At 41.9% G+C, this 51473-nt stretch carries 66 protein-coding genes (1 of these 66 only partly in view); 61 read left to right on the plus strand and 5 right to left on the minus strand.

The window, feature by feature from the left end; translation table 11 throughout:
• From VSQ61_RS08130 to VSQ61_RS08145, 4 genes are all read left to right on the plus strand, one after another.
• Window positions 1-576: the 3' portion of a GntR family transcriptional regulator gene (locus tag VSQ61_RS08130; RefSeq protein ID WP_334343938.1), read on the plus strand. The gene continues 102 nt to the left of window position 1, outside the view; the window shows 576 of its 678 coding nt (coding positions 103-678); its start codon lies beyond the left edge, outside the window; it ends in the stop codon at window positions 574-576.
• A 61-nt stretch (window positions 577-637) separates the two neighbouring features.
• A complete protein-coding gene (locus VSQ61_RS08135) occupies window positions 638-898 on the plus strand; it encodes a hypothetical protein (protein WP_334343939.1) in 261 nt (86 codons plus the stop codon).
• Between the two features lie 119 nt (window positions 899-1017).
• A complete protein-coding gene (gene murI, locus VSQ61_RS08140; RefSeq protein WP_334343940.1) occupies window positions 1018-1842 on the plus strand; it encodes a glutamate racemase in 825 nt (274 codons plus the stop codon).
• A gap of 5 nt (window positions 1843-1847) precedes the next feature.
• On the plus strand, window positions 1848-2297 hold the full coding sequence (locus VSQ61_RS08145; protein WP_334343941.1) for a YwiB family protein: 450 nt from the start codon (window positions 1848-1850) through the stop codon (window positions 2295-2297).
• Between the two features lie 59 nt (window positions 2298-2356).
• On the opposite strand, the gene VSQ61_RS08150 is transcribed toward VSQ61_RS08145, so the two are convergent.
• Window positions 2357-2797 (minus strand): hypothetical protein, encoded by a 441-nt coding sequence (locus VSQ61_RS08150; protein ID WP_334343942.1) that lies wholly within the window; start codon window positions 2795-2797, stop codon window positions 2357-2359.
• A gap of 126 nt (window positions 2798-2923) precedes the next feature.
• Here VSQ61_RS08150 and cls point away from each other — a divergent pair, with 126 nt between their 5' ends.
• From cls to VSQ61_RS08180, 6 genes are all read left to right on the plus strand, one after another.
• Window positions 2924-4408, plus strand: a complete 1485-nt coding sequence (cls, locus tag VSQ61_RS08155; protein ID WP_334343943.1) for a cardiolipin synthase — start codon at window positions 2924-2926, stop codon at window positions 4406-4408.
• 43 nt (window positions 4409-4451) lie between these two features.
• Window positions 4452-5546, plus strand: a complete 1095-nt coding sequence (gene tig / locus VSQ61_RS08160) for a trigger factor (RefSeq protein ID WP_334343944.1) — start codon at window positions 4452-4454, stop codon at window positions 5544-5546.
• 83 nt (window positions 5547-5629) lie between these two features.
• Window positions 5630-5887 (plus strand): sporulation transcriptional regulator SpoIIID, encoded by a 258-nt coding sequence (spoIIID, locus tag VSQ61_RS08165; protein ID WP_334343945.1) that lies wholly within the window; start codon window positions 5630-5632, stop codon window positions 5885-5887.
• A gap of 89 nt (window positions 5888-5976) precedes the next feature.
• Complete coding sequence (locus VSQ61_RS08170) at window positions 5977-7299, plus strand: MATE family efflux transporter (RefSeq protein WP_334343946.1); 1323 nt, start codon at window positions 5977-5979, stop codon at window positions 7297-7299.
• A 175-nt stretch (window positions 7300-7474) separates the two neighbouring features.
• Entirely contained in the window at window positions 7475-9016 is a 1542-nt protein-coding gene (guaA, locus tag VSQ61_RS08175) for a glutamine-hydrolyzing GMP synthase (RefSeq protein ID WP_334343947.1), read from the plus strand.
• Between the two features lie 235 nt (window positions 9017-9251).
• Window positions 9252-9377 carry a putative holin-like toxin gene (locus VSQ61_RS08180; RefSeq protein ID WP_302143573.1) on the plus strand — a complete coding sequence of 42 codons (126 nt, stop codon included), beginning with the start codon at window positions 9252-9254 and terminating at the stop codon, window positions 9375-9377.
• 152 nt (window positions 9378-9529) lie between these two features.
• Here VSQ61_RS08180 and VSQ61_RS08185 read toward each other — a convergent pair whose 3' ends face one another.
• Genes VSQ61_RS08185 through VSQ61_RS08195 form a run of 3 tightly spaced genes read right to left on the minus strand, consistent with a single transcriptional unit; the run spans window position 9530 to window position 11819 of the window.
• Entirely contained in the window at window positions 9530-10636 is a 1107-nt protein-coding gene (locus tag VSQ61_RS08185) for a site-specific integrase (RefSeq protein ID WP_334343948.1), read from the minus strand.
• Entirely contained in the window at window positions 10623-11405 is a 783-nt protein-coding gene (locus tag VSQ61_RS08190) for a hypothetical protein (RefSeq protein WP_334343949.1), read from the minus strand. Before VSQ61_RS08190 ends, VSQ61_RS08185 begins: the two co-directional genes overlap by 14 nt.
• A gap of 39 nt (window positions 11406-11444) precedes the next feature.
• Window positions 11445-11819 carry a helix-turn-helix domain-containing protein gene (locus VSQ61_RS08195; RefSeq protein WP_334343950.1) on the minus strand — a complete coding sequence of 125 codons (375 nt, stop codon included), beginning with the start codon at window positions 11817-11819 and terminating at the stop codon, window positions 11445-11447.
• A 123-nt stretch (window positions 11820-11942) separates the two neighbouring features.
• On the opposite strand from VSQ61_RS08195, the gene VSQ61_RS08200 reads away from it, so the two are divergent.
• On the plus strand, window positions 11943-12254 hold the full coding sequence (locus tag VSQ61_RS08200; RefSeq protein ID WP_334343951.1) for a hypothetical protein: 312 nt from the start codon (window positions 11943-11945) through the stop codon (window positions 12252-12254).
• Here VSQ61_RS08200 and VSQ61_RS08205 read toward each other — a convergent pair.
• Complete coding sequence (locus VSQ61_RS08205; protein WP_334343952.1) at window positions 12246-12440, minus strand: hypothetical protein; 195 nt, start codon at window positions 12438-12440, stop codon at window positions 12246-12248. The two genes, VSQ61_RS08200 and VSQ61_RS08205, sit on opposite strands and share 9 nt — an antisense overlap.
• A 156-nt stretch (window positions 12441-12596) precedes the next feature.
• Between VSQ61_RS08205 and VSQ61_RS08210 the strand changes: the two genes are divergently transcribed.
• The 50 genes from VSQ61_RS08210 to VSQ61_RS08455 form a co-directional block, all read left to right on the plus strand.
• Window positions 12597-12800, plus strand: a complete 204-nt coding sequence (locus tag VSQ61_RS08210) for a helix-turn-helix domain-containing protein (RefSeq protein WP_334343953.1) — start codon at window positions 12597-12599, stop codon at window positions 12798-12800.
• A 55-nt stretch (window positions 12801-12855) separates the two neighbouring features.
• Complete coding sequence (locus VSQ61_RS08215) at window positions 12856-13332, plus strand: helix-turn-helix domain-containing protein (RefSeq protein WP_334343954.1); 477 nt, start codon at window positions 12856-12858, stop codon at window positions 13330-13332.
• A 16-nt stretch (window positions 13333-13348) separates the two neighbouring features.
• Window positions 13349-13603 carry a hypothetical protein gene (locus VSQ61_RS08220; protein WP_334343955.1) on the plus strand — a complete coding sequence of 85 codons (255 nt, stop codon included), beginning with the start codon at window positions 13349-13351 and terminating at the stop codon, window positions 13601-13603.
• Between the two features lie 2 nt (window positions 13604-13605).
• Entirely contained in the window at window positions 13606-13782 is a 177-nt protein-coding gene (locus VSQ61_RS08225) for a hypothetical protein (RefSeq protein WP_334343956.1), read from the plus strand.
• 23 nt (window positions 13783-13805) lie between these two features.
• Entirely contained in the window at window positions 13806-14363 is a 558-nt protein-coding gene (locus tag VSQ61_RS08230) for a cell wall hydrolase (protein WP_334344004.1), read from the plus strand.
• A gap of 148 nt (window positions 14364-14511) precedes the next feature.
• Window positions 14512-15714: a hypothetical protein gene (locus tag VSQ61_RS08235; RefSeq protein WP_334343957.1), complete on the plus strand. Its 1203-nt coding sequence runs from the start codon at window positions 14512-14514 to the stop codon at window positions 15712-15714.
• Window positions 15711-16139: a hypothetical protein gene (locus VSQ61_RS08240; RefSeq protein WP_334343958.1), complete on the plus strand. Its 429-nt coding sequence runs from the start codon at window positions 15711-15713 to the stop codon at window positions 16137-16139. Before VSQ61_RS08235 ends, VSQ61_RS08240 begins: the two co-directional genes overlap by 4 nt.
• A complete protein-coding gene (gene sbcD / locus VSQ61_RS08245; RefSeq protein WP_334343959.1) occupies window positions 16136-19987 on the plus strand; it encodes an exonuclease subunit SbcD in 3852 nt (1283 codons plus the stop codon). The genes VSQ61_RS08240 and sbcD overlap by 4 nt, the downstream gene beginning before the upstream one ends.
• A 55-nt stretch (window positions 19988-20042) precedes the next feature.
• Window positions 20043-20909: a phage replisome organizer N-terminal domain-containing protein gene (locus VSQ61_RS08250; protein WP_334343960.1), complete on the plus strand. Its 867-nt coding sequence runs from the start codon at window positions 20043-20045 to the stop codon at window positions 20907-20909.
• Window positions 20910-20941: 32 nt separating this feature from the next.
• Window positions 20942-21985, plus strand: a complete 1044-nt coding sequence (locus VSQ61_RS08255; protein WP_334343961.1) for a DUF5131 family protein — start codon at window positions 20942-20944, stop codon at window positions 21983-21985.
• A complete protein-coding gene (locus VSQ61_RS08260) occupies window positions 21982-22104 on the plus strand; it encodes a hypothetical protein (protein ID WP_334343962.1) in 123 nt (40 codons plus the stop codon). Before VSQ61_RS08255 ends, VSQ61_RS08260 begins: the two co-directional genes overlap by 4 nt.
• 8 nt (window positions 22105-22112) lie before the next feature.
• A complete protein-coding gene (locus VSQ61_RS08265; RefSeq protein WP_334343963.1) occupies window positions 22113-22925 on the plus strand; it encodes a DNA adenine methylase in 813 nt (270 codons plus the stop codon).
• Window positions 22926-22987: 62 nt separating this feature from the next.
• Entirely contained in the window at window positions 22988-23833 is an 846-nt protein-coding gene (locus VSQ61_RS08270) for a hypothetical protein (protein ID WP_334343964.1), read from the plus strand.
• A 25-nt stretch (window positions 23834-23858) separates the two neighbouring features.
• Window positions 23859-24032: a hypothetical protein gene (locus VSQ61_RS08275; protein ID WP_334343965.1), complete on the plus strand. Its 174-nt coding sequence runs from the start codon at window positions 23859-23861 to the stop codon at window positions 24030-24032.
• A gap of 16 nt (window positions 24033-24048) precedes the next feature.
• Window positions 24049-24672, plus strand: coding sequence for a hypothetical protein (locus tag VSQ61_RS08280; protein WP_334343966.1), 624 nt, complete (start codon window positions 24049-24051; stop codon window positions 24670-24672).
• 129 nt (window positions 24673-24801) lie between these two features.
• Entirely contained in the window at window positions 24802-25008 is a 207-nt protein-coding gene (locus VSQ61_RS08285) for a hypothetical protein (protein WP_334343967.1), read from the plus strand.
• Between the two features lie 189 nt (window positions 25009-25197).
• On the plus strand, window positions 25198-25713 hold the full coding sequence (locus tag VSQ61_RS08290) for a hypothetical protein (protein ID WP_334343968.1): 516 nt from the start codon (window positions 25198-25200) through the stop codon (window positions 25711-25713).
• Window positions 25710-25886 carry a helix-turn-helix domain-containing protein gene (locus tag VSQ61_RS08295; RefSeq protein WP_334343969.1) on the plus strand — a complete coding sequence of 59 codons (177 nt, stop codon included), beginning with the start codon at window positions 25710-25712 and terminating at the stop codon, window positions 25884-25886. Before VSQ61_RS08290 ends, VSQ61_RS08295 begins: the two co-directional genes overlap by 4 nt.
• A 62-nt stretch (window positions 25887-25948) precedes the next feature.
• On the plus strand, window positions 25949-26152 hold the full coding sequence (locus tag VSQ61_RS08300) for a hypothetical protein (RefSeq protein WP_334343970.1): 204 nt from the start codon (window positions 25949-25951) through the stop codon (window positions 26150-26152).
• 9 nt (window positions 26153-26161) lie between these two features.
• A complete protein-coding gene (locus tag VSQ61_RS08305; RefSeq protein ID WP_334343971.1) occupies window positions 26162-26449 on the plus strand; it encodes a hypothetical protein in 288 nt (95 codons plus the stop codon).
• A 16-nt stretch (window positions 26450-26465) separates the two neighbouring features.
• A complete protein-coding gene (locus VSQ61_RS08310; RefSeq protein WP_334343972.1) occupies window positions 26466-26849 on the plus strand; it encodes a hypothetical protein in 384 nt (127 codons plus the stop codon).
• An 89-nt stretch (window positions 26850-26938) separates the two neighbouring features.
• Entirely contained in the window at window positions 26939-27094 is a 156-nt protein-coding gene (locus VSQ61_RS08315) for a hypothetical protein (RefSeq protein ID WP_334343973.1), read from the plus strand.
• A 124-nt stretch (window positions 27095-27218) separates the two neighbouring features.
• On the plus strand, window positions 27219-27506 hold the full coding sequence (locus VSQ61_RS08320) for a hypothetical protein (protein WP_334343974.1): 288 nt from the start codon (window positions 27219-27221) through the stop codon (window positions 27504-27506).
• Window positions 27507-27685: 179 nt separating this feature from the next.
• A complete protein-coding gene (locus tag VSQ61_RS08325) occupies window positions 27686-29386 on the plus strand; it encodes a DNA cytosine methyltransferase (RefSeq protein ID WP_334343975.1) in 1701 nt (566 codons plus the stop codon).
• A gap of 2 nt (window positions 29387-29388) precedes the next feature.
• Window positions 29389-29820, plus strand: coding sequence for a YopX family protein (locus VSQ61_RS08330; protein WP_334343976.1), 432 nt, complete (start codon window positions 29389-29391; stop codon window positions 29818-29820).
• A 41-nt stretch (window positions 29821-29861) separates the two neighbouring features.
• Window positions 29862-30341, plus strand: a complete 480-nt coding sequence (locus tag VSQ61_RS08335; RefSeq protein WP_172471329.1) for a GNAT family N-acetyltransferase — start codon at window positions 29862-29864, stop codon at window positions 30339-30341.
• Between the two features lie 12 nt (window positions 30342-30353).
• Entirely contained in the window at window positions 30354-30518 is a 165-nt protein-coding gene (locus VSQ61_RS08340) for a hypothetical protein (protein WP_334343977.1), read from the plus strand.
• A gap of 28 nt (window positions 30519-30546) precedes the next feature.
• A complete protein-coding gene (locus tag VSQ61_RS08345; protein WP_334343978.1) occupies window positions 30547-31233 on the plus strand; it encodes a hypothetical protein in 687 nt (228 codons plus the stop codon).
• 30 nt (window positions 31234-31263) lie between these two features.
• Window positions 31264-31488 (plus strand): hypothetical protein, encoded by a 225-nt coding sequence (locus VSQ61_RS08350; RefSeq protein WP_334343979.1) that lies wholly within the window; start codon window positions 31264-31266, stop codon window positions 31486-31488.
• Window positions 31489-31500: 12 nt separating this feature from the next.
• Window positions 31501-31776 carry a hypothetical protein gene (locus tag VSQ61_RS08355; protein ID WP_334343980.1) on the plus strand — a complete coding sequence of 92 codons (276 nt, stop codon included), beginning with the start codon at window positions 31501-31503 and terminating at the stop codon, window positions 31774-31776.
• A gap of 79 nt (window positions 31777-31855) precedes the next feature.
• Complete coding sequence (locus VSQ61_RS08360) at window positions 31856-32167, plus strand: hypothetical protein (protein ID WP_334343981.1); 312 nt, start codon at window positions 31856-31858, stop codon at window positions 32165-32167.
• A 4-nt stretch (window positions 32168-32171) separates the two neighbouring features.
• On the plus strand, window positions 32172-32387 hold the full coding sequence (locus VSQ61_RS08365; RefSeq protein WP_334343982.1) for a hypothetical protein: 216 nt from the start codon (window positions 32172-32174) through the stop codon (window positions 32385-32387).
• Between the two features lie 151 nt (window positions 32388-32538).
• Window positions 32539-32862 carry a hypothetical protein gene (locus VSQ61_RS08370; protein ID WP_334343983.1) on the plus strand — a complete coding sequence of 108 codons (324 nt, stop codon included), beginning with the start codon at window positions 32539-32541 and terminating at the stop codon, window positions 32860-32862.
• Between the two features lie 8 nt (window positions 32863-32870).
• Entirely contained in the window at window positions 32871-33083 is a 213-nt protein-coding gene (locus tag VSQ61_RS08375) for a DUF6011 domain-containing protein (protein ID WP_334343984.1), read from the plus strand.
• Between the two features lie 90 nt (window positions 33084-33173).
• Window positions 33174-33926, plus strand: coding sequence for a hypothetical protein (locus tag VSQ61_RS08380; protein ID WP_334343985.1), 753 nt, complete (start codon window positions 33174-33176; stop codon window positions 33924-33926).
• A 199-nt stretch (window positions 33927-34125) separates the two neighbouring features.
• Window positions 34126-35511, plus strand: coding sequence for a sodium:solute symporter family transporter (locus tag VSQ61_RS08385; protein WP_334343986.1), 1386 nt, complete (start codon window positions 34126-34128; stop codon window positions 35509-35511).
• Complete coding sequence (locus VSQ61_RS08390) at window positions 35504-36295, plus strand: phosphoadenosine phosphosulfate reductase domain-containing protein (protein ID WP_334343987.1); 792 nt, start codon at window positions 35504-35506, stop codon at window positions 36293-36295. Before VSQ61_RS08385 ends, VSQ61_RS08390 begins: the two co-directional genes overlap by 8 nt.
• A gap of 129 nt (window positions 36296-36424) precedes the next feature.
• Window positions 36425-37060 carry a ParB/Srx family N-terminal domain-containing protein gene (locus tag VSQ61_RS08395; protein WP_334343988.1) on the plus strand — a complete coding sequence of 212 codons (636 nt, stop codon included), beginning with the start codon at window positions 36425-36427 and terminating at the stop codon, window positions 37058-37060.
• Window positions 37051-38199, plus strand: coding sequence for a phosphoadenosine phosphosulfate reductase domain-containing protein (locus tag VSQ61_RS08400; RefSeq protein ID WP_334343989.1), 1149 nt, complete (start codon window positions 37051-37053; stop codon window positions 38197-38199). The genes VSQ61_RS08395 and VSQ61_RS08400 overlap by 10 nt, the downstream gene beginning before the upstream one ends.
• Window positions 38192-38713, plus strand: coding sequence for a ParB N-terminal domain-containing protein (locus tag VSQ61_RS08405; protein WP_334343990.1), 522 nt, complete (start codon window positions 38192-38194; stop codon window positions 38711-38713). Before VSQ61_RS08400 ends, VSQ61_RS08405 begins: the two co-directional genes overlap by 8 nt.
• A gap of 98 nt (window positions 38714-38811) precedes the next feature.
• Window positions 38812-39603: a phage terminase small subunit gene (gene terS / locus VSQ61_RS08410; protein WP_334343991.1), complete on the plus strand. Its 792-nt coding sequence runs from the start codon at window positions 38812-38814 to the stop codon at window positions 39601-39603.
• Window positions 39596-40156: a DEAD/DEAH box helicase family protein gene (locus VSQ61_RS08415; RefSeq protein WP_334343992.1), complete on the plus strand. Its 561-nt coding sequence runs from the start codon at window positions 39596-39598 to the stop codon at window positions 40154-40156. Before terS ends, VSQ61_RS08415 begins: the two co-directional genes overlap by 8 nt.
• A 175-nt stretch (window positions 40157-40331) precedes the next feature.
• Window positions 40332-40541, plus strand: a complete 210-nt coding sequence (locus VSQ61_RS08420) for a hypothetical protein (RefSeq protein WP_334343993.1) — start codon at window positions 40332-40334, stop codon at window positions 40539-40541.
• A 51-nt stretch (window positions 40542-40592) separates the two neighbouring features.
• Window positions 40593-41039 (plus strand): hypothetical protein, encoded by a 447-nt coding sequence (locus tag VSQ61_RS08425; protein ID WP_334343995.1) that lies wholly within the window; start codon window positions 40593-40595, stop codon window positions 41037-41039.
• Window positions 41040-41340: 301 nt separating this feature from the next.
• Window positions 41341-42201, plus strand: coding sequence for a sigma-70 family RNA polymerase sigma factor (locus VSQ61_RS08430; protein WP_334343997.1), 861 nt, complete (start codon window positions 41341-41343; stop codon window positions 42199-42201).
• A 14-nt stretch (window positions 42202-42215) separates the two neighbouring features.
• Window positions 42216-42989, plus strand: coding sequence for a hypothetical protein (locus VSQ61_RS08435; protein WP_334343998.1), 774 nt, complete (start codon window positions 42216-42218; stop codon window positions 42987-42989).
• Window positions 42990-44009: 1020 nt separating this feature from the next.
• A complete protein-coding gene (locus tag VSQ61_RS08440; RefSeq protein ID WP_502877024.1) occupies window positions 44010-46526 on the plus strand; it encodes a tetratricopeptide repeat protein in 2517 nt (838 codons plus the stop codon).
• 1561 nt (window positions 46527-48087) lie between these two features.
• Window positions 48088-48669, plus strand: a complete 582-nt coding sequence (locus VSQ61_RS08445; RefSeq protein ID WP_334343999.1) for an SEC-C metal-binding domain-containing protein — start codon at window positions 48088-48090, stop codon at window positions 48667-48669.
• Complete coding sequence (locus VSQ61_RS08450; protein WP_334344000.1) at window positions 48669-49262, plus strand: TRADD-N-associated membrane domain-containing protein; 594 nt, start codon at window positions 48669-48671, stop codon at window positions 49260-49262. Before VSQ61_RS08445 ends, VSQ61_RS08450 begins: the two co-directional genes overlap by 1 nt.
• Window positions 49263-50016: 754 nt before the next feature.
• Window positions 50017-51473, plus strand: a 1457-nt coding sequence (locus VSQ61_RS08455; protein WP_334344001.1) for a tetratricopeptide repeat protein, incomplete at its 3' end; no start/stop codon positions are given.

The following is a 51473-nucleotide window of genomic DNA, read 5'->3' on the forward strand; positions in this document are numbered from 1 at the left end:
GGGGAACGTTTGATGGAGATTCATCTGGCAGAGCGGCTGGGAGTGAGCCGTACGCCTATCAGGGAAGCGATTCGGAAGCTGGAGCTGGAAGGTCTGGTGGTAATGATTCCGCACAGGGGGGCTGCGGTGGCCAGTATCACGGAGAAGGATCTGAAGGATGTGCTGGAGGTGCGGCTCACATTAGAAATTCTGGCGGGTGAAGTGGCCTGTGAACGGATTACGCCAGAACTATTGGAGGAGCTTAAAAAGGCAGGAAAGGAATTTGGACGTCTGAAGGAGACGGAGGATGTGAACTTTCTGGCGGAAGCGGATGTCAGATTCCATGAAATTATATATGCGGCTACGGAAAATGCCAGACTGATTACGATTTTAAATAATCTGCGAGAGCAGATGTACCGTTATCGGCTGGAATACTTGAAGGATAAGGGCAGCCATGAAAGGCTCTGCCAGGAGCATCAAGAGATTTATGCGGCTATTAAAAATGGGGACAAGAAGGCTGTGGGGGCAGCAATCTGTAAGCATATTGACAATCAGAAGGCAGCAATTCTGGCAGGAATACGGGAACAACAGGTATAGATAAGGAAAAATATGGCAATCCTCTGAAGGATAAGAATTATTGCAAACCAGGAGGAGAACCATGAAAAATAAAAATCGGATACAATTGCTGCTTTTAATTTTATCAATGATAATTGGAGGCGCAGGCACGTGTATGTGTGCCAGACGGTTTCCAGTGTGCAGCCCGGCGCCCCTGGCTCAGATGGCCTGGTGGGGTGGTATTTATCCGGAATATTGTCTGTCAGGGGCTATGGAGGCTGTCGGGGAGGAAGATACTGACAGTGCAAGGGCAGAGCTCCAGGTAAAAGTTTGTTTTAAATATTTAACATTTTTGAATGAGTGATGCAGTAAAAATCGGCATTGAGACCAGTGTACAGTTTCGTTTATAAATCTTGGAGGATGGGACTAATGAAGGAAAAGGTGTTCTGTAAGGGTGCTGCGAAGCCGAAATAGGAGGAGACCATGAATGAAGTAAGAGAAGCTCCTATAGGAGTTTTTGATTCCGGCGTGGGGGGACTGACGGTGGTTCGTGAGATTATGCGTCAGATTCCCAAGGAGCGGATTGTGTATTTTGGAGATACGGCCAGGGTGCCTTACGGAACGAAATCTAAGGATACAGTTATCCGCTATTCCAGACAGATTGTCCGCTTTCTTAAAACGCGGAATGTTAAGGCACTGGTGATTGCCTGTAATACAGCCAGTGCTTATGCCATGGAAACGCTTCAGCAGGAGGTGGATCTTCCTATTATTGGTGTGGTGAAGCCGGGAGCCCGGGTGGCAGCCAGAGAAACGTCTGGCGGCAATATTGGAGTGATTGGAACGGAAGGAACGGTAGGAAGCCATATTTACCGTGATTACATACAAAGCCTGCGGCCGGATGCCCGTGTATTTGAAAAAGCCTGTCCCCTTTTTGTTTCTCTTGCCGAGGAGGGATGGTGGAAGGATCCCATTACGGAGGCTGTGGCTCAGAGGTATCTTCAAGAGATGAAAGAGCGGCAGGTGGATACTTTGATTTTGGGATGCACCCATTATCCGCTGCTTCGGTCTACAGTACGAAAGGTCATAGGAGAAGGTGTAAATCTGGTAAACCCTGCTTATGAAACGGCCATCAGCCTGCGCAAGCTTCTTTTACAGGAGCATATAGACAATCAGGGGCACAATAAGACAGGGGAGAACCCTTATGAGTTTTTTGTAAGCGATGCGGCAGAGAGGTTCAAGGCATTTGCCAATTCCATTTTGCCTTTTGATATTACAAGTACACGACAGATTCAGATAGAGGAGTTTTAAAGACTATGACAAATGAAGTACTGCTTACCATTGCCGGATTGCAGCTGATAGATGGGGAGGGGGAGACTCCAATAGAAATTGTTACGGCAGGGGACTATTATCATCGAAACGGAAAGCATTATATTTTGTATGATGAGATGATAGAGGGCTGTTCGGGACATATACACAATACGGTGAAAATCGGGGAGGAAAGCCTGGAGGTTATTAAGAAAGGCATTTCCAATGTGCATATGGTATTTGAAAAGAACAGGAAAAACCTTACCTGTTATGCCACACCTTTTGGAAATCTGACCATAGGGATTATGGCTCATCGGATTCAGATTGAAGAGAGTGACAAGGATATTGATGTTCAGGTGAATTACTCTTTGGATGTGAATGATCAGTATCTGGCAGACTGTTCCATTCAATTGAATGTGAAGTCCAAGGATGCCGGAAATTTTCGGTTGCAGCAATAATGGAATCAAAGCGATAAAAATGCTGGACAATGAGCCCAGCATTTTACTTATAGATAGTATTACTTTTTAAACAGGCGTTTGAAAAAGCCTTTCTTAGGCGGAGGAGTTTCTAATCCTCCTCTTGCGCTTTTAACAGCACTGATGTAAATTCCGCTGACTACCGCCTTTACTTCACGCTTGACAGGAATCAGATCAAATACTTTTTCATCACAGACAAGAGTCATTACCTTGGGGCCAACCTTAGCTTTTACAATAGGAAGCTTGTTCCAGCGCAGCAGTTTTGGAGTCTGTTCAATTACTTGGGACGGAAGCCCTGACTGGGAAATCTTCATTCTCTTTTTATCAATGACCAGCATACTGATAGTTTGGGCAATGGCTTCCATCTGCTCTTGCTGAACAGCCTGCTTTCGCTGTGCCTTTCTCCCAAAGAAATATAATGCTACCAGTGCGGCGATTAGAACGACAATGATAACAATTAAGACAATACTAAGTGTTGACATCTATTAAAATCCTCCTGCGTACTTCAAATAAAAGATATTATAACAGTTTTTCTGGTAAAGCGCAAGGGAAAATGATATACTAACTGGTAAGGCTTTGCAGTAGAAAGTAAGAGAGGAGAAAGCACAATGCTTGTTATCCTTGGAGGTTTATGGAGTGGATTCCTTCAGATTCTGGGATTCTGGATGGATCATCTGATTTTTATCAATATTGTCTTGTCTATTGCAATTGTATTTTTTGAACGCCGGGAACCACGGACTGTGTGGACCTGGCTTCTTTTGCTGTATTTTATTCCTATTTTGGGGATTTTCCTATATTTTATGATTGGGCACGACTTCCATAAGCAGCATATGTTCCGAACCAAGGAGATTGAGGACGCTATGTATTCTGCCATAAGCAGGCAGGAAGAAGTTATTATCCGGGATGAGTTTGAACCTAAGGATCCAAGACTGCGGAAGTATCTGGATGTGGTGCTGATGAACCTGGAAGCGGCGGACGCAGTGTACAGTGCGGACAATCATATTGAGATATATACTGACGGGAGGGAGAAGTTTCGGGCACTCTACGAGGAGATGCAGAAGGCAAAAGAATATATTCATATCCAATATTACATTATCCGAAATGATGAATTATGGCAGCCCTTTGAAAAGCTTCTGATAGAAAAAGTGCAGCAGGGGGTGGAAGTTCGCCTCCTTTACGACAGCATGGGAAGCAGAACCATGAGGAAAAGTGACTGGAAGCGCATGAAAGAGGCAGGCATTCAGGTGGGAGAGTTTTTCCCGGCTCTTCTCGGACGGCTGCAGCTTCGAATGAATTATCGCAACCACAGGAAGATTGTGGTGATTGATGGGAAATCGGCCTTTGTGGGCGGATTTAACATTGGAAGAGAGTATGTAGGAATGGAACCAAAATTTGGATATTGGAGAGACACCCATTTACAAATTAGGGGTTCTGCGGTACTCTCTTTGCATATCCGCTTTATTCTGGATTGGAATTATGCCACAAAGCAGAATCTTTTTATAACAGATCGGTATTTTGAGGAATATAAAGAAGAATGCAAGGGAGGTGCGGCCGTTCAAATTGTTGCCAGCGGTCCGGACTCCAAGTGGCAGAATATCCGGAATGTTTACCTGAAAATGATCAGCAAAGCCAGAAAGAACATTTATATTCAGACCCCCTATTTTATTCCGGATGAAACAGTCATGAATGCTATCCGCATTGCGGCTATGTCCGGCGTGGATGTGCGTGTAATGATTCCCTGTAAGCCGGATCATCCTTTTGTCTATTGGGCTACCTATTCTTACATTGGGGACTTGCTGGAAGCCGGAGCAAAATGCTATACCTATGATAATGGCTTTCTTCACGCCAAAGGAATGGTGGTAGATGGGGTGGTAAGCTGTTATGGAACAGCCAATATGGATATTCGGAGTTTTTGCCTGAATTTTGAGGTAAATGCGGTAGTATACAGTGTACAGACGGCAGAACAGCTAGAGGCTTTATTTTTGGAGGATTTGAAATCTTGTACCAGAGTGACGAGGGAGCTTTATGGAAAGAGGTCTTATCTGGTGCGCTTCAAAGAACAGTTTTCCAGACTGTTTTCACCGCTTTTATAGAATACTTGTAAAATATGAAGATGAAAAATGGAGGAGAAAGATTATGAAAAAGAAATGGATTTTGACATTGGTATTAGCGGGTGTTTTGGCATTAACCGCCGCCTGCGGAAATAAGAAAGATGAGAAACAGGACAGTGCAAAGAATGAAGCCTCTGCAGAAAGTGAAGAACATAAAAGCAAAGTGGTAAAGCTGGGAAACTATAAAGGTGTAAAAGCTGAGGCGGTCAGTACAGAGGTAACAGAAGATGAGATTCAGGCAGAGATTGACGCACTGCTGGCCTTCTATCCGGCCACAAAGCCGGTAGAGGGTAAGACTGTCATAGAGGAAGGGGATACGGTCAACATTGACTTTGTGGGCCGGATGGATGGAGAAACTTTTGAAGGGGGAAGTTCTCAGGATCAGGGCTATGATCTGACTATAGGCTCAGGCTCCTTTATTGCAGGGTTTGAAGAGGGACTGGTTGGAAAAGAGATTGGCAATACGTATGAGTTGAACCTGACATTTCCGGATCCCTACAAGCCCAATCCGGATTTTTCCGGAAAAGATGTGGTGTTTGAGGTCACTGTGCATAGCATTGTAGAGTATATGGATGCGGAATGGACAGACGAATTCGTGCAGAAATATACAAGCTACGATTCTATAGATGCATATAAAGAAGGAACAAGGGCAGAGCTGGAGAATGAAAAGATTCAGAATAAGCCTTCTGAGTGGCAATATCAGGTGTTTCAGGCTATTGCTGAGGATTCTGAGTTTGAATTTGATGAAACGGAATTAGAAGGCTTAAAAACAAATATTGTGCAGGAATATCAGATGTATGCTTCATTTTCCGGTATGGAGCTGGCGGACTTTTTACAATATTATATGAATGGCATTTCTGAGGATGAGTTTGAGCAGCGGGCAATGGAACAGGCAGAAAACCAGCTGAAAATCCAACTGGTGATTGATGCGGTTAGTGCTGCGGAGGGAATCAGCCTGACAGAAGAGGAATATCAGGAAGGATTAAAAGGACTGGCAGAGGAATATGGTGCGGAGAGTCCGGAAGCTTTTGAAGAGCAGTATGGACGTGAAGCTATAGAAGATGGTCTGCTTTATGATAAAACAGTTGATTTTGTAGTGGGTCAGGCGGTGGAGATTTAGATTTGCGCCATACATTTTGAACCGCTGGCATAATCCCGTTTTTTCCCTCATAAGATGTAAAAAACGTTCTCAGGGGGATCACCTTGAAGGAATATATCGAAGAACGGGCGGTGGCCATCGCTAATTACATCATAGAGAACAATGCAACGGTGCGGCAGACGGCTAAGCGATTTGGGATTAGCAAGTCTACCGTACATAAAGACGTAGCGGAGCGCCTGGTTCATATCAATCCGGCCCTTGCAAAGCAGGCCAGAATCGTGTTGGATATCAACAAATCGGAGCGTCATATTCGGGGAGGAATGGCTACTAAGGAAAAGTATCTTCATCAAAAGAATGTATAGGGAAAATCCGTTGACATTTGTATGAAACTTGCTAGAATAGAGGGATAAAGCTTGTGGATAGGCAAGATACCAATGAGGAGAGTGTGAAAATGTTTACGAAGCAGGATTTGAGAAAGCTGATTCTGCCATTGATCATAGAGCAGGTTCTTCTGGTGGCTGTGGGAATGGCGGATACGATTATGATTTCCAGCGTGGGCGAAGCAGCCGTATCAGGTGTATCACTGGTGGATACTATGAATGTGCTGCTGATCAATTTATTTACGGCTTTGGCTACAGGGGGCGCCGTTGTTGCGGGGCACAGCCTTGGGGAAGGTTCTAAGGAGCGTGCCTGTGAGGCAGCAGAGCAGCTTTTGCTGTTTGTATCCTTGTCCTCCATAGGAATTATGCTCATGCTTCTGGCAGGGCGTTCGTGGATCTTAAGTCATGTATTTGGAAGGATTGAAGCGGATGTCATGGCAGATGCCAGAATTTATCTGCTGATCACGGCTTTTTCTATTCCTTTTATTGCTGTTTACAATGCAGGAGCTGCTATTTTCCGCGCCATGAGCGATTCCCGGACATCGATGCTGGTATCGCTGATTATGAATGGCGTTAATATTGTGGGAAATGCGCTCCTGATTTACGGCCTGAAAATGGGAGTGGAGGGAGCGGCGATTCCAACCCTTGTGTCCCGGATGCTGGCTGCAGTGATTATCACCATGCTTCTGCGTAACCAGGGACTTGATATCCATCTGCGCAGGGGGGAGAAGCTGCGTCCCCAGAGGAAAATCATACGGAAAATATGTTTTATCGGGATTCCAAACAGCTTGGAAAACAGTGTCTTTCAGCTTGGAAAAATTATGGTGTTAAGCCTGGTTACCAGCTTTGGAACCACGGCTCTTGCGGCAAATGCGGTGGCAAATAATATTGCGCTTTTTCAGATTATTCCGGGTATGGCCATTGGTTATGCTATTGTAACGGTAGTTTCGCAGTGCATGGGAGCAAAACGTTATGATGAGGCGAGATATTATACGAAGCTGCTCTTGAAATATATCTATGCAGGCATGTGGCTGGTAAATCTTATTGTTATTTTCATTTGTCCGTTAATCGTGAAGGCCTATCATTTATCTGCGGCTACCGGGGAGCTGACTACAAAGATTCTGATTTATCATGCCTTTTGCTGTATGATAATCTGGCCTCTGTCTTTTAGTCTGCCAAATACGCTGAGAGCGGCAGGAGACGTGAAGATAACATTGATTGTCAGCCTGGTTTCTATGTGGATTTTCCGGATTGGTTTCAGCTTCCTGTTAGGGAAATATTTTCAGTGGGGAGTATTTGGAATCTGGGTTGCTATGACTATTGACTGGCTGTTCCGTGCAATTCTGTTTGTCATTCGGTACTGGAGAGGAAAGTGGCAGGAGATTCGGTTTTAACCATTGGAAAATGATTACTTTGGGCTTGTAATGACCGCAGGTATTTCATATAATTTAGAAAGAGTAAGAGAGAACACGGAAAGACATACGGACACATGGCTCTATGGTTGGAAATACTTTTATATAAAGAGTGTATCTTTTGAATATCATGGAGCTTAAACAGGAGGAAAATAGGTTGAATAGAGAGATGGTTATCGTACTGGATTTTGGCGGTCAGTACAATCAGTTGATTGCCCGCAGAGTCAGAGAATGTGGTGTGTACTGTGAAGTGCATCCTTATACCATAAGTTTGGACAAGATTAAGGAAATGAATCCGAAAGGGATCATTTTCACAGGTGGTCCCAACAGTGTTTATGAAGAGACATCACCCCATTACCAGAAAGAAATTTTTGAGATTGGTGTACCGATTCTTGGAATCTGCTATGGCTCTCAGGTGATTGCCTACACTTTGGGCGGAGTAGTAAAGACGGCGCCGGTCAGCGAGTATGGCCATACAGAGGTTCGGGTAGATAAGAGCTCTGTGCTGTTTCGGGATGTGGAGGAAACCACAGCTGTTTGGATGAGTCATACAGATTATATTGAGACGCCGCCGGAGGGTTTTCGAATTACGGCACATACGCCAGTGTGTCCGGTGGCGGCTATGGAGTGTCCCAAGAGGAAGTTGTATGCGACGCAGTTTCATCCGGAGGTGATGCATACCAAAGAGGGGCAGAAGATGCTCAGGGCTTTTGTATATGAGGTGTGCGGATGCTCCGGGGACTGGCAGATGGGCTCTTTTGTGGAAGAGACGATTCGGCAGATCCGGGACAAGGTCGGAGGTGGAAAGGTACTCTGTGCTTTATCTGGAGGTGTGGATTCTTCGGTGGCAGCGGTTTTGCTATCTAAGGCGATTGGGAAGCAGCTCATTTGCGTGTTCGTGGATCATGGTCTTCTTCGGAAAAATGAAGGAGATGAGGTGGAAGCAGTCTTTGGACCGGAGGGGCCTTATGAGCTGAATTTTATCCGGGTGAATGCTCAGCAGAGGTATTATGATAAGCTTAAGGGGGTAACAGAGCCGGAGACGAAGCGGAAGATTATCGGGGAAGAGTTTATTCGTGTATTTGAGGAAGAGGCCAGGAAGATTGGCGCTGTGGACTTTTTGGTACAGGGGACAATTTATCCGGATGTGATTGAGTCCGGACTTGGGAAGTCTGCGGTGATTAAGTCTCATCATAATGTGGGCGGTTTGCCGGGAGTTGTGGATTTTAAGGAGATTATTGAACCGCTTCGGATGCTGTTTAAGGATGAGGTGCGTAAGGCTGGGTTGGAACTGGGGATTCCAGAATATTTGGTTTATCGTCAGCCGTTCCCGGGTCCGGGGCTTGGTGTGCGGATTGTTGGCGAGGTTACGGAGGAGAAGGTCCGCATTGTGCAGGATGCGGATGCGATTTATCGGGAAGAGATTGCTAAGGCTGGGCTTGATAAAGGGCTTGGGCAGTATTTTGCCGGACTTACGAATATGCGGTCTGTGGGGGTTATGGGGGATTTTCGGACCTATGACTATGCGGTGGCGCTTCGGGCTGTGAATACCAGTGACTTTATGACGGCGGAGTGTGCTCAGATTCCTTATGAGGTGCTGTTTAGGGTGACGAGTAGGATTGTTAATGAGGTGAAGGGAGTGAATCGGGTATTTTTTGATTTGACTTCTAAGCCGCCTGGGACTATAGAGTTCGAATAGGGGACATTTTGACCGGAAACCTTATAAAATAGGGGTTTCCGGTATTTTTATTTTCTTTGTGACACTAATATGACACTCGAAAATCAAGTTCGTACTTTTATTACCCTCTAAAATGGCGCTGTTGAAATTCCTGTTGTATTGTGGTAGAATCCATTCATGGAACCCATGACAGGGGTGGTAGCCTCCCGAGCCAATGACCGGCTTGCCGGAATACATAGGAAGGGAGGTGGCGCCAATGACAGCTGCAGATATCATTTTGATATTCATAGGGGTGATCGGCTTGCTGATTGCTTTCGGTAGCTTCGTTATAGCGTTGCTTGCCTTTCTCGACAGAGACAAGGACCACAAGCGAAAAAAATAATGCCCACCCTGTTGCAACCAGGATGGGCGCCTCTCACTGAGAGGTAAATAGTCCGCTTGGGAAACTCCACCTTTGGAGTGGGGCTCCTGAAGGGCGTCTGTTGGAGCAGGCGTCCTTCTTTAGTTAAAGGATAGCATAAAGCGGCAGAAAGTTCAAGAGAATTCTTCTTCCGGCGGCAATGCCCTCCGGAACTGATTGAGCCGGTCCGCCAGCTGCTGATCCTTGTCCGGGTAAAGATGGGAATAGGTGTCCAGCGTGGTCTTCACGGATTCATGCCCCAGCCGGTCCGCAATCTCCAATGGGGCAAAGCCCATTTCGATTAGCATACTGGCGTGGGAGTGCCTCAGATCATGGACTCTTATAATTGGCAGCCCTACTTTGGCGGCAATCCGCTTTATCTCCTTATCCAGGGCAGATTTTGTGAAATAGAATATCCGGTCCCCTTTTTCAATCCCATAGAGCTTTGACACATATTCCCGGATATCATCGTATAGAAAATCGGGTATGGATATGCACCGCTTGGCCTTGGGCGTCTTTGGCTCCAGGAATAATTCTTCCCCATTTACTTTTGCATAGTTTTTATTGATATCGATTCGCTTTGAAGGGAGGATATCGGCAGGGGTAAGGGCCAGCAGTTCCCCGGAGCGCATCCCGGTATAGAACAGTACATCAAAGGCCAGCTTCACAGAAGATTTTTGTATAGCGCTGGAAAACTGCTCATACTGCGCCTGTGTCCATATGTTCATTTCTTCGGCCCGGCTCTTCCCCATGCTGCCGGCAGCCCGGCATGGATTGGCAGAGAGCCGGTAATGGGCCACAGCATAATTCATAATGGCGGACAACTGATTATTGACCGTTTTAAGGTATGTCTGGGAAAACGGCTTCCCAGTTTCATCCCGATAGGATATCAGTTCATTCTGCCATTTTCGGACCTTGATAGTGTCGATATCGCATACTTTCAGATTCCCAAAGTAGGGTAGTAGCTTTCCTTTTATGATGAAACACTTATTTTCCATTGTGGTAGGTTTCAGGCGGTGGGCCATATCTTCCAGATAATTTTCTACAAGAGAAGAAAAGAGTATATCGCTGGTATTGTTTTGTTGATCTAGATAAAGGCGTTCATATTCCTTAGCTTCTCTCTGGGTTTTGAAGCCTCTTTTGCATATCTGTTTTTTAGTACCGGTCCAGTCTGTTGTGTAAAATTTTGCACGCCACCGGACAGTCTTTCCGTCTTTTAGGATATATTTATAGGCTGGCATGGAATTTCTCCCGTATAACATTCGACATTTTATTTTTTACATAAGAAGTAGTAATTGGTTCAGTATAATCAAAATATATAAGTGTAATTCCGTGGATTTCACATAATCTTTTTTTCTTTGAGTCATTAAATTGACGCTGTTTTAATCCGTTTATGCCTCCCCAATGCTCAATAACCTCAAAATGCTGAATCCCTTGATATTCAATACCTATTTTGAAATCTTTAATGTAAATATCAAGTTCCAGACCTTCCAGCCATTGTGCCCGGTAGTGGTATAGTACAGTGCAGGTAGAAAATATATTTTCAACAATATTATAGAGAAGCTTTTCATGAATCCATTTTCCACGTCGAGTCTTTAATTCTGTTTCAGGATCAAGTATTTTTATATCTGGAAAAACAACATTTTTAAGAATATTCATTATATAACAATCAAGCTCATTATGATATACAGGGTCTGCTCCAATATAATATTCACAGTACTTCCAATTTCGGGTGTAAAATTCTAGGGTTCTCCAGATATTAGAATATTTATAGCATTCTCTAAGATTTTGCATATAAAATTCATTTAAAAATCCATTATGTGCTGATGGCAAAATATGTACAGGAAATGTGGAACAAAGCAGAGAAGCATCATTGTACATAGAGGAACGATTTTTCCAAAATTTCACTCTTAATGGACGAAACTCTTTTAAAGTTCCATAGTATCCATTATAAGCATCTTTGAGGCAGGGCTTTGGTCTGCTTGGAATAACAATTTGAAGTTTATCCATTTTACTTTTCTTTATCCCTTCGGTACCATTCGAAGGGTATTATTTTCCCATGTTTGTAGTTCCTGTCTTTTTCATTGGCTTATCTGCTGCAACAGATTCCTCATTGATACGTTTTATATATCCTTTTAGTTCTCCACGAAATTCATACTGAGCTTTGGACGGAAGTTGGTGGATGAGTGATAACCATTCTTCATCTTCTAAAGTAAGTATTTGGCTAGAGAGAGCATTTCCAGTCATTAAATAGTCCATGGTTGTGTTTAGCAAATTTGCTACTTTCAGTAATTTGTCAGCAGAGGGAGGACTATTATCCCATCGTCGCATAGTACCATTGCCAAGCCCCAAAACAAGTTCAATATTTTTTATATTAGTATTTTTCTGTTTGGCAAGAAATTTAATCCGTTCTAATAAGGTCATAAATTCTCCAAAGTAGCATAAAAGCTATTGACAAATAGCAAATAAGCTATTGTTATAAAAACATCAAACAACAAGTTGCAATAAAAAAGTAAAAATTTAACTAATCGAAAGGAGGTAATAAAAGTGAGACGTTCGAAAGAGAATAACCTCCCAAGTGTTCGTATTGAAAATAGGGGTGCCTTAACAAAAGTATATGTTGATGGTGAAGAACTGCACGGGGTCAAAAGTATTGAATTTTTACATGACAAAACCGTAAGGAGTTTTCCCATTTTAAAAATTGAACTTATGACTGAATGTATCACCATAGATACAGCCCAAGTTTTTGAGTTACCGGAGATTTACCATCCGTTCTACGTATCATCAGACAAACTGATTGATGCCGGATTTTTAACCCTCGATCAGTTAAATGAATTAGTGGATAAAGGTCTATTGTAAAGTTTCTGGTGCAGCTTCAAAAATTGGACAACTGGATACATGACAGGATGCATAAACGGAGTGCTTGCACAGAAAACGACCTTTCACAAAACCCTGCTTTTCTAAAGTTGAGGCATCAAGATAGGTGATTTGAATGCTGCATTCGTTATCTAAGGTGGGACAGTAACCGGTAACAATTTTCTGCATATATTGCAAATTCTCCTTCCGCCAGCCTGTCTATCTTGCTCATAAATTAGTTTATAAGCAGACATGGAACTCCTTTTTTCATTAACACTTTGATTGCATAAATTTTAACACATAATTGCAACTTGTTAAAGAAAAAAATACGAAAGGAGCAAAGGAATGAAGAGAAAATTATCTCCATGGGGAAAACAGTGCAAGATCCAAATGGTTGTTCTGGGTAAAAAATTAGAGGATGTAAGCAAAGAGACAAATCTATCCAGAACCTACATATCATCCATCATAAATGGCCGGATATATGCACCTGATGAAACGGTACAGGCTATTAGTAATGCTTTAGATGTTGATATTGCATTGGAACGGTGAAGAATCAATTGACTATGGGTATAAGTACATTATAGAGCATGGAGGTGAGAAATAAATGGGACGACGCCCAACAAAAGCAGCGGACAATCCGTTCTGCAAAGCAAGATTAGAAGCAGCAAGATATAATGACAGGCTATTTTCTAAGGATGGTGCTGCGGAACTGCTGGGAATATCGGTATCAACACTTTCAGATTATGAACTTGGGATAACAAAAGTTGTACCACCGGATATGGTTTTGAAGATGGCAGATTTGTATAATGCGCCAGAACTTCGCAATTATTATTGTAGAGAGTTATGTCCACTTGGTGGAGATATGCCTGTGTTGGAATTAGAAGATTTGGATCGGATTTCAATTAAGGCACTTGCCGCATTCCGCAAACTAGGCGAAACCAAAGATCTTTTGTTGGATATAACAGAGGATGGCGTGATTGATGAATCAGAAAGACCACAGCTAGACAAGATTCTTGGGACGCTTGATGAGTTGGAGCAGGTAGCACAGAGCTTGAAAGTTTGGGTAAAAAAGAATCTATGAGTTAAGGAGGAATTGTATGGGAGCATTAGCGACAGCTCCAGGAGTGCTAGGCGCAGCATTAACAACGTACGTAACAGTAGCAGACGTCATGAAGCTTATTGGATGTAAGGACAATAAGGCTTATCAAATTATTCGTGCAGTGAATCAGCTGGCAAAAAAAGAAGGTCAATTTGAGTATGGACAGGGAAAAGCTAGCAAATATCTATTTGCGGATAAATTTGGAATACCTATTGAAGTAGTTGACTCAATTATAGAAATGAGGGAGGTATGAGCATGGCATTTTATAGGACATGCCCAAAGTGTGGAGCTGCGTTGGATCCGGGAGAGCACTGCGATTGTGAGAAAGAAGCCGAAAAGCAAGAGGATTTTTTCGAAAAACAGCTTCGCATAAATCCGGAAACGGGACAGTATGCTTTACGATTGGGTGAGATAGAATGCGAAAAGGTTTAACGAAGAGAGGCAGAGTGAAAAAGATGAATGCAGTTGATTTGTTTTTGCGGGTGCTTCTTTTAATGGCAATATATGTTGTTTTGAGTGTGATTATTCTTAGCAGAATAGAAAACCAAGAATGTTCAATACCTCAAGTCAGAGTGATAGATACATATATAGAAGAAAAAGCGGAAGAATGGGTACCTACAATGGATATGGCTCAAGAGTATGTTATGACACTGGAAGAACTGGAGGCGGAACAATATTGGGATAGCATGGATCTTCTTGCTTTATGTGTCATGGCGGAGGCAGAGGGGGAGAGCGAATTGGGGAAACGTTTAGTGATAGATGCGATTTTGAATCGGGTGGGACATCCGGATTTCCCTGATAATGTCATAGACGTGATTTCTGCTCCCAATGCATTTACATCATATAGTGATGGGCGAATAGAGCGTGTGGAGCCGACATGGGAGATATATCGACTAATTGTTGAAGAACTTATGGAACAAACAAACCACGAGGTTCTGTACTTCACGGCCGGCGATTGGCCGAAATATGGCACACGATTGTTTCAGGAGGGAAATCATTATTTTTGTGGATAGGGGGTGAGCAATTAACAATGAATCTAGGCAGGAATTATAACAATATGGAAAAAGAGCACTCGGCAAAAGCCAAAGCGCCCTACAGACAACCATATTGTATCAGTTTCTGCTTTACAAATCAAGTAAAAATACAATATGGAGGTAAAAAATGAGTAATTTAACAATTCAGAATGTCCTCGATCAGAGGAATAACTACAATCTTGCAATTCCGTTTGTGGAAACTCAACAGATCAATCCCTTTTACAAAATGAGTGTGACCTTACTTTATGTGGAGACGGATGAAAGGGCGTCACAGATTTTTAAAGTAGGCTCCCGATTCCTTGGCAATAATCGGTGGGAAGATTTATATTCCTTGACTAAACCATTTCTGCACAAGATGGCTACAGAGGCTGGGATTCAGTTTGCTCCTGGATCTGGCGATGTGTCAAAGATTGATGAAAACACTTGGAAAGCAAGTGCATTTGGGGCAATACGGCTTCCGGATGGAACTGTAAGGACCAGTAACAATTTCAAAGTAATTGATTTGGATACAGAGGAAAAGAAGTATCGAATAGCCTATGAAGAAAAGGCGGAAAGAGGAATCGCTGATTATAAAGCGGCTACAGATGCTTCCAAAAAATATGCAGGGGCATGGGTGGATACTGGTCGAACAAATGAGAAAGGTTACGCTGTCAAATTATATAAGGTTTCCGAGCAGGAAAGAGGAAAGTATATAGAGAACAGCTTGCTTGAAGCTATGACACAGTTACGGGCCAATGCTCCACAGAAAGCTGCTACAGGAGCTATCCTTAGGGTTATTAGGGATCTTTTGGGCATTAAAGGTACATATACGATTGATGAACTGAAAAAGCCTTTCGCAATAGCAAGAACTTCTTTCTCTCCAGATTATAATGATCCAATAGTTAAGCAGATGTTATTGCAACAGGCAATGCAGAGTGTGGGAAATTTATTTGGAAATGTCCAGCCAGTGGTACAGACAATTTCTATTCCTTCGGTAGATGATGAAGTGGATGTTCCTGCAGATGTATACGAAACAGGGCGGCCCCAGGGGGGCCAGATACTAGAACAACAACAGCCTCCCGTTCAGGAGCAGGAGCATGAAGATCGCTCAAATGACTTCTATTGTGATAAGTGCGGCAAGGTGATTCCGGAGAAAGTTTGGGACTATTCGTATGACAAATTCGGACGTCCGTTATGCTATGACTGCCAAAAGGCTATTGCAAAAGAAGAGGGTGCAGACTATGTTTGTGCCGAATGTGGGGCAGTGGTCAATGAAAGAGTATATAAGTATTCTCTTAATAAGTTTGGCAGACCACTTTGCATGAAGTGTCAGAAGGGGGCAGGAAAATGAAGATAATCAGAATCACTACAGAGAATGAAATTTCCGTACATGATTTTCCGGAGGGCAGTCATCATGTACAGAATAAAGTATTGCGGGAGCTGATTGGACCACGCTGTGAATTATACGAGCATGTTATGCCAAACAGGCTATATAAGAATCTCGGGGCTTCAAACAAAGTTGGAAAAGAAAAGGGAAGCTACGTAAGCATGCTGGTTGATGAAGAGGGGCTTTATCACAATCTGGAAATTAATATGGCCGGAAGTTATCTATATGAAACAGATAAGCATGGCTGTGCGATTGTGGGGAATATCCTGATAGTTGGCGAAGTGTGGGAAAGAAATGGAATTGATTTCTGCGGAATATCAGATGCTCAGTTTGCACTCCTTTACCCTAAATTAGAAGAATTGACAAAGAAAGCGAGGGATGTTAAATGAGAATATTACATACATCGGATTGGCATTTGGGGTCATTTAGAAGTCCGGTAAAAGATGGAGTAAATCTCCGTACAGAAGATACAAAACATTGTTTGGATGAATTAGTAAGGGTGGCAAAGGAGGAAAAACCGGATTATGCTCTTATCTCTGGGGATATATTTGATGTCGGCAAGATTTGGTCGGACAGATGCTGTGAAGAAATTGTTACGGCTATTCATTACATCCGGGAGCTGGAAGCAGTATCAAAGCAAGTAATTGTTATGCGTGGTACTCCTAATCATGATGGGAGCGGCCAGTTTAACGTACTGGGAGAAATGTTTGCGGATTCTCCCAATGTTCATGTTATTACAATGCCGCAAGTTCTGCAGTTTGATGATGTTGATGTAGCAGTCTTACCGGGATTTGACAAGGGAATTTACAGGGCTAAGTTCCCGGGGCTTTCCAGTGAGAAAGAAAATGAGGTATTTACACAGGAGCTTTCTAATCTTGTTCTTGGTTTGAAGGCACAGTGCAGGTCGGACAAAAAGAGTATATTAATGGCTCATTACACTGTCCCAGGCTGTAACACGGAAAGCGGTCAGACAATGCTGCTGACACAATTTGAGACGGCTCTAACACAGGAGGTTTTGCTGGCAGCTGAGTATGATCTTGTGGCTCTGGGACATATTCACAGACCGCAGAGAGTGACAACAAACGATTGGTACTATTCAGGGGCGGTTTCCCAGATAAATTTTAATGATGAAGGACAAGAACGGGGATTCTGGATACATACAGATATGCCATTTAGTGGATGGGACAGCGTTTTCCATAAGCTTCCCACTAGAGAACATATTACATTTTATTTTACAGATACGGATATTACAGCAATTAATCTTGGAAGCATTGATGAAGTGGCATTTAATTACTGGCGTTATAACGGCGCAGTGCAGGATAAGATTGTCAGAATCCGGTATAGCTGCTCTGCAGAGAACAGTAAGGCATTAAATAAAGCACTGGTAGAAAAGACGCTGCTTGATGATGGGGCTTTCATGGTATGGGAGATTCTGCCCGATAAGATTGATGAATTTGTAAACCGGACAGAGCTTACAATTGCAACCGATCCAGAATCCAATCTTATTAAATATTTTGAAGAAAAACAGGTCCCGCAGGATAAAGTGCAGGAGTTAGTATTGAAAGCAAGAACTATTATCACAGAGGCAGAAGCAAATATGCCAGCAGCGGCCAATACCGGTATTTTTGAACCGATGGAAATTTCAGTCAAGAATTACCGCAACTATGAGGATGAAACATTTAGCTTTGAAAACATTACCTTCTGCACAATCAATGGACAGAATGGGGCAGGAAAGAGCAGCTTATTTATGGATGCCATTATTGACTGCCTGTATGAACAGCCACGGGAAGGGGTTATTAAGGACGGAACCGGGAGGGCTCCATGGCTGCGCAATGATGAAGCGGTACGCTCTGGCTCCATCATGTTTACTTTCCGTATTGGTGAGAAAAAGTACAGGGTAACAAGGACAAGAGCTCGTTCCGGAAAGGGAACATTGAACCTGGCAGAATATGTTGGGGATGCTTGGGAAGACCGTTCAAAAGAACGACATAATGATACCCAGCAGGAAATATTGAATTTAATCGGCATGGACAGCTTTACATTTAAGTCTTGTGCATTGATTATGCAGGATCAATATGGTCTCTTCTTACAAGCAAAACCGGAAGAAAGAGTGGAAGTCCTTGGAACGTTGCTTGGCCTGGAGGTTTACCAGCTTATGGAAAGGATTGCTCTGGACAAGGCAAAGGTGTATGGGGCAAAGAACCGTGAATTAAAACAGGAGGTGGAGATTCACCGTAGTACCATATCTGGCTTCGGCAATCCTGATGAAGAATTGAGCATCTGCCAGACCGAACTTGCAGGATACGAAAGCAGCTTGAAGGAGAAAACTGCTGAGCGTGATAAGAACAAACTGCTCCTTGCGAACCAGCGGGAGGCCGCAGAAAGGCACACAAAGCTATTGGCAGCTATTACAATGCTGAAATCCAAAAAGGACATTACAGAGCAAAATAGAGCTACTCAGCAGGAAATTATAGAAAGCTGTTCGGTTATTCTTGACGAGCGTTTGGAGATTGAGGCAAAGGTGGCAGAGCATAAGGCCCTTATGGAGCGTGAAAGGCAGTTGACCAGGGAATCTGCTTTATACTCCGCAAAGAAGCGTGAAGCTGAGGAACTTGTGGTACAGGCAGTAGCGGAACAGGAGACTATTGATACATATAAGGCAAGTGTAAAGCAAAAGGAGAATGAACTGTCATGGACACAGCCTACAGATCAGGATGCGGTCATCAAGGAGAAAGCCGCAGAATATGAGCAGCAAAAGAAACTTTTGGATGAGGCATACGAGCAGGAAAGGGCATATAACGCCGTGAACCAGAATCTGACGCAGGCAAGATACAGCTTACAGCAGATATTATTAAAGTATGATTCAGATGTAAAACGTCTGCAGTTTAGCGAGGATGGGCTGAAAAAGAAAGCGGAACTTCTCTCAAACGTGGAATGTGTGGATATATCTAACGCAAAATGTGGTTTCCTTGCGGATGCGATTTCTGCAAAAGATGCACTTGGGGATTATTCCAGGCAATATGCGGAACTGAAAAAATCCTGTGAAAATCAGGAGGCGCCGCTTAGGAAACAGATTGCAGAGCTGGAAAAAGAACTGTCAAGCATGGCCTTTGATGCGGAAAAAGTGGCGGTATTATCAAAGAAGATTGCAGAACTGAAGCCCTATGTTGCGAAATTTGAAGCTATCAAGCAGCGAGAAGGCAAGGCTGCTTTGCTAGAGGCTGATTTGAAGCATTTGCAGTCAAATATATCCGAAGCAGAAAAAAGGCTTGCAGAGGTCAAATTAAAGAGCACAGAGGTGGAGCAGGAGCGTGACCAGTATGCCAAAGCATTTGCAAAGCATACTGATACACTCAGTCAGATTACATTGCTTTCCCCATGGCTTGAAAAGGAAAAGCAGCTTCCTGTGGCAGAGGAAAGAAAAACCACAGCTATGAGCCGAGTTCTGGAACTGGATGAAGAGTTAACTAGCATTGCTGCCGAAATTGGTGAAAAGCAGGCGGAGGCAGACAAAGAAATTCTGCTCATGAATGGCATGGATGAACTTACTAGCATTGTTGCTGAAATGGATGCTGAGGTGGATGCTATGAATGCTTTGATCAGGGAAAAGCAAATGAAAATAGGTGCTTTACAGCAGAAATCAGATCAAGTTTCTAAATTGAAAAAAATAATAGCTGCCAAACAGGAAAAGCAGGTTAATTATGCAAAGGAAACAGCGGATTATGAGGCTTTGAAAATGGCTTTCAGCCAAAGCGGTGTTCCCCATCAGATTATCCGTTCTATTATTCCTCGGCTTACAGTGGCCTCCAATACTATTTTAGGACAGATGACTGGGGGCAAAATGGGTGTGGAGTTCCGCCTAGAACAGCTACAGAAAAATGGAAAGGAAAAAACTTCTTTGGATATTTTCATTGAGGAATCCGGAAAGCCGGCACTGCCTTATTTGTCAAAGTCAGGGGGAGAAAAGGTGAAATCCTCCCTGTCAGTTATCCTTGCGCTTGCTGAAACTAAATCGTCATCTGCTGGGATACAGCTTGGAATGCTTTTTATTGATGAACCCCCATTCTTGGATAGTGATGGAATACAAGCATATTGTGATGCACTTGAAACTATTCAAGGCAGGTACAGGAACATAAAGATTATGGCAATCACACATGATCCTACCATGAAGGCCAGATTCCCACAAAGCATAACGGTAATAAAAGATGAATATGGAAGCCATGTAACGTGGGATTAATGGAAAAATAAATTGTACTGGAAAGACAGAATGCTGGAAAAGGGAGGAGCTTTGTGTGGCAGATAATAAGAAATATTATTACCTCAAATTGAAAGAAGGTTTTTTTGATTCAGAGGACATGAAACTGTTGCAGGGGATGAAAGATGGATATTTGTACAGTGATATACTTTTAAAATTGTATTTACAAAGTCTTCGGCAGGAGGGACGTCTGATGTATAGGGGCATTGTTCCCTATACACCAGAAATGATAGCTACCATTACACACCATCAGATCGGAACGGTGGAGAAAGCAATGGATATATTGGAGCAGATGGGCTTCATAGAGATTCTGGATAATGGAGCAATTTATATGTTGGATATTCAGAATTTTATAGGTCAGAGCTCTAGCGAAGCTGATCGTCGGAGAGCTTACCGAAATATGATAGATACTGAAAAATTAAGGATATCGGAATATAGAAATGTGACAAATGTCACGACAAATGACGGTCAAATGTCCGACAAAAGTATACCAGAGATTAGAGATCAGAGATTAGATATTAGAGATAAAGAGAATAAAAATATTCTTGCTCAGAGCTCTGACAAGCAGACCTCTGAACCGGAGGCAGATGTAGAAGCCCTTCTGCTCAATGATGGAACTGAGTGGCGGCCAACAGAAGCATTATTCGCAGAATACGTAAGACTTTACCCAAAAGTGGATGTAAAGCAACAGTTCAACGAAATGCGATGCTGGTGCTTGTCGAATCCACAAAAACGAAAGACAAAAAAGGGCATAAAAAGATTTGTAAACTCCTGGCTAGCGAGAGAGCAGGACAAGGGAGGAAACAGGGCTATTGATTACAAGGCCCAGAAAAAAAGCCAGTTTCACAATTTTAAAGAGAGAAAATATGCTCCAGAAGAAATGGAAAAATTTATAAACATGTAAAGTATAGAATTTGTGAGAAAGGAGGTATGGTTGTGAATCGGTCAAAAATTGAGTGGTGTGATCATACCTGGAATCCGATAACGGGATGCTGGCATAATTGTGAATACTGTTATGCCAGAAAAATGTCAACTAGGTTTGCTGGGGACGTAAGATTGAATAAGATGGCAAAAAAGGATTATTTCATGGTTCCAGCGGCTGATAGTAAGAGAAAGCTATATGTTTTAGACGCTCCTATGCTGAATGAAACTGGAAATCCTTTGGTATATCCATTTGGATTCGAGCCTACATTTCACAGATACCGCCAGAATATGCTGGACAAGTTGAAAATGGGAAATAACATTTTTGTTGGAGCTATGGCAGATATATGGGGAACGTGGGTACCAGATGAATGGATCAAGTGGGTTCTGGATATATGCCAGACACATCCCATACATAACTACCTGTTCCTGACAAAAAATCCAGACAGATATGTAGAACTGTGCCTGAAAGACTTGCTCCCAGAAGCTCAAAATATGTGGTATGGAGTGACGGTTACAAACGCTGAGCAGGCATATACAGCGGAAGCAGCAATGCAAGATATGCCGTCGGATGCACATGCTTTTTTGAGTATAGAGCCACTTCTAGAAGAACTCTCAGGTGCTCTGGAAATAATAATTGCAAATTTTACAGACTGGGTAATCATTGGCGCAGAAACAGGGCATAGAAAAAATAAAGTTGTCCCTAAAAAAGAATGGGTAGAAGATATTGTGAGATTATGTGGAGAGGTAAATGTCCCTGTATTTATAAAAAACAGCCTTATTCCGATTGTTGGCGAAGAAAATATGCGTAAGGAATTTCCCAAACAATTACAGCAGTCAGGGATAAGTCCAAAGATGGAGGCCAGGCTTTTTGCTCTATGTGCGAATTGCAAATCTCGAATGCGAAAAAACGATATGATTACCCTAATGGCAAGATCTATGCGTGGGGAGCAGGCAAAACAATTTGGCTTTATGTGCAAAGGTTGCTTTAGAAAGTTTTGTAATGATCTAGAACTGCAAATTCCAGAGTTGGAAAGAATGAAAGGAACTGAGGTATGATGATACAGAAGACAGAACTGTTGTATGCCATGGCAAGGGCGACTAAGTGTATGGGGGAAAGATGCCCTGTCAGATTTGAGTTGGATGGAAATTATCTTAGTCTGGTAAAAATGGCATGAGGGCAATAATGAAATATCCTGGCAGTAAATGGAGCATTGCAAAATGGATCATAGATTTCTTCCCAGAACATCACAGCTATTTGGAGCCATTCTTCGGTAGCGGAGCTATCCTCTTTAATAAGCCACGGAGCCATATTGAGACAGTCAATGACTTAGATGGGAATGTTATAAACCTATTTGAGTGGATTAAGAGGGATCCGGAACGCCTGGCACATGAGATTTATTATACGCCCTATTCCCGGCAGGTGTATGAGGATGCTTTTACTCTGGTACCAGAGGACAGCCTTGGAAAAGCCGTTAATTTTTACATACGATTGGAAATGGGGCATGGGTATAGAACAAATGGAGAAAAGGTTGGCTGGAAGAATGATGTACAGGGGCGTGAACGTGCCTATGCTGCGCAATATTGGTGCGAATTGCCAGAAAGGATTATGCAGGCTACCAAGCGGCTTAGAGGTGTCCAGATAGAATGTCGGCCTGCTGTGGAGTTGATTGAGAGGTTTAATTTTCCCAACGTACTTATTTACTTAGATCCGCCTTATGTGCTCAGTACCAGGCATGGTAAACAATACAGATGTGAGTTAGACGATAAAGGTCAGGTTGAGTTACTGGATGTAGCTCTAGCACACAAGGGACCATTGCTGATATCTGGCTATGACAATAAGTTATATAATGACCGCCTGCAGAACTGGCATCGGGAGGAAACAACCTGCTGCTCACAGGTATGCAGCAAAAAGCGAGAAGTATTGTGGATGAATTTTGAGCCACAGAAGCAGATAGAATTATTTGATGTGCTAGATTTGGCATCCACTTTTAATTAGAAAGAGGATAAGAGAAAGGAGCCGCCTCCGGCCGGGGTAACGCTATAGCAGGCTCTGAAAAAATGAAAATATTATCATGTGGAGCTGGACAGCAAAGTACGGCATTAGCATTAATGAGCTGTGATAATGTGTTAAATCCAGGGAAATTTCCTCTCGTCCCGATTTATGATGCAGTTTTGTTTTGTGATTTAGGCGGGGAAAGGGAGTGGGTATACCGACAGGTAGATTTTTTACAAAAAGAATGCACAAAAGTTGGAATCCCATTTTACATACTTCGGGGAAAGAATCTGAAGGAAGATTATATGAAAAATTATGGAAGAAGCCGAGTGGTGACAATTCCTTTTTGGAGCATTGATGAAAACGGCAAGAAGGGAAAGATGACGAGACATTGCACGATTGATTACAAGATAATTCAGATGCAGAATTTTGTGAGATGGAATCTGTTGGGATACAGAAAAGGCGAGAGGACAAGACCAGAGGACATACAATCCCATGAAATGCATATAGGATTTACGTCAGAGGAGCAGCAACGCATATTTGATAGCAAACATAAATTGTTTGTGAACAAATTCCCTATGGTGGAAATGGGGTTGGTTAGGGCTGATAACTACGCCTATGTGAAAGAACGCTGGGGAATGGAGACACGTGGAAGTGCCTGCTTATTCTGTCCATTTCATACAAATTATTTTTTTCACGAATGTAAGCAGAGTTGTAAGGCTGATTATCAGACGGTGTTGGAATTTGATGAAATGTTAGAAAATGGGATACCTAATTCCAGAATTGGAGTACCAAATAGCAAAGTGTACATCAGCCGGAGCCGAAAGAGAATCAAAGACTTGACGGAACTTGAATGCAGAGATAGGGAGACATTTTATTATAAAGAGCAGCAGATTTGGAATGGATTTTAACTTGGACATGATTTAGGAGGATAACATGAACCTAAGATTGGTCAGCGCCGAAGCAGTCAAAGATATTATTTGCAAATACGAAAATAGGATAATCCAGAGGACTATGATTTTTGAGGTTGAAAAGCTGAATGGATGTCTTGCGACAGAAGAGCAGGCATTGGAGATATTGGGGAATACCGATATGGAGTTTGAGGATTAGGAATTAGGATTTAAGGATGATAAGGCATGATAAAAAGAAAAAACAGATTAAAGGTCAGATAGATATATTTGGCTATACAAAAGAAAGGCAACATGCGTCAAACTCTTGCGAACAATGCATTTGCGAAAAATGTCTCTATCGTTGGAGCGGTAGATGTCCATATGGAGGCTGTTATGACAAAATTCGAGCAGTGGAAGAACCCTATGATAGAGCTCATCCCAATGAAGCCCCAAGAACGGCATGGAGTAACTGGGACCAGCCAGGGGAACAGGCACATTGGTGCCGTGGAGGTTCTTTCTATCCGGCGTTTTACTGCGAGAAATTTGTAAAGTATACCGGTTGCTCCGTAGAAGAATGCATGGATTGCCCTATTCAAGTATTCCAGGATGGATATATAATTTGCGCTTTAAAACATGCAATAGGCTGTGCAGCATGTATAGATAGATATGGGGGCAGAAATGTTGAAAAAGCATATGAATGCCATTTTATGACGGATTCTGGATGTGAGCATATGAGTGCGATAAAGAATCAAATTTTAGATGCTGCTGCATTGGGAGAGAATATTGAATTATGTAAAGAGCAGTGTTGCATTGGCTGCACAAGAAGATGCAGTTATAGGTGCAGTAAAGGTGCAACTTAGGATTTAGCGGAAGTATAATGTACCTTGACAACTAAATATTGGCTAGTAATAATTTTGATTTTCCTCTTGACAAAGTGTACAATGTACACTATAATAACATTATAAGATAAATCACAGGAGGGAAACAAAATGAAAGAAATGGTAATTAACGAATATGGTGTTGAGATTGATTACGAAGTGGCAGTTATGATGATGGATGATGAAATTAGAGAAGTGCTTCATATGACATTGGCTCCCTGCACAAATCAAGAATTTTTTGATGCTTATGCAAAGGCTCATGCTGAAAAATATGGCGAAGAGGATTGGCAGCCAGCACAGGCTAATCCGGTGATGTAAAATATGAACAGCGTAAGGGATTTATCTGGACAGACATTTGGAAAACTGAAAGTTTTAAAAAGAGATGAAACAGCCCCTAAAGGGCGCAGTAAATGGATCTGTTAATGTGATTGTGGTAATACAATATCTGTTTTGCGGAATCATTTAACCTGTGGCACTACCGCCTCCTGCGGATGCATAAAAAAATACGTGAATTTAAAAGTTATCAAAAACGGCACACGGTTTGGACAGTTGGAGGCAATTGAGCGCACAGAGCAAAAAAGCGGAAACTCCTATATTTATAAATGCAAATGTGATTGTGGAAACATTTGTTATGTATCTAGTGCAAATCTTAAAAACGGATCTACTAAAAGTTGCGGATGTCTTGCGGCAGCTGTGCATAAAGAGACAATTAAAAAAGCATCTGGAATCAGGGAAAATTTTTATGTTGATGGGTCCGATATAATTAATATTGTTTCAGACGAGCCTAGATGTGATAATACAAGCGGGTGTAAAGGTGTATCATGGGATAGGTCTGTTAATCTCTGGAAAGCGTATATTACTTTTAAAGGCAAGCGATATTATCTTGGTTCATCTCCGGATTTTAAATATGTCATTTCTTTGCGAAAAGCAGCCGAAAAAGAGCTTTACGGAGATTTTTTAGAATGGTATGCTTCAGAGCATCCAGAACAATGGAAAAAAATAACAAGGAAGAAGAAAAAATGATTAAAGATGTTAGAAAATCGGTCGGCTTAACACAGAAACAATTTTCAGCCCTGTTTGAGATTCCAATAGACGTTGTAAAAAGCTGGGATTCCGGAAGGCGAAAGCCGCCAGAGTGGGCTGAAAAGCTGATAATTGAAAAACTGAATAGTATAAAAGAGACTACTAGCCAATAGTTGGTTGGTAGTTTTTTATTATTAAAAATTAGGGTTTAGGAGGTAGTTGATTTGAAATATAAATGTGTTTGTCGAAATGTGATGAAGATGGTTTTGAAATACCAAACGAATGTGGATTTGTAAAGGTTGGGAGTATTTGGGAGAGGGATGATGATGTGAGCATTATCGGCGGTGATGTGCATCTGGAATCTTTGGATAATGTCTCTGATTTCGGATGGCTTGAAATAACATTTGATGATTTGAAAGAAAACTTTGTTAGGATTTAGGAGGTTTTTATGATTAAAGGAAAATCAAAAGTAGAGTTTGGGACAGGAGATATACTTATAACTCCGCTTGTAAAGGAAGATTTAACTAAAGGATGTCTTGTATTGCAGAATAAAGGCAATAGAGTAATAGGCGAATATTCTCCGGCAAAAGATTTTGAAAAAAGTGAATCAGATACACTGATCACTTTTACAAAAACCGAAAGCATTGATGTACTGATTGAGAGACTGGAAAAATTAAAGCTAATGATGAATGGAGATGTAGAAGAGTGCAGGACTGGATTCGAATATGAATTTTAGGATTTAGGGGGACGGTATGAAAAGATTAACTTATAAAGCAAGATACCAGGCAGGGTATAAGGCAAATAGAGATGTGCGTGTTTGGGAATGCATAGATAAACTTGGTCAGTTAGAGGACTTAGAGGAACAAGGGAGGTTGCTGAAACTTCCTTGTGCGGTGGGGGATACAGTATATTGCATTTACAACAAATACACAAAATGTATCGAATATGGTCAAAGGTTCAGTGCGCATAATTGCGAAGGTTGTCCGGCTAAATGTGACAGCAGAGAGGAATATTATATAGAACCGAAGAAAGTCTATAATCTTGATTGGATTGTTGCACAGATTAAACATTTTGGGAAACGTGTTTTTCTCACCAAAGAAGCGGCCAAAGCCGCATTGAAAGAAATGAGAGAATGACGGGGAAAGGATAGGGGAAATTATGGACTTTAAAATACCATTACATGTTGCAAAACAGATAAAAAGATATTGCGAGCAACAGGAATTTGATGATGATGAAAATAAAGAATCTTGCAGATATTGTGTTTTTCAGTGCAAACAGAGCTGCAGATTACATGATAATAAAATGGGATTTCCAAGTGATTGGAAAACGCCATAGAGGAATGGCATGCAGAAAGCATTTGCAGATTGAGGTGAGGATATGACCAGTTTAGAAAAACAATCCAAGGTAAAAGATGTGCTATTTCGCATGTGTGGATATGGTGATGGTTGTCCGGATTGTTGGGAGATTAAACTGAAATTTAAGAACAGAGGAAAGGATAACTGAAGGTGTATGAACAGTTAAGCATATTTGATTATATAAATATTCTTGACAGCAATAATGATAAACAACATTGGACAATACTTGAGCCACAGAAAAATCATTTTATCCTACCTAAGACAAACGGTACGGAAAGATGGAGGAAAATAGAGTGTCAAGTATTTTATCCGAAAGTGAACAAAAAGGTTGTGGAACTTTATGAGTATAAGGACTTCACATTTCGTAGTATAAAGAAATGGGACCCTAAAATGGGTAACAGCGAAATATTGGCATGGAGGGAAATTGAAGCAGTATAAAATTTAGTTTGGGATCAGGAAGAGCTGGGAGCCATATACAATTATCAGGGTTATCCTGGTAAGGTGCTGTATGGTGTACTCAGGGGGATGGGCGGGCGAAAAAAATGAAAGGAGGCCGGAGCCGCTGGCCAGCGTAAAGGATATCCTGGCTCCTTCCGAAAACTATGATTAATGGAGAATTGATAGTAGATAACTTTGCCGGAGGCGGAGGTGCCAGTACCGGAATTGAGATAGCAACCGGATATAGCGTGGACATAGCAATCAACCATGATCCGGAAGCCATTCGGATGCACAAGACTAATCATCCCCATACAAGGCATTATTGTGAGAGTGTTTGGGATGTGGACCCGGTTAAGGTTTGTAACGGCCATCCCGTGGCTCTTGCGTGGTTTAGCCCGGATTGTAAACACTTTAGTAAAGCAAAGGGAGGGAAGCCAAAGGACAAAAATATACGAGGTCTTGCATGGGTGGCGCTCCGCTGGGCGGGATTGGTTCGGCCCAGAGTGATTATGCTGGAGAATGTGGAGGAATTTAAAACATGGGGACCATTAAATCGGGGACATAGGCCTATTAAAGCCAAACAGGGAGATACATACCAGAAGTTTATTCAGCAGCTCAATGATTTGGGATACGAGGTGCAAACGCAGGAATTGGTAGCGGCTGACTATGGAGCCCCCACCATGCGTAAGAGGTTTTTCTTAATCGCCAGATGTGACAGCCGGCCTATTATCTGGCCGGAACCAACACATGGCCCCAGGGATAGTAAACAGGTAAAGGATGGTTTGTTAAAGCCATACATAGGTGCATATACCCAGATAGACTTTAGCAAGCCTTGCCCCAGTATTTTTGACAGCAAGAAGGAAATCTGGGAGAAATATGGTATACGTGCACAGAGGCCGCTTGCGGAAAATACCATGCGGCGAATTGCCAAAGGGTTACAGAAATTCGTTTTGGAGAATATAGAGCCTTTTCTAATTCAGGTTAACCATGGTGGAGGGGATGACAGGCGTTTGAAGGACTTAAAGGAGCCTATGCCGACCATGACAGGAAAGAACGGTTTTGGAGTAGTCCAACCATATATAACAATGATTGGTCAGACGGGATTTGCACAGGACAGGAGCAAAGACATAAGAGAGCCGCTGACTACAATAGTTAGTAAAAATGAACATTGTCTAGCAGAAGCTATTCTGTCCCCATACATTATGTGCAACAATGCAAATAATGTTGGTGGAGATATTAAGAACGGTCTTCCCACAATCACTACTGGAAATCGGAATTTCCTTATGGCACCAACTTTAATCCAGTATCATTCGGAGACATCCGGTAAGGAGGTCAGAGGGCAGACGATGAAAGATCCGATTATGACCGTGGATGGTTCAAATCGTTACGGGCTAGCCGTATCCTTTCTGAGTAAGTTTTACAAGAGTGGGACGGGCCAGGATATCCGGGAACCATTACATACTATCACATGCTCTCCAGGTCATTTTGGAGAGGTAAGGGCATTCTTGATTAAGTACTATGGCCAGGGAATAGGTCAGGATATCCAAGAGCCATTGGATACCATACCAACGCATGACCGTTTTGGTTTGGTAACAATTAAGGGCACGGACTATGCCATAGTGGATATCGGACTTAGGATGCTAGAGCCTCATGAGTTGTATGGATGTCAGGGATTTCCGGATGATTACATCATTGACCATGATTATGCTGGAAAATCATATCCTCGCTCTGAGCAGGTCAAGCGTTGCGGCAATGCCGTGTGTCCACCGATACCGGCAGCACTGGTCAAAGAGAATCTTCCGGAACTGTGCGTGGCACAGCGGACAGGAAATATAAAAATATCGACTGATGATTTAGATTTGTTGGAGGAAGAGAAGTAAGGATGGAAAGAGAGATTTTATTTAGAGCGAAGCATATCCATGCGATACCAGAACTAAAACATTTTGACGGAAGATGGGTTTATGGGTATTTGAGTGATAAAAACTATATCAATTCGCCGGAATTAGAGGGAGAATTCCTGATAGATCCAAAAACCGTCTGCCAGTACACGGGCTTGACCGACAAGGGCGGCCGGAAGATTTTTGAGGGGGATATTTGCAAAGATGGGGATAATATTGTACGCATCTTTTGGAGCGATAAACACCAATGGAGCGTTGAAATCTCGAAGACTGAATATGCATTAAGCAGGGGATTGACTTTTCCTTTGTGGCAATATGACAACTGTGAGAAAAACGGGTATAGAACGCTTGAGATTATCGGCAACATTTTTGACAATCCGGAATTATTAAGGGAGCATAGGCTCCCGAATATTTGAAACTTTGAAAAAACATATATTAGGATTTAGGAGGTGTGAATATGCTTAAACCAGCAATATGTTACAAAGAAGCGATTGAAAATGCTTTAAAAGAGTATTTTTATTCGGATGATATGATGTTTTATCAAGGCTGTGTAAATAGTTATCTCATCCAAATAGAGGACTGCGGAGAGAATGGAATTTATCAGTATGCCGTACTGGGTGCAAATGGTAAATTGGCAGGCTATATAGATTACAGAATTGATTATTATTCTTCCTGCGCCTACAACTTTGGAGCATTTAGCATTGACAGAGGAAATCCAATTATGGGAAAAGAATTGTTTAACCTTTTGGAAAAACTGATACATGATATGCATCGGGTAGAGTTTAGAGCAGTGAGCGGAAATCCGGCTGTGAAGGGATATGATAGATTCTTAGAACGACATAAAGATATAGGAACAAAGCATGTTTTTAGGGATGCATTTCGGGACCTTAAAGGGGATTACCACGATACATATCTATATGAGTTTGTTAGGATTTAGTGGAGGTATGAAATGGCAGCAGGAAAATGTTCAGTAGCATATTACACAGATGAATGGCATGGTTACGGATGCGGAATAACAGAAGGCCCGTGTGAGTTTCTTTTTCCAGATAGTAAGGCTTGTGCGGAGATGTATGGAGAGGGGCCGGATGCTCAAGATGATGAAGAAATAGATTAGGATTTAGCTGAGAAAGAGGGTGGTAAAAATGATAGATGCAGAGGAAACAAGGCGCAGGAAAGCAAAAGAACTTAGATACAGAAGACCAATAGTACAAAGTATTAATTTTGCGTTCATCTGTGAAGATTTATATGAAATTATGAATGAATGTACAGATGTAAGCTATTGGATGGATATTGATGATGAAACGCTTATTAATGCTCTTGATGGTAACGAAGATGAAGCTTTTGAATTTAAAATGATGTTTTCTGACTTATGTGCGGAATGTGAAAATATGGGGCGAGATCTAGAATATCAATATGTACCTGAGTGTTTTGATAGATTTTTTGTGGGGATAGATGCTGGAAGAATGGGCGGAGGTCTATTGGGCTGGGATTCATATGAGCAGGATTATTTAGGGCTTGAATGGGATGAATACGCTGTGAGGAAAAGTAAGGAATATTTGAAAACTCTGAAAAAGGATACTTTAATAGAAGTCGCTGGAGTTTGTTTTCGTATTTATCATGCATACATGGGGCTAAGAAATAGATATGATAATTTAAAGTCAGCCATGGATATTTTAAGAGATCAAAATACCGGTTATCTTCAAATGGTAAGGGAGATAGAAGAACTTTACACCAAGGCAAATGAAGAAGAATTTTGTCCATACAAACAGGCGACAAAAGATTTCGACAGAATGCTCTCTTTCTTACCACAAGAAGCATGGATTCAGTAAAAAATTAGGATTTAGGAGGGCAAGGACAATATGCAAGATATAACAGATTTTTTGCTTAAAAGGAAGAGTATATATCAAAAACGATGGAATCGGGCATATGAACAAGAGAAGCAGGCCAGGAAGATGTTGGAGGATGAACCTGATAGAGAAGATATAAGAAGCGACTTAAATCAGGCAATCAAATTGCAGGATAGGTATAGTGCCCTAATAGATTTCATCGATGTATTACAAGAAGAGCATATTATTAGGATTTAGCGGAGGTAGAAAATGAACAAATATGTCCTTATGAAAGCCCCCAAAAGGGAAGGAGAATATAGTAGCCAAATTGTAATTATTGACAATTCAAGAAAAATAGGGAAAGAGGAAATCCAGAACCTGTTTAATGAGGGATATTCTCATGTGGGTTATATTGAGAGTGATTTGCGGATACAACAATTGATGGTGGGATTTGAACATAACCTACGGGATAGTCTTAATAAAGCGCATACTCTATTTAATCAGATCAGCACAATGGCAGATTCCCACTTGGAGTTGATGCGTTAGTTAGTAAATCGACTAAACTGAAATTTGGGAAAATAGGAAAATCTGGCGCAACTAAGCCTGTTTGATCTAGGAGAATAAAATGAAAATTATAGAAAAAAGAATGAGCAGTTATGTGGACCGTGGGAATAAGTTAATAGCTAGCGGAAAGACACCAGAGGCTATGAAATTGATTGAGAGGGGGCTTCAATATTATTCGGAAAATATCATTAATGCAATAAACCCATATGCAAAATTGGATGCAGGGTTGATAGTATTAATTCTACGGCATCTTGCAGATGAATTGGAGCGGGGAAACCCTGGTGCGAAAGAGCTGGCCGAAGGAATAAAAAAATCTGTGATTTTACCATCACTGGTAGAGATTGAAAAAACTAAGAAGGCCAATAGGAGGTAGGAAGATGAAGATATGTCCAAAGTGTAGAAGGAGTTTTCCGAGGTTATTAGCATTATCAAGAATTGACAATAAAACAATGATTTGCGATAAGTGTGGAACGATAGAGGCAATAAAAAGCATTCCTTTAAGTAAAATTTCGCATCAGGAACGTACACGAATTGCGGTGGAGGCTACAGGGAATAAATGGGCGATTGAAAATTTTAATGCTACACATAATTAGGAACTGGCAGTAATGGGAAGGGTAATTTGGGAATATGTAAAGATAAAGTTGGAGGTGAACTAGGGTAGATAGGAAAGAACAGTTATGGTTTCTTTTCCAATTCCTTGATGAAGTTAAAAAGGAGATGTCCACAGAGGAAGAAAAGCAGGTAATGATTGAAAAAGCTATCAATCTTCGTTTGATGTGTGACTATGCTGTAAGCTGTAGCTATGGTGACATTGTTTTGATTATCTGTATGCTGCATGATTATATAAGGCTCCTGGATGAAGTAAAAGTTGAAGATATTCAGTATCAGGCATATTATCGGAAAAAGTTTATAAAAATAGCAGATAGGCTTTCTGAACAAATCGGATACGATTATGATATGGTATTAGAAAAGTGTAAAAAGAAATTGGCTAAGAAAGAGCAATCTGATGACGTGGGTGAAGATGCTATAGTTCTAGCAGCAAAATATAGACATACTAGAAAGAGATGAGGATAATTATGAGGTGTTTAATCTGTGGAAGAAAATTAAGGAATCTAAAGAGTCGGGAACTTGGATATGGGCCAGTCTGCTATAAAAGGAAATTTGACATTACTCCACATATAGGCCATAGAGATGCAGATACACTGGCACCAGCGAGAAAGGTTATCAGTCATAATCTTCCAGGGCAGATGTCCATAGAAGATTATCTGATGACGTTTTTAGAGCAATGAAAAAGGAGAGTGCTTTCGCAACCCTCCAACAGACAATTAGATTATAACATAATCTGATATAAATTGAAATAGAATCAGGAGGGCGATTACATGAAAACAGACAACAAAAATATTGATACCAGAAAGGTGGTAGCACTCAGAACGGCCGGCTGGGGAACTGAGAGGATTGCCGCAGAAATGGGAATTTCGCCCGATGTGGTAGCAGAAGCTCTGCACAATCATGCGGAAAGGCAGACCCAGGAACAAAAATGCAAAGCTGAGGAAAAACCGAAGCCGGAGAAAATCGTTAGTCTCTCGGCTACAGAACTGCGTGAAATATATGAGAAAGCGGCTACGATTGGGGCAAAGGAGGCTTTAAAGACTTTTGAGCAGGAACGGAAAAGGGAGTACAGCCATCGGGCCGATAAGCGGCTTCGCAATACCAAGCTTCTTCTGCGGAACTATCATATGTTGAAGGAGCATGCAGAGAATTCCGTTTTTGGCCGGACGCAGATGAAGGAGTCGGCATTGGATATTCTGGAATCCATGATGTCTATCTACAATGACGAGGTTATCATCCAGAGCATAAAGAACAGTGCAACCAGGACGGCTATTATAGTATCCCATATTGAAACTATGTTCGGATTGTACTATTCATACTGCGACAGGTCCACCAATAGGGAGATTGATCTACGCCGGTACAATGTGGTATGGGATATGTATATGGCTGAGGATACACTATCGGCTAAGGAGATTGCGGAAAAGCAGAATATTTCTAAGGATAGTGTATATTCGGATCTCCGGGTAGGGATTGAGAGGCTGACGGCGCTCATTTTTGGGGTGGACGGATTGAACGTTCGATAAATCCTCCGGCTCAAAAAACTTTCCATTGACATTACAATACAAAAGTGGGAAAATTGTACTCGTAAAATTCTAAATCGAACGTCGGGGAAGCTTGGTAGTATTCCGGGCTTCCTTTTTCGTGCAATTTTTCCGGGAAAGGAGAGGGAGCAGGAAGAGGATAGCATGAGGGCTCCTCCAGAAGAAAAAAAGGAGGAATACCATGAATTATACTTTGATTGTGCTGCTGGCCTATGCAGTAGTAATGCTTGGGACAACGGTACTTATGACAAAAAAAGAGGGCAGTGTTGAAAAATTTTGTGTCGGGAATAGAAATATCGGATGGGGAATATCTGCGCTGAGCATAGCCGCCACATGGATATGGGCGCCGGCGCTGTTCACGTCAACCGAGAATGCATATACAAAGGGCTTTGCAGGGCTCTTCTGGTTCCTGGTACCGAATGTACTTTGCCTGATACTGTTCATTCCCTTTGCAGAGAAGATAAGGGAAGAAATGCCGGAGGGAATTACGTTGTCCGGCTATATGTATGGGAAATATCATTCCAAAGCTGTGAAAAACATGTATCTGTTCCAGCTCGGCGCATTGTCGGTATTATCCACCGGAGTGCAGCTGCTGGCCGGCAGTAAGATTTTGAGTATGTTGTCTGGAATTCCTTTTGCAGCCATGACGGTAATTATGGCAGTAATCGCCTATTCCTATTCCCAGTTTTCCGGGATAAAAGCCTCGATACTGACAGATGCCATTCAGATGGTGTTCATGTTGGCCGTAAGCATTTGTTTTGTGGCTTTTGGTGTAAAGAATGGTGGAGGGCAGGAAACGCTACTTACGGGTTTTAGAGGGGTCACGGGGGATGCCGGATGCCTGTTCTCGGCAAAAGGCTGGGAAATTTTTCTTGGTTTCGGGCTTCCGACTACAATCGGGCTTATATCCGGGCCGTTTGGAGATCAGTGCTTTTGGCAGAGGGCTTTCAGCGTCAAAAAGGACAGGATCGGCAGGGCGTTTCTGGTAGGAGCCTTGCTGTTTGGTATTGTGCCACTGTCGATGGGGCTCCTCGGATTTATCGGTGTTGGCATGGGATATGTTGCGGTGGATATCGGGGTAATCAATTTTGAACTGATAAGCACACTATTTCCATTTTGGGCGGTAATCCCGTTTTTGTTTATGATTATTTCCGGTCTGCTGTCGACGATTGACAGTAACTTATGCGCAGTATCTTCCCTCACAACAGACATTTTTCGAAAAAATACAATTAGAAAAACGAAACTCTCCATGATTTTGCTGCTGACCGCTGGTATTGCCGTTGCTAATATTCCAGGGCTTACAGTAACACACCTTTTCCTGATGTACGGAACACTCAGGGCATCCACGTTGCTACCAACGATTCTTACTCTCAAAGGTGTAAGGTTGGCACCGCAGGGCATAGTGGCAGGAATTATCGCCGCCATGGTAATTGGTCTGCCGATATTCGGATATGGGAATATACAGGGCATTGCAGCTTATAAGACAGCCGGCAGTCTTCTGGCGGTAATTCTCTCTGGAGCAGTTGTTCTGGCAGTAAGCAGAATGAGAGGTGTAAATCGTGAGTGATGCACTTGGAAGAAAGCAGAGGATTAAAAACTCTGATTGGATAGAAGCTCTTGAAAAGATCGAGCAGATAGTAAGCAGGAAAGAACTGGATCAGTTGGTAGATAAGACTGTGAAGGAAATTAAGAAGAAAACCAAAGGGAAGAAAGCTGCCTATGCATGGAGCGGCGGAAAAGATTCCCTGGTGCTAGGAGAAATCTGCCGCATGGCAGGGATAACCTCCTGCGTGCTTGTTATTTGCAATTTGGAGTATAAAGCATTTACAGAATGGGTGAATGCTAATAAGCCTCCAGAATTGGCTGTAATCAACACGGGACAGGATATGAAATGGCTGGTTGCCCGTCCGAATATGCTTTTCCCACAAGATAGCAAGTATGCAGCGCTATGGTTCCAGATTGTTCAGCATAGAGGGCAGGTAAAGTATTATAAAGAGAACCAGTTGGATGTGCTGCTCCTAGGAAGAAGGAGAGCAGACGGGAATTATGTCGGCAAGGGAGACAATATTTACACCAATGGTCAGGGAGTAACGAGATACAGTCCTCTTTCCGATTGGACACACGAACAGCTGTTGGCATTCATTCATTATTACAACTTGGAGATGCCGCCGATCTACGACTGGAAGAACGGATATCTTTGCGGCACACATCCATGGCCGGCAAGACAGTGGACCGGGAGCACAGAGAACGCATGGGCAGAAATCTATGAGATAGACAGCTCCATCGTGACCGAAGCAGCAGAGTATTTCCAGAGCGCAAAAGAATTTCTGGAAAAAATGCAGCAAACTTAAAATGTTTACTATTGACAGCGCTTGCGGGCAAGTGTCGGCAATAGCTGTCTTTTTGCTATTTGCAGATAGCATAGATAGAAAAGCATATGTCGTACTGCTCCTCCAAAATCAGATTAGGAGGATGCGAGCATGGAAGTAATCACAATGAAACTGGCTGACCTTGTGAAGCCGGAGAAAAATGTCAGGATACACACTGAGCAACAGTTGAAGGAATTTCGCCGGAGCGTGGAGATGTTTGGACAGATCAGGCCAATTGTTGTGGATGAAGAGAATGTTATTTTGGCAGGCAATGGCCTTTATGACACGCTGATTGCAATGGGGAAGGACACTGCGGATGTGTACCGCTACGATAATCTCACTGAAAACCAGAAAAAGAAGCTTATGATAGCTGACAATAAGATTTTCAGTCTGGGAATAGAGAACCTGGAAACGCTGAACAGCTTTTTGGAAGATTTGCATGGAGATTTGGATATTCCTGGATTTGATGAAGAGATATTGAAACAGATGGTATCAGAAGCAGAGGATGTCACAAAAAAACTCTCTGAGTATGGCACTCTTGATGAAGAGGAAATCCGGAACATCAGAGAAAATGCAAAGAAGAAAGAGCAGCAGACGCAGAGGATGGAACCAGGGCAGGGGGAAGGACAGGCAGAGCAGGAAACGGATGCGGCAGACCATCAGGAGCTAGAATCAGATAACGAAGATTCCACCGAGATAAGAAAATTCGTTGTTTGTCCGAACTGCGGTGAGAAGATATGGCTATAAAGAGATGTCAGGCCAGCATTGATGTGGTAGAAGCTGGAAAGATCAGGATTAGGAATGTGTTCCGAAACGGGCTTCCGGTTTATATGTCCTTCAGCGGTGGAAAGGACAGCCTGTGTTTGGCCCAACTTGTAATGAATCTGATACAGGCAGGGGAAATTAATCCATCACAGCTTATTGTACAATTTATTGATGAAGAAGCCATTTTCCCATGTATAGAAGAAAAGGTAAAGGAGTGGCGGAGGAAATTCATATTAGTTGGAGCAAAGTTTGAGTGGTTCTGCCTGGAAGTGAAGCATTACAATTGCTTTAATGAACTATCCAACGATGAAAGTTTTGTCTGCTGGGATAGATATAAAAAAGATGTCTGGGTAAGACAGCCTCTGGCATTTTCTATCCGAAATCATCCGTTGTTACATCCTCGTGTGGATACATATCAGGACTTTTTGCCTAGAGTAAGTGCTGGTGGGATCACAATTACAGGAATCAGGACAGCAGAGTCCATTCAACGGTTGCGAAATGTGGCTATTATGCTTGGGGCCGGAAAGTCTATGAGTAAAAGACAACAGGTGTTTCCGATTTATGATTGGACCAATAATGATGTGTGGCTGTATCTTCTTAAAGAAAAGATTGATATACCAGAGATTTACTTGTTTCTTTGGCAATCCGGTACACGAAAAGGACAGCTTAGAGTATCACAGTTTTTTTCTATTGATACGGCCAGAAGCCTTGTAAAGATGAACGAGTATTATCCAGACCTTATGGAAAGGATAATACGACGTGAACCTAACACTTATCTTGCAGCGTTATATTGGGACAGTGAGATGTTTGGAAGGAATTCAGTTGCTAGAAAGCAGAATGAGAGGGGAAATGCGGAGAAAGACTATAAAGCAGCCCTTTTAGAACTGTTTTCTGATATGGATGGTAATTTTCAAACTAGGCATAAGTGGTATATAGCTGATAGATATCGAAGATTTTTTTTGAGTGTATCCACGATTGTGGATAATAAAGATTGCAGAGCAATTTATGAAGGGCTTATTTCCGGGGATCCAAAGCTTCGTACACTCAGGGCCTTGTATCAGAGGATATATGGAAAATATGCTGAGAAGGCAAAGAAAAAGGAGGGAATGGCAAATGGATAGTAGGATAGCCAACCCATTGTCAACACTCCGATGGGTAGACCGAGAGTTTGTGAAACCCAATGATTACAACCCGAATAAGGTATCAAAACAAAACTTGAACTTGCTGAAGCAGTCTATATTGGCCAATGGATGGACGTTACCAATTGTAGTAAGGCCAGATTTTACGATTATTGATGGATTTCATCGTTGGACTATTGCAGGAGAAGACCCCTTGCAAACCTTGCTAGAAGGGAAGGTTCCCATTGTCATTGTCGAGCATAAAGACAAGGCTGGGAATATTTACGGAACAGTTACTCACAATAGGGCAAGGGGTACACATTTACTGGAGCCTATGAAAGCCATTGTAAAGGAGCTTATCGGTGAGGGAAAAACAGTAGAGGAAATCGGAAAGCAGCTTGGAATGCGCCCGGAGGAAGTATTCCGGCTCTCGGATTTCTCCAAAGAAGACTTCCTGAGAATGATGATCAAGCCAAATCAGGGCTTTTCAAAAGCGGAGTTTATAACGAAGATTTAATGTTTTAACAAATAGTATTCGTATGGCGAAACCGTGAGGGAGTGTGTTGCACTTCCTCGTTTTTATTAAAACAAAAACGAATGGAGAGAGGTGGTGATATGCCGAGGGCATCAAACGAGAAAAAAGCCGAGGCCGAGAAGATGTTCAAAAAAGGGATGAAACTTGTTGACATTGCTAAAAAACTCGGCATACCAGAGGGGACAATTCGCAGTTGGAAAAATAGGGGAAAATGGGGAGAAAACCCCCAAAAAAAAAATCAATGCAACGTTGCAAAAGATGATTCTAAAAATGATGCAACGTTGCAAAAAAGGAAACGAGGCGGACAGCCCGGTAATCGGAATGCAAAAGGCTCAAAGGGTGGTGCTACTCCGCTTCGTAATAAAAATGCAGAAACGCATGGTGCTTTCTCTCAGGTGTATTGGGATACTCTGGAAGAAGATGAACTGTACTTGATTGACAGTATGGAGGATGTTGAAGAACAACAATTGATTATGCAGCTGCAAATGTTCTCTGTCCGTGAACGCAGGCTTATGAAAAGCATCAAGAAATATCGGGACTTGGAGGAAGAAAACCGTGGGCTTGCCGTAAAAGCGGTATCAAAAACAAAAAAAGTAGAAGATATAACGGATTTTGATGGAGAAAGTATTGCTTCTGGAAAATATAAGAAAGTAACGGAAACAAGTGTTACAAATACGGAGCCTGTAATGAACAGCATAATGACACTGGAGGCCGAGCTGACGAAAGTCCAAAGGGCAAAGACAAGGGCAATTGAAGCTTTGTATAAATACCGAATGGAGAAAGCAAAAGTAGAGAGTGAAAGTGTTGGAAATGCTGTAGTTGATGATTGGATTGCGGCTGTTATGGGAGATGAGGTGGGGAACAATGAATGAAAATTCAAGTTCCCTGCGGAAAAGATTCTTTCAGAAGAAAATACCAGAATATCGCAAAAATCCTGTTTTGTTTGCCAGGGAAGTATTGCTTTTTGAACCTGATGATTGGCAAAAAGAAGTATTGACGGATTTAGCACAGAATCCGAAGGTGGCAGTTAAATCTGGTCAAGGTGTTGGAAAAACAGGTTTGGAAGCAGTAGCTTTGCTGTGGTTTCTGTGTTGCCATCCATATCCAAGGATTGTGGCAACTGCTCCTACAAAACAGCAGCTTTATGATGTGTTGTGGTCCGAGGCCAGCAAATGGATGAGTAAGTCTCCTTTGCTCTCATCAATTCTTAAATGGACCAAAACATATATCTACATGATTGGTGTATCTATAGTTGTGTTTTCTTATCAACCAATATATGACGGCATTTCTAAGAGACGTATTTGTATTAAGCTATATCTTATGGTGTCAAACGGTTTGGGTAGTGGTGTCAAAATTGGTGTATGGGGAAAAGGTGGTGTATTTTTGAAAAAAGTGCTTGACAAGATATTTGTTGAAATTTGTTAACCTGTACTTTTGTTCCCATTCATTTTGGAAAATTAATGGGCTTATCTATCACCTTCTATCATGTGGTTTTAAAATGAAGGAAAAGTGCTATTTGCTATAATGCTTATATCACTTTACATGATTTTATATTACAAAAGCGAAAGTACAAAGACAAAAAGGAATAGGAGGTTTTCAAATGGTTGCAAGAGAAAAAGCTGATACAATGGTAACCTTATCAGACAAGCGGCTGCTGAGCATAGATGAATTTGGCATTTATGCCAGTATCGGGCTATGCAAGGCGAGGGAAATGGCGGAGGTGACAGGCTCTTTGTTTAAAGTCGGGAAAAGGGTGCTCGTGGACAGAGTAAAATTTGACCGCTGGTGTGATGAACACAACGAAGTATAAGATCAGGGGGAATACCGCTTTGTGCTGAAGGCAAGATAGGAGAGCAGGAGCATGGGCAGACGGAAAAAGAAATATGTACCCAAGAAGTGGGAATCGAGGGGAGAAATGTATATGGATGCTTCTGGCAGTTACAAAGCGGACACTTCTGCAAACATTTATGAGAGTATGTTGACATCTGAGGCATTCGCATTTCTGACGGATCGCCAGAAGATGCTCTATGTCTGTTGTAAGGCCCAATACTATGGTAAACGGAAACCGGAGAGGGATTATCCCGATATGGAGCAGCTGAAGGGCGAGGAATTATTTTATTTGAATTGGGCAGCAGTACAGAGATACGGACTATACAAGCCGTCAATGCACCCTAATTTTTATCGGGATATGAAAGCATTGTGTGATATCGGCTTTATTGAAAAAGTATCAAGCGGAGCATGGCAAAGGCGGAAAAGTATCTACCGGTTTTCGGACAGGTGGCAGGCATGGGAGCCGGGGAGCAGGTAATTTTATTTTGCGTGTAGCCACACAGCTACATGCATATGTAGCCGTACAGCTACATAAAGGGCTGATTTTGAAAAATTATATGTAGCTGCACAGCTACACTACTTTGCAAAATTTTGAATTTTATATGTAGCCACACAGCTACAGATATATAAAGTTTACCATAGGATATAGAAAAAAAATAAATGAAAAGTAGACGTTTAAAAAGAGGTGGAAATAAAAAAGCCTGACTGCTGCAACGGAAAGGCTTTTATGGATGTGATATGGTTTTCTGACGAGCCTGTTGTAAAGGAGATTCTGCGCTATGTCAAACGAGGAGATTGTTGAACAGATACAAAATGGCATAGAGATCACGACTAACCAGGAGAGGCTCTGGCAGAAGAATAAGGGCTTTGTAGTGAAATGCATAAAAAAGTATGTTGGGAACTGTGATAGGCAGGACCTTAGTGATTTTTTACAGGAAGGGTTTATTGGTCTGGTAGAGGCAGCCCATTCATTTGATATTGGACAAGGGGTTAAGTTCTTAACCTATGCAGAATATGGCATCCGAAAAGCTGTTTACCGTTATAATGGCCTGAATACCTATATGGTCCGTATTCCGGAGTACCTTAAAACAAGAATGCGGAAACTGTCTGCATTCAAGCAGGAATATAGAGAGAAATTTCATAGAGAGCCGGATACGGAGGAAATACAGAGAGCATTACATATTTCTTCCCGTTCCCTCTGTCATTTGGAGAAGGTTCTGTTGAATATGAGGACCAGAAGCCTTGACGAATACATATCAGATGATGGAGATAGCAGCCTTCTTGACATGCTTTCAACAGATGAAAAAATTGAAAAGCTGGCCGGCAGTAGTGAATATCAGAGGGAATTGCATGAAGAATTGGAGGCTGCCCTTTCTATTCTGGATGATAAAACGGCCTTAATGATAAGGTGTGCATATTATCAACGGAACAGTTATACCAAGACTGCTAAAATATTTGGGTGTAGCAGGCAGGCGGTTGATGAACGCATAAATAAGGGCTTTTATAGAATACTCCATTCAAAGCATAAGGAAAAGCTGGAAAGCTTCATGTGGGAGGGGTACCATGTAGATCCCCGAAGGCTGAATGATTATGTGGACATGGAGGAAATTGATAATATGGGAAGTGAGTTTTTACTCTAAGGCAGGTGATGGGATTGGCATACTTTTATGATTACTTTGCAAGAGAATATAGAGAGAGCCGGAAAGTAAAACTATTCCCTGTTCCTGCTGCCATGCTCCAGGGCATTATGCCGGAAGATGTGCAACGATGCAAGAAAGTGCTGAAAAATGCCTTTGCAGGATATCGAGAGGGAAGAAATGCAGAGGTATTGAAAAGGCTGCTTGGAGACTACCGGGAATATGTTTCTGGCTGCCATGGCGGACACGCAAGGGACAAATATAATGCTTTTGTCTACCGATATATGCTGGAGGTTCATATTGGTAATAAGGCAATAGGAACAAAGCTGGGAGTGACAAAAGAAACTGTATTGAATTATATCAACAGGTGTATGGATGAAATATTGTTACTTTGCATTGGTATACCAGCAGTGATGGAACATCTGGGAGATAAAGAGGCAGTTGCCTGTAGGCTGGTGGATGGCAGCAGGCTTTTCTCTGCCATGGCAGGGGATTATGTCCTTTGCCTGTTTCCCGGGAAAAGAGAGAGGGAGACCGTAGAAAGGGGCAGGCAGCTTACAATGGATATTTTGGAGGTGTTCGCAGATGCAGTAGAAGTATACTCCGGTTACTGTAATGATGAACATACCCACATTGATACGGATATACGAAAAATGAAAGTGTTGGAGAAATGCCTTGCTGGTGTTCCTGTTGCTGCCATTGCTGAAGAATATGAGTGCTGTGAAAGTACAATTTACGCAGATATTCGGGAGAATGAAAGAAGGCTTGCGGCAATGATGTTCAATTTATAAGATTCGAGGGTGTATCATTCAGATATGCCCTGTTTTTATGTTTAAGGTGATGAAGGTCCAAGAAGATATCAGCAATTTGAGTAACAGCATTAAGCTCTCCAAAATGGCTCAATTATGGCATCGAGAATGGCCAAAATACTAAAATTATGCTGTCAATTCGTCATATTGTGACAGCCATGTGACAGGATGTGACGTTGAGTGACGCTCTTGTTACTTCATGTGACGAAGAGATAGAGTAAGAGAAAGAAAAAGAGATAGAGTAAGAAAGAGAGATAGAGAAAGAAGCACATTGCCAGCTGGCAGCAAGTATGATGATACCAGGGTATCATCCCTCCTTTTCCTTCCAGAGCCATGGGCAGAGGGAGAGAAAAAGGAGAATTATGCTTAGTGGCGTTCAGAGTGGCTCAAATTCGGTAGAAAATGGCTGAGACGATTTAATCATTAAGAGAGTAAAAAACTAAATATAGGCGAATCAGAGAGTATAAAGGGGCTTGCTGGATATAGGTCAGCAGGCCTTTATTTGTTTGGCGAAAAGCTGTTTTGGTTGCCTGCCTGCTTAAAGAATATTATAATGGAAATAGATAGAAGATGATAAAGGGGGACAGAAGATGGATGTGTTTAATATTGTTTGTGGGGTATGTTCCATAGCTGGGTTATTGGTATCTGTTTTCACAGCCAGTAAGGTGCTTAAGATTACGCGAACACTTAATTGCGGCAATAAAGATGATCATTCCAAAGTGATTAATAAGGGCAGCAGGAATACATATAATGGCTCATATGTGGGGAGGGATAGTATAAATGAGACCGGAAGTGGTGAACAAAAATAAAAATTGTGTTTTTAATGGTCCATATGTTGGCCGTGACCTGTACATTACAATGTATCAGGAGTCAGAGCGGGAGTTTGTTGTCACGCATAATGCTAATATAAAGCCGGTGTCCTATTTTACTGGCCGTGAAACAGAGCTGCAGGAGCTTCGTCAGAGGATAGAGGAAGGAAGAAAGTCTGTCCTGGTGAGCGGTATGGGAGGGATTGGAAAGACGCATATTTGTAGGAAACTGTTTGAGGAATATTTAAATTATCATGCTAAGGATGGGAACGGACCATTTCGTCATATTGGCTATATTGAATATGATGGTGATATGGGCAGCAGCCTGCAGAACTGTTTAAAGTTTAAGCGGCAGAGCAGTCCAGAGCAGAACCAGGAAGCGGCCTGGAGGGAACTGGAGTATCTAGCAGCAGATGGGAAGCTGCTGCTGTTTGTGGATAATGTGGGCAAACCGATAGGGGAAGATTCTGGTCTGGAACGATTGAAGGGGATTCCTGGAGCTGTAGTATTGACTTCCCGGCAGGCTTCATTCGGTGATGAATTTGAGCCGTACCAGATCGGTTTTCTTAACATGGAGCAATGCAAAGAGATTTATGAGAAAATTCGGTTTAAGGACAGTGGGAGAAAAGTCAGACCAGAGGAAGAACAGGATTTGGAATATGTCATAGAGAAGCTGGCCGGGAAGCACACTATTACGGTTGAATTTCTGGCTCATTTGGCATGGACAAGACACTGGACGGTAAAAAGGCTGCGAGAGGAACTGGAGGAAAAGGGGTTTTGTTTGGAATTTCATAAAGATGGGGAACTTGTCAATATCCAGGAATCATATGAAAAACTATATGATCTGTCTGAACTGACAGAAGCGGAGCAGAATATTCTGGAGGCATTTTCCGTGTTTCCATATATTCCTTTGGCTGCAGAGACATGTAATGAATGGCTTCTTGCGGATGTAGGAGCAAGTGAGGATGACGATATCTTGATGGGACTGTATCAAAAGGGATGGTTACAGTTTGATATTGATCAGGAGAGCTATGTTCTTCATCCGGTGTTTGCGCAGTTTGTTTATGAAAAATACAGACCAAGAGCAGAAAAACATCAAAGGTTAATAAAAGCATGTCAAAAAAGTTTAGAAATACCAATGGATGGTTCTGTGTTAAGATGCCAAAAGTTTATTTCTTTTGCAGAAAACATAATTGAAAAGGTAGACATGATAAAAGGAGAAGAGAAGGTCAAAGTTATTGGTGCTCTTTCTTATTTGTGCCAATATGTTGCAGAAAATAAAAGGGCAGAAAAATGGTGTAAAATAGATTTAAAAATTTGTAAAGATATATGGGGGGAGAATTATCCGGAAACAGCAACTAGCTATAATAATTTAGCAGGAGTATATAAAAATCAAGGAAAGTTTAGAAAAGCGAAAGAATTATGTGAAAAAAGTCTACAAATTCGTGAAAGGGTGCTTGGAGAAGAGCATCCAGATACATTGAATAGTTATAATAATTTGGCATATATGTATGAGGAACAAGGGGAATATGAGAAAGCGAAAGAGCTGTACAAAAAGTGTTTACAGATTCGTGAGAGGATATTTGGGGAAGGACATCTGAAAACGGCAATTTGTTATAATAATTTGGCGCACATATATAAGGAACAAGGGAAATATGGGAAAGCGGAAGAACTGTATCGAAAAAGCTTGCAAATTGATAAAAGGGTGTTAGGTGAAGAACATCCAGATACAGCAGATGTTTATAATAATCTGGCAGGAGTGTATGTACGTCAAAGAGAATACGGGAAAGCGGAAGAACTGTATGTAAAAAGCTTAAAGATTCGTGAAAAAAAGCTTGGCAAGGAACACCCAGACACGGCGGTTAGTTATGGTAATTTGGCAAGTGTATATTTTAGACAAAAGAAGGAGTATGAGAAAGCGGAAATATTATGTAGAAGAGAATTAAAAATTCTGGAAAAGGCCTTGGGAAAGAAACATCCAGAAACGGCAACTGGTTATAGCAGACTGGCATGTGTTTATACAGCGCAAAAGAATTATAGAAAAGCAAAAGAATTTTATGAGAAGAGTTTACAAATTAATGAGGAGGTTTTCGGAAAGGAACACCCAAATACAGCAATCAGCTATAATAACTTAGCAACTATATATGCATATCAGGCTGAGTATGAGAATGCTGTAGAATTTTATAAAAAAAGTTTACGGATTCGTGAAATGGTATTAGGCGAGGAACATTTTGATACATTAGAGAGTTATAATAGTTTAGCATATGTGTATAAGAGTCAAGGAAGATACAAAAAAGCGGAAGAATTATATGAAAAAAGTCTGCAAATTAATAAAAGGCTCTTAGGTGAGGAGCATCCAGATATGGTAGATAAATATAACAAATTGGCACATATGTATTTGGAACAAAAGGAATATGGGAAAGCTATAGAACTATTCAAAAAAAGTTTGCAAATTAAGCAAAGACTTATGAGAGAGGGGCATCTTGATACAGCAGTTGATTACAATAATATAGCATATGTATATATGAGTCAGAATGAGTTTAAAATTGCTTTGGCTTATTTTTTTAAAGCATACAAAATATTGACTTTTAATCTTGGTTTAAATCATTCTAATTCAGAAATTGTTTATAAAAATATGAAAAACACATTTTATAAGTGGGATCCAGAAGGTGATTTTGAACAGTGGTTAGAAGAACAGATGAAAAAATAACCATATATTTACTAGATTGGCAGTAGGCCAAACAAAAACAGCACAGGTAGTATGAAAGGCATATGCAGTGAAGCACATGCCTTTTCTTTTGGGCTAAATATTCAGCAGCTTCAGCAATCGCGAAGAATTTGCTCAACAGATCATCATATATGTTTACTTTGATGGTGGCATAATAGCTTTATGCCACATAGATAAGTTCTTCCTCGGATTAAATACCCGTTACCATCCGGCGTTTAGGATCCTCAATCAAGTATTCCTGGACTCAGCAATTTTTGTAGTAGTATGTGTTTATATGTGTTGTATTCATGTGCTGATATTTGTTGTCAATTGATAGTGAATTGCTAAAATATGGAAGCAGGCCAATTCTTCGGCGCTGGCAGTGGGAATAAATTGAGGGATGATAGGAAACAGGCTGGAGGATTTTCAATGTACTTTGGTTTGGGATATTTGTCCGGACATTTTGAGGACATTTATCCGTCAAATGTCGTGACATTTGTCACAACGGATTGTGTAGTAATGTATCTGAATGTATCTGAATGATGAGTTTGAGAACGCTTTTGAGATGTTACAAAATCTAGCATTTGTTGAAATGCTGGACAATAGGGCGATTTATATGTGGATATTCAGAGCTTTATAGCAAAATCCAGTACAGAAGCGGACAGACGGCGAGCATATGACCAGAGGATAAAGGGGGACAGGGCGGTAATTGCACAGCAAGACAAAAGCTTGTGAGAAAAGGTGTGAGTTTTTTCACACGAAATCTCCGAGAAAACTCACGCAAAATCTCCGAGAAATCTACACCAGAGAAAGAGATAGAGTTCGAGTAAGAGATATATATTATTTTTGCTCGGAGCTATAAACTGTTGTACAGTTTATCCTCCAAGCCGGAAATAAAAAATACCCTTATGAATGATGATCTGACTATGTTTTTGGAGTGCCAGGGAAGGGCTGTTGCCGTTAAGGGAATATTGAGAGCCTTATCAGCTGATCTGTTGACGGTGTGGCCAAGCATCTTCCTGATGGGGATATAGGAGAACCAGCAGAGGGAACAAGGACAGGGGAATGGGAGAACATAGATTCTAAATTACTATAAAATGTGGAATATTACGGAACGCCCCACTCTTTTGAGGAAACAAAAAACGAATAGGGAGCGTTCGCTTTTTAGAAAAACAAAAACAAAACAAATGGAACGTTGCAATCCTCCATGGTTCAAAACAAATAGGTAGAAGAAGGGGAGCGGAAACCCTGCAATACCGTATTTTGAGTGCTTTACAACTGCTGCCATCTGCCAGAACCAAAGCGAGCGTTCGCTTTTCCACGATTGCGAAAACGAATGGAGCGTTATTGCAACGTTGCAAAAGCCGGAGGGTGGTCCGTGGCACACGCAGGGGTTCCATATTGCTGCTTTTGGGGCAGAGACGATTATTTTTATGCCAGCCATGGAAACAGGGCAGTACGGGGCGATTAGAGGGCATGGAGGAGGCGGCATATGTAGATTGCTATTTTCTTTTGGAGCTTTTTGCTGTATGATGGAGTAAAAAGCGGAGGGGAGTGATTTTCCATGAAAAGGGAGACTACACCGGCGAAGATTACGGATAAGATTATGGAGTTGTGCAGCAGTGCGGTTCCAGGTGCGGCGCCGGTTTATATTCCTGTTGAGGCAGCAGGGTGGGGCTTGATGAATGAATGTTTCCCAAACGTCCAGCGGATGGTCCGGGAGCATGGCGGGCAGCAGGTCAACGGCTGGGCTGTCTGGCAGTGGGCGAATATCTCGGTAACGCTGGAGGCTCATGCCGTATGGGAAAGCCTAGAGGGGAAGCTTGTGGATATTACACCCCATGACTGCGATGAGAGGGAGATCCTTTTCCTGCGTGATGATAGGGTGGTATATTCTGGAGAGCCGACAGGGAGCATCAGACAGCCGCTTACCGCTTCGCCGCTGGTGGCAGAACTTATTGAACTGTTGAATGAGCGTGATCGGATTATGTGTGCTTCTGCTGACAGAACTTATGCCCTCCCCAAAGAGATGTATCTGAGGATCATGCAGATTCAGGAGATGCTACATAGGGAAGTGGGCCGGAATGACCCTTGCCCTTGCCAGTCGGGATTGAAGTACAAGAAATGCTGCGGGAGGGAATATTGATGATAACTGAATTAGTATATACATTGCTTAGTGGTATTATATCATCTGCAATAGCATCATCCGCCTTGCTGACATTTAAAACATCGATTGATAAAAAACAGCATCAGCAAGAGGCAAAGGAAATTCAAGAGGATGCAGATAAAATTATAGGTGAGGCATTCAAAAGTGATGATGTAATTGACTTGATGCTAAAAAACGTTCGTGAATTGAGAGAGTATTATATAATCAGCAAAAGACAGGCAACAAATGCGTTTTCTGCCTCGCTGATAGTCTGCTTTCTGGGATTTATAGTTTATATTGCTGGTATTGCCGTATTTGTTATTTCTGGAGAAAATGCATTACTGTTAACAACCATATCAGGAACGATAGTTGAAGTGATTTCTGGGTTGTTTTTCTGGCTTTATAGACATGCGATTAAGCAGCTAAATATATACCATCAGAGATTAGGGACAACAGAGAAGTATCTGACAGCGATTCGCTTAGTGGATAAAATGGGACAGGATAAGCATGATGATATGTATAAGCATATTATTGAATGTGTTTTGATAGATAACCGTATGCAGTCGAAAGAGGAAAATGAAAAGGAACAGTGATAGAAATATGTTCTGTGGTTTCTGTATTGCCGCCAATTTGCCGCTTATCATTGAGAAGCAAAAGGGGAATCTGTGGCAGATTGGAAGGTGAGGTAGCTGCCTGCTGGGAGCCGTATTTTGGACCCAAAGCGTCACATTGTGACACGAGTGTGACAAGGTGTGACGTTGAGTGACGCTCTTGTTACTTCATGTGACGAAGAGAAAGAGATAGAGTAAGAAAGAGAGATAGAGAAAGAAGCACATTGCCAGCTGGCAGCAAGTATGATGATACCAGGGTATCATCCCTCCTTTTCCTTCCAGAGCCATGGACAGAGGGAGAGAAAAAGGAGAATTATGCTCAGTGGCGTCCAGAGTGGCTCAAATTCGGTAGAAAATGGCTGAGACGATAATTTTAAATCATTGAGGGAGTAAAAAACTAAATATGGGCGAATTAGAGCGTATAAAGAGGCTTGCTGGATATAGGATAGCAGGCCTTTATTTGTTAATTGCAAAGGTTTAAGCTGTGTAAGAATTTAGCCGATATTATAATAACGGTAGATAAGAAATGACAAGGAGTGATAGAAAATGGATGTGTTTAATATTGTTTGTGGGGTATGTTCCATAGCTGGGTTATTGGTATCTGTTTTCACAGCCAGTAAGGTGCTTAAGATTACGCGAACACTTAATTGCGGCAATAAAGATGATCATTCCAAAGTGATTAATAAGGGCAGCAGGAATACATATAATGGCTCATATGTGGGGAGGGACAGCGTAAATGGGACCAGATACAAAGAACGTAAATAAAGGCAATACTTTTCATGGTGATTATGTTGGTCGTGATCAGAATATTACAAATATTATAATGTTCCAGGATAATGAACGTGAATTTGTCGTTACCCATAATGCCAATATAAAACCGGTGGCTTATTTTACCGGGCGTGAAACGGAGCTGGAGGACTTACGCCAGAGGATAGAGGAAGGGAGAAAGTCTGTTCTGGTGAGCGGCATGGGTGGGATTGGTAAGACGCATATCTGCAGGAAGCTGTTTGAGGAATATCTGAATAAGCATGCAAACAATGAAAATGGGCCTTTTCGGTATATCGGCTACATAGAGTACAACGGAGATATGGGCAGCAGTCTACAGAGCTGTTTGAAGTTTAAGCAGCAGGATGATCCGAAGCAGAATGAGGAAGCGGCCTGGAGAGAATTGGAATATCTGGCTTCTGATGGAAAGTTACTGCTTTTTGTTGATAATGTAGACAAGCCAGAGGGAGCTGAACCGGGTTTACAGAGATTAAGGAGTATTCCTGGGGCGATTGTTCTGACATCTCGGCAGGCTTCTTTTGGGGATGAATTTGAGCCATACCGGATCGGTTTTCTTGGAATGGAGCAATGCATAGAAATTTATGAGAAAATTCGGTTCGGCGGTAGTGAAAGGAAAGTTAATCTGGAGGAAGTTCCTGATCTGGAATATATCATTGAAAACTTGGCTGGAAGGCATACCATTACGGTTGAGTTCCTGGCTCATTTGGCACGTACAAAGCTCTGGGCGGTGAAAAGGTTGAGGGAGGATCTGGAAGAAAAGGGTTTCCGGTTGGCGTTCTGCAAGGATGGGGAACTTGTCAATATCCAAGAATCTTATGAGGCACTGTATAATTTGTCTGAGTTGATGGAAGATGGACAGAATATTTTGGAGGCGTTTTCGGTATTTCCGTATATTCCACTGGCAGCTGAAATATGTAATCAATGGTTGTTGGCAGATGCCAGTGTCAGTGAAGATGACGATATACTAATGGGGCTATATCAAAAGGGGTGGCTGCAGTTTGATATGGGTCAGGAGAGTTATGCCTTGCACCCGGTGTTTGCACAATTTATTTATGAAAAGTGTCAGCCTGTTATGGAAAGGCATACTGGATTAATTGAAGCTTGTCGAAGGAGTTTGGAGATACCGGAAAGCGGTTCAGTGTTAGAATGTCGCTTGTTTATTCCATTTGCTGAAAATATCATCGAGAAACTGGGCATGGAAAATAACTTGGAACAAGTCAGCTTTATATCAACTATTGCTTATTTGCTATATCGTGTAGCAGAATACAAAAAAGCTGAAGCATTGTATGAAAAGAGCTTGCAAATAAGAAAAAAGGTACTGGGAGAGGAGCATCCAGATACAGCCACGGTCTATAATAACCTGGCGTTGCTGTATGGTAAGCAGGGAGAATACAGGAAAGCAAAAGA

This window comes from Candidatus Merdisoma sp. JLR.KK006 (genome assembly GCF_036941035.1).
Taxonomy (GTDB): domain Bacteria; phylum Bacillota; class Clostridia; order Lachnospirales; family Lachnospiraceae; genus Laedolimicola.

What these genes read in the sequence shown, in the direction of transcription:
- VSQ61_RS08315 (WP_334343973.1), top strand. Translation starts at nt 26,939, where the DNA reads ATGATGATGAAAATAAAGAATCTTGCAGATATTGTGTTTTTCAGTGCA.
- VSQ61_RS08225 (WP_334343956.1), top strand. Translation starts at nt 13,606, where the DNA reads ATGGCATTTTATAGGACATGCCCAAAGTGTGGAGCTGCGTTGGATCCG.
- VSQ61_RS08395 (WP_334343988.1), top strand. Translation starts at nt 36,425, where the DNA reads ATGGAAGTAATCACAATGAAACTGGCTGACCTTGTGAAGCCGGAGAAA.
- VSQ61_RS08360 (WP_334343981.1), top strand. Translation starts at nt 31,856, where the DNA reads ATGAAAATTATAGAAAAAAGAATGAGCAGTTATGTGGACCGTGGGAAT.
- VSQ61_RS08235 (WP_334343957.1), top strand. Translation starts at nt 14,512, where the DNA reads ATGAGTAATTTAACAATTCAGAATGTCCTCGATCAGAGGAATAACTAC.
- VSQ61_RS08340 (WP_334343977.1), top strand. Translation starts at nt 30,354, where the DNA reads ATGGCAGCAGGAAAATGTTCAGTAGCATATTACACAGATGAATGGCAT.
- VSQ61_RS08445 (WP_334343999.1), top strand. Translation starts at nt 48,088, where the DNA reads ATGAAAAGGGAGACTACACCGGCGAAGATTACGGATAAGATTATGGAG.
- VSQ61_RS08135 (WP_334343939.1), top strand. Translation starts at nt 638, where the DNA reads ATGAAAAATAAAAATCGGATACAATTGCTGCTTTTAATTTTATCAATG.
- VSQ61_RS08185 (WP_334343948.1), bottom strand. Translation starts at nt 10,636, where the DNA reads ATGCCAGCCTATAAATATATCCTAAAAGACGGAAAGACTGTCCGGTGG.
- VSQ61_RS08355 (WP_334343980.1), top strand. Translation starts at nt 31,501, where the DNA reads ATGAACAAATATGTCCTTATGAAAGCCCCCAAAAGGGAAGGAGAATAT.
- VSQ61_RS08400 (WP_334343989.1), top strand. Translation starts at nt 37,051, where the DNA reads ATGGCTATAAAGAGATGTCAGGCCAGCATTGATGTGGTAGAAGCTGGA.
- VSQ61_RS08280 (WP_334343966.1), top strand. Translation starts at nt 24,049, where the DNA reads ATGATAAGGCATGATAAAAAGAAAAAACAGATTAAAGGTCAGATAGAT.
- VSQ61_RS08450 (WP_334344000.1), top strand. Translation starts at nt 48,669, where the DNA reads ATGATAACTGAATTAGTATATACATTGCTTAGTGGTATTATATCATCT.
- VSQ61_RS08195 (WP_334343950.1), bottom strand. Translation starts at nt 11,819, where the DNA reads ATGACCTTATTAGAACGGATTAAATTTCTTGCCAAACAGAAAAATACT.
- VSQ61_RS08180 (WP_302143573.1), top strand. Translation starts at nt 9,252, where the DNA reads ATGACAGCTGCAGATATCATTTTGATATTCATAGGGGTGATCGGCTTG.
- VSQ61_RS08365 (WP_334343982.1), top strand. Translation starts at nt 32,172, where the DNA reads ATGAAGATATGTCCAAAGTGTAGAAGGAGTTTTCCGAGGTTATTAGCA.
- VSQ61_RS08425 (WP_334343995.1), top strand. Translation starts at nt 40,593, where the DNA reads ATGGGCAGACGGAAAAAGAAATATGTACCCAAGAAGTGGGAATCGAGG.
- VSQ61_RS08335 (WP_172471329.1), top strand. Translation starts at nt 29,862, where the DNA reads ATGCTTAAACCAGCAATATGTTACAAAGAAGCGATTGAAAATGCTTTA.
- cls (WP_334343943.1), top strand. Translation starts at nt 2,924, where the DNA reads ATGCTTGTTATCCTTGGAGGTTTATGGAGTGGATTCCTTCAGATTCTG.
- VSQ61_RS08370 (WP_334343983.1), top strand. Translation starts at nt 32,539, where the DNA reads ATGATTGAAAAAGCTATCAATCTTCGTTTGATGTGTGACTATGCTGTA.
- VSQ61_RS08375 (WP_334343984.1), top strand. Translation starts at nt 32,871, where the DNA reads ATGAGGTGTTTAATCTGTGGAAGAAAATTAAGGAATCTAAAGAGTCGG.
- VSQ61_RS08260 (WP_334343962.1), top strand. Translation starts at nt 21,982, where the DNA reads ATGATGATACAGAAGACAGAACTGTTGTATGCCATGGCAAGGGCGACT.
- VSQ61_RS08230 (WP_334344004.1), top strand. Translation starts at nt 13,806, where the DNA reads ATGAATGCAGTTGATTTGTTTTTGCGGGTGCTTCTTTTAATGGCAATA.
- VSQ61_RS08190 (WP_334343949.1), bottom strand. Translation starts at nt 11,405, where the DNA reads ATGGATAAACTTCAAATTGTTATTCCAAGCAGACCAAAGCCCTGCCTC.
- VSQ61_RS08380 (WP_334343985.1), top strand. Translation starts at nt 33,174, where the DNA reads ATGAAAACAGACAACAAAAATATTGATACCAGAAAGGTGGTAGCACTC.
- VSQ61_RS08300 (WP_334343970.1), top strand. Translation starts at nt 25,949, where the DNA reads ATGTGTTTGTCGAAATGTGATGAAGATGGTTTTGAAATACCAAACGAA.
- VSQ61_RS08170 (WP_334343946.1), top strand. Translation starts at nt 5,977, where the DNA reads ATGTTTACGAAGCAGGATTTGAGAAAGCTGATTCTGCCATTGATCATA.
- VSQ61_RS08345 (WP_334343978.1), top strand. Translation starts at nt 30,547, where the DNA reads ATGATAGATGCAGAGGAAACAAGGCGCAGGAAAGCAAAAGAACTTAGA.
- VSQ61_RS08240 (WP_334343958.1), top strand. Translation starts at nt 15,711, where the DNA reads ATGAAGATAATCAGAATCACTACAGAGAATGAAATTTCCGTACATGAT.
- VSQ61_RS08305 (WP_334343971.1), top strand. Translation starts at nt 26,162, where the DNA reads ATGATTAAAGGAAAATCAAAAGTAGAGTTTGGGACAGGAGATATACTT.
- VSQ61_RS08415 (WP_334343992.1), top strand. Translation starts at nt 39,596, where the DNA reads ATGAATGAAAATTCAAGTTCCCTGCGGAAAAGATTCTTTCAGAAGAAA.
- VSQ61_RS08440 (WP_502877024.1), top strand. Translation starts at nt 44,010, where the DNA reads ATGGGAGGGATTGGAAAGACGCATATTTGTAGGAAACTGTTTGAGGAA.
- sbcD (WP_334343959.1), top strand. Translation starts at nt 16,136, where the DNA reads ATGAGAATATTACATACATCGGATTGGCATTTGGGGTCATTTAGAAGT.
- VSQ61_RS08330 (WP_334343976.1), top strand. Translation starts at nt 29,389, where the DNA reads ATGGAAAGAGAGATTTTATTTAGAGCGAAGCATATCCATGCGATACCA.
- tig (WP_334343944.1), top strand. Translation starts at nt 4,452, where the DNA reads ATGAAAAAGAAATGGATTTTGACATTGGTATTAGCGGGTGTTTTGGCA.
- murI (WP_334343940.1), top strand. Translation starts at nt 1,018, where the DNA reads ATGAATGAAGTAAGAGAAGCTCCTATAGGAGTTTTTGATTCCGGCGTG.
- VSQ61_RS08405 (WP_334343990.1), top strand. Translation starts at nt 38,192, where the DNA reads ATGGATAGTAGGATAGCCAACCCATTGTCAACACTCCGATGGGTAGAC.
- VSQ61_RS08270 (WP_334343964.1), top strand. Translation starts at nt 22,988, where the DNA reads ATGAAAATATTATCATGTGGAGCTGGACAGCAAAGTACGGCATTAGCA.
- VSQ61_RS08205 (WP_334343952.1), bottom strand. Translation starts at nt 12,440, where the DNA reads ATGCAGAAAATTGTTACCGGTTACTGTCCCACCTTAGATAACGAATGC.
- VSQ61_RS08420 (WP_334343993.1), top strand. Translation starts at nt 40,332, where the DNA reads ATGGTTGCAAGAGAAAAAGCTGATACAATGGTAACCTTATCAGACAAG.
- VSQ61_RS08150 (WP_334343942.1), bottom strand. Translation starts at nt 2,797, where the DNA reads ATGTCAACACTTAGTATTGTCTTAATTGTTATCATTGTCGTTCTAATC.
- VSQ61_RS08430 (WP_334343997.1), top strand. Translation starts at nt 41,341, where the DNA reads ATGTCAAACGAGGAGATTGTTGAACAGATACAAAATGGCATAGAGATC.
- VSQ61_RS08215 (WP_334343954.1), top strand. Translation starts at nt 12,856, where the DNA reads ATGGGACGACGCCCAACAAAAGCAGCGGACAATCCGTTCTGCAAAGCA.
- terS (WP_334343991.1), top strand. Translation starts at nt 38,812, where the DNA reads ATGCCGAGGGCATCAAACGAGAAAAAAGCCGAGGCCGAGAAGATGTTC.
- VSQ61_RS08285 (WP_334343967.1), top strand. Translation starts at nt 24,802, where the DNA reads ATGAAAGAAATGGTAATTAACGAATATGGTGTTGAGATTGATTACGAA.
- VSQ61_RS08350 (WP_334343979.1), top strand. Translation starts at nt 31,264, where the DNA reads ATGCAAGATATAACAGATTTTTTGCTTAAAAGGAAGAGTATATATCAA.
- VSQ61_RS08310 (WP_334343972.1), top strand. Translation starts at nt 26,466, where the DNA reads ATGAAAAGATTAACTTATAAAGCAAGATACCAGGCAGGGTATAAGGCA.
- VSQ61_RS08275 (WP_334343965.1), top strand. Translation starts at nt 23,859, where the DNA reads ATGAACCTAAGATTGGTCAGCGCCGAAGCAGTCAAAGATATTATTTGC.
- VSQ61_RS08385 (WP_334343986.1), top strand. Translation starts at nt 34,126, where the DNA reads ATGAATTATACTTTGATTGTGCTGCTGGCCTATGCAGTAGTAATGCTT.
- VSQ61_RS08220 (WP_334343955.1), top strand. Translation starts at nt 13,349, where the DNA reads ATGGGAGCATTAGCGACAGCTCCAGGAGTGCTAGGCGCAGCATTAACA.
- VSQ61_RS08210 (WP_334343953.1), top strand. Translation starts at nt 12,597, where the DNA reads ATGAAGAGAAAATTATCTCCATGGGGAAAACAGTGCAAGATCCAAATG.
- VSQ61_RS08145 (WP_334343941.1), top strand. Translation starts at nt 1,848, where the DNA reads ATGACAAATGAAGTACTGCTTACCATTGCCGGATTGCAGCTGATAGAT.
- VSQ61_RS08265 (WP_334343963.1), top strand. Translation starts at nt 22,113, where the DNA reads ATGAAATATCCTGGCAGTAAATGGAGCATTGCAAAATGGATCATAGAT.
- VSQ61_RS08295 (WP_334343969.1), top strand. Translation starts at nt 25,710, where the DNA reads ATGATTAAAGATGTTAGAAAATCGGTCGGCTTAACACAGAAACAATTT.